Origin of the sequence: Pontibacterium granulatum (assembly GCF_029961155.1) — a bacterium.
GTDB lineage: Bacteria > Pseudomonadota > Gammaproteobacteria > Pseudomonadales > Balneatricaceae > Pontibacterium > Pontibacterium granulatum.
This window is the reverse complement of record NZ_JASBRH010000011.1, coordinates 57,672-115,342: the sequence shown is the minus strand read 5'-3', so window position 1 is coordinate 115,342 and position 57,671 is coordinate 57,672. Positions and strand designations below refer to the sequence as shown.

Annotated in this window: 49 protein-coding genes (2 of these 49 cut by a window edge); 22 read left to right on the top strand and 27 right to left on the bottom strand. The window is 56.7% G+C overall.

The annotated features are described in order from the left end of the window. Positions 1 to 100, top strand: the end of a protein-coding gene (locus QKW35_RS12155) for a 5-formyltetrahydrofolate cyclo-ligase (RefSeq protein ID WP_282353416.1). The gene continues 491 nt to the left of window position 1, outside the view; only the last 100 of its 591 coding nucleotides appear in the window; its start codon lies beyond the left edge, outside the window; its stop codon occupies positions 98 to 100. 31 nt (positions 101 to 131) lie between these two features. Here QKW35_RS12155 and QKW35_RS12150 read toward each other — a convergent pair whose 3' ends face one another. Together QKW35_RS12150 and QKW35_RS12145 are read right to left on the bottom strand one after the other, a co-directional pair. Beyond that, positions 132 to 254 (bottom strand): hypothetical protein, encoded by a 123-nt coding sequence (locus QKW35_RS12150; RefSeq protein ID WP_282353415.1) that lies wholly within the window; start codon positions 252 to 254, stop codon positions 132 to 134. Between the two features lie 195 nt (positions 255 to 449). Continuing rightward, positions 450 to 1,373, bottom strand: coding sequence for an AEC family transporter (locus QKW35_RS12145; protein WP_282353414.1), 924 nt, complete (start codon positions 1,371 to 1,373; stop codon positions 450 to 452). A gap of 217 nt (positions 1,374 to 1,590) precedes the next feature. Here QKW35_RS12145 and QKW35_RS12140 point away from each other — a divergent pair, with 217 nt between their 5' ends. After that, positions 1,591 to 2,109: a glycine cleavage system transcriptional repressor gene (locus QKW35_RS12140; protein WP_282353412.1), complete on the top strand. Its 519-nt coding sequence runs from the start codon at positions 1,591 to 1,593 to the stop codon at positions 2,107 to 2,109. Positions 2,110 to 2,192: 83 nt separating this feature from the next. Here QKW35_RS12140 and QKW35_RS12135 read toward each other — a convergent pair whose 3' ends face one another. The 3 genes from QKW35_RS12135 to argH all read right to left on the bottom strand — a co-directional run bounded on the left by QKW35_RS12135 (position 2,193) and on the right by argH (position 5,864). Next, positions 2,193 to 3,389 (bottom strand): YbfB/YjiJ family MFS transporter, encoded by a 1,197-nt coding sequence (locus QKW35_RS12135; protein WP_282353411.1) that lies wholly within the window; start codon positions 3,387 to 3,389, stop codon positions 2,193 to 2,195. A 153-nt stretch (positions 3,390 to 3,542) separates the two neighbouring features. Next, positions 3,543 to 4,319: a lipoate--protein ligase family protein gene (locus QKW35_RS12130; protein ID WP_282353410.1), complete on the bottom strand. Its 777-nt coding sequence runs from the start codon at positions 4,317 to 4,319 to the stop codon at positions 3,543 to 3,545. A 147-nt stretch (positions 4,320 to 4,466) separates the two neighbouring features. Next, entirely contained in the window at positions 4,467 to 5,864 is a 1,398-nt protein-coding gene (argH, locus tag QKW35_RS12125; RefSeq protein WP_282353408.1) for an argininosuccinate lyase, read from the bottom strand. Positions 5,865 to 6,035: 171 nt separating this feature from the next. Here argH and hemC point away from each other — a divergent pair, with 171 nt between their 5' ends. The 4 genes from hemC to QKW35_RS12105 are packed head-to-tail and all read left to right on the top strand — an operon-like array spanning position 6,036 to position 10,306. Continuing rightward, entirely contained in the window at positions 6,036 to 6,977 is a 942-nt protein-coding gene (gene hemC / locus QKW35_RS12120) for a hydroxymethylbilane synthase (RefSeq protein WP_282353406.1), read from the top strand. Next, entirely contained in the window at positions 6,970 to 7,791 is an 822-nt protein-coding gene (locus tag QKW35_RS12115) for a uroporphyrinogen-III synthase (RefSeq protein ID WP_282353405.1), read from the top strand. Before hemC ends, QKW35_RS12115 begins: the two co-directional genes overlap by 8 nt. Continuing rightward, positions 7,788 to 9,053, top strand: coding sequence for a uroporphyrinogen-III C-methyltransferase (locus QKW35_RS12110; RefSeq protein ID WP_282353404.1), 1,266 nt, complete (start codon positions 7,788 to 7,790; stop codon positions 9,051 to 9,053). Before QKW35_RS12115 ends, QKW35_RS12110 begins: the two co-directional genes overlap by 4 nt. Next, positions 9,050 to 10,306 carry a heme biosynthesis HemY N-terminal domain-containing protein gene (locus QKW35_RS12105; RefSeq protein ID WP_282353403.1) on the top strand — a complete coding sequence of 419 codons (1,257 nt, stop codon included), beginning with the start codon at positions 9,050 to 9,052 and terminating at the stop codon, positions 10,304 to 10,306. The genes QKW35_RS12110 and QKW35_RS12105 overlap by 4 nt, the downstream gene beginning before the upstream one ends. A gap of 251 nt (positions 10,307 to 10,557) precedes the next feature. On the opposite strand, the gene QKW35_RS12100 is transcribed toward QKW35_RS12105, so the two are convergent. From QKW35_RS12100 to trxA, 4 genes are all read right to left on the bottom strand, one after another. After that, a complete protein-coding gene (locus tag QKW35_RS12100; RefSeq protein WP_282353402.1) occupies positions 10,558 to 11,598 on the bottom strand; it encodes a 2Fe-2S iron-sulfur cluster-binding protein in 1,041 nt (346 codons plus the stop codon). Further along, positions 11,598 to 13,073, bottom strand: coding sequence for a 4-hydroxy-3-polyprenylbenzoate decarboxylase (ubiD, locus tag QKW35_RS12095; protein WP_282353401.1), 1,476 nt, complete (start codon positions 13,071 to 13,073; stop codon positions 11,598 to 11,600). The genes QKW35_RS12100 and ubiD overlap by 1 nt, the downstream gene beginning before the upstream one ends. 69 nt (positions 13,074 to 13,142) lie before the next feature. Beyond that, positions 13,143 to 14,402, bottom strand: coding sequence for a transcription termination factor Rho (gene rho / locus QKW35_RS12090; protein WP_282353400.1), 1,260 nt, complete (start codon positions 14,400 to 14,402; stop codon positions 13,143 to 13,145). Between the two features lie 247 nt (positions 14,403 to 14,649). Continuing rightward, entirely contained in the window at positions 14,650 to 14,976 is a 327-nt protein-coding gene (gene trxA / locus QKW35_RS12085; protein WP_282353398.1) for a thioredoxin TrxA, read from the bottom strand. 272 nt (positions 14,977 to 15,248) lie between these two features. Here trxA and ppx point away from each other — a divergent pair, with 272 nt between their 5' ends. Continuing rightward, on the top strand, positions 15,249 to 16,769 hold the full coding sequence (ppx, locus tag QKW35_RS12080) for an exopolyphosphatase (protein ID WP_282353395.1): 1,521 nt from the start codon (positions 15,249 to 15,251) through the stop codon (positions 16,767 to 16,769). A gap of 230 nt (positions 16,770 to 16,999) precedes the next feature. Here the strand turns inward: ppx and QKW35_RS12075 are convergent, their stop codons facing one another. The 4 genes from QKW35_RS12075 to yrfG form a co-directional block, all read right to left on the bottom strand. Then, on the bottom strand, positions 17,000 to 18,547 hold the full coding sequence (locus QKW35_RS12075) for a phosphoenolpyruvate carboxykinase (protein ID WP_282353393.1): 1,548 nt from the start codon (positions 18,545 to 18,547) through the stop codon (positions 17,000 to 17,002). A gap of 204 nt (positions 18,548 to 18,751) precedes the next feature. Then, positions 18,752 to 19,624, bottom strand: coding sequence for an Hsp33 family molecular chaperone HslO (hslO, locus tag QKW35_RS12070; RefSeq protein ID WP_282353391.1), 873 nt, complete (start codon positions 19,622 to 19,624; stop codon positions 18,752 to 18,754). Positions 19,625 to 19,712: 88 nt separating this feature from the next. Then, the gene (gene hslR / locus QKW35_RS12065; protein WP_282353389.1) at positions 19,713 to 20,111 is read right to left on the bottom strand and encodes a ribosome-associated heat shock protein Hsp15; all 399 of its coding nucleotides are present in this window, start codon (positions 20,109 to 20,111) and stop codon (positions 19,713 to 19,715) included. Next, positions 20,108 to 20,773 carry a GMP/IMP nucleotidase gene (gene yrfG / locus QKW35_RS12060; protein ID WP_282353387.1) on the bottom strand — a complete coding sequence of 222 codons (666 nt, stop codon included), beginning with the start codon at positions 20,771 to 20,773 and terminating at the stop codon, positions 20,108 to 20,110. The genes hslR and yrfG overlap by 4 nt, the downstream gene beginning before the upstream one ends. 45 nt (positions 20,774 to 20,818) lie before the next feature. Between yrfG and nudE the strand changes: the two genes are divergently transcribed. Then, a complete protein-coding gene (gene nudE / locus QKW35_RS12055) occupies positions 20,819 to 21,373 on the top strand; it encodes an ADP compounds hydrolase NudE (protein ID WP_282353385.1) in 555 nt (184 codons plus the stop codon). Then, positions 21,373 to 22,188, top strand: coding sequence for a 3'(2'),5'-bisphosphate nucleotidase CysQ (cysQ, locus tag QKW35_RS12050; RefSeq protein WP_282353383.1), 816 nt, complete (start codon positions 21,373 to 21,375; stop codon positions 22,186 to 22,188). The genes nudE and cysQ overlap by 1 nt, the downstream gene beginning before the upstream one ends. A gap of 17 nt (positions 22,189 to 22,205) precedes the next feature. Here cysQ and QKW35_RS12045 read toward each other — a convergent pair whose 3' ends face one another. Continuing rightward, positions 22,206 to 22,484, bottom strand: coding sequence for a hypothetical protein (locus QKW35_RS12045; RefSeq protein ID WP_282353382.1), 279 nt, complete (start codon positions 22,482 to 22,484; stop codon positions 22,206 to 22,208). A gap of 237 nt (positions 22,485 to 22,721) precedes the next feature. On the opposite strand from QKW35_RS12045, the gene QKW35_RS12040 reads away from it, so the two are divergent. After that, complete coding sequence (locus QKW35_RS12040; RefSeq protein WP_282353379.1) at positions 22,722 to 23,306, top strand: superoxide dismutase; 585 nt, start codon at positions 22,722 to 22,724, stop codon at positions 23,304 to 23,306. A gap of 170 nt (positions 23,307 to 23,476) precedes the next feature. Further along, a complete protein-coding gene (locus QKW35_RS12035; RefSeq protein WP_282353378.1) occupies positions 23,477 to 25,258 on the top strand; it encodes a CHASE domain-containing protein in 1,782 nt (593 codons plus the stop codon). On the opposite strand, the gene QKW35_RS12030 is transcribed toward QKW35_RS12035, so the two are convergent. Beyond that, positions 25,185 to 25,793, bottom strand: a complete 609-nt coding sequence (locus QKW35_RS12030; RefSeq protein WP_282353377.1) for an arylesterase — start codon at positions 25,791 to 25,793, stop codon at positions 25,185 to 25,187. The two genes, QKW35_RS12035 and QKW35_RS12030, sit on opposite strands and share 74 nt — an antisense overlap. Between QKW35_RS12030 and QKW35_RS12025 the strand changes: the two genes are divergently transcribed. Next, positions 25,792 to 26,502 (top strand): ABC transporter ATP-binding protein, encoded by a 711-nt coding sequence (locus tag QKW35_RS12025; protein ID WP_282353376.1) that lies wholly within the window; start codon positions 25,792 to 25,794, stop codon positions 26,500 to 26,502. The genes QKW35_RS12030 and QKW35_RS12025 overlap by 2 nt on opposite strands. Next, entirely contained in the window at positions 26,495 to 28,975 is a 2,481-nt protein-coding gene (locus QKW35_RS12020) for an ABC transporter permease (protein WP_282353375.1), read from the top strand. Before QKW35_RS12025 ends, QKW35_RS12020 begins: the two co-directional genes overlap by 8 nt. 44 nt (positions 28,976 to 29,019) lie before the next feature. On the opposite strand, the gene QKW35_RS12015 is transcribed toward QKW35_RS12020, so the two are convergent. Further along, positions 29,020 to 31,737: a DUF748 domain-containing protein gene (locus QKW35_RS12015; protein ID WP_282353374.1), complete on the bottom strand. Its 2,718-nt coding sequence runs from the start codon at positions 31,735 to 31,737 to the stop codon at positions 29,020 to 29,022. Between the two features lie 751 nt (positions 31,738 to 32,488). On the opposite strand from QKW35_RS12015, the gene QKW35_RS12010 reads away from it, so the two are divergent. Continuing rightward, positions 32,489 to 32,611: a hypothetical protein gene (locus QKW35_RS12010; protein WP_282353373.1), complete on the top strand. Its 123-nt coding sequence runs from the start codon at positions 32,489 to 32,491 to the stop codon at positions 32,609 to 32,611. Positions 32,612 to 32,667: 56 nt separating this feature from the next. Here the strand turns inward: QKW35_RS12010 and rpiA are convergent, their stop codons facing one another. Further along, complete coding sequence (gene rpiA, locus QKW35_RS12005; RefSeq protein ID WP_282353370.1) at positions 32,668 to 33,345, bottom strand: ribose-5-phosphate isomerase RpiA; 678 nt, start codon at positions 33,343 to 33,345, stop codon at positions 32,668 to 32,670. Between the two features lie 311 nt (positions 33,346 to 33,656). Between rpiA and ilvA the strand changes: the two genes are divergently transcribed. Beyond that, on the top strand, positions 33,657 to 35,174 hold the full coding sequence (ilvA, locus tag QKW35_RS12000) for a threonine ammonia-lyase, biosynthetic (RefSeq protein ID WP_282353369.1): 1,518 nt from the start codon (positions 33,657 to 33,659) through the stop codon (positions 35,172 to 35,174). Between the two features lie 75 nt (positions 35,175 to 35,249). On the opposite strand, the gene QKW35_RS11995 is transcribed toward ilvA, so the two are convergent. From QKW35_RS11995 to QKW35_RS11980, 4 genes are all read right to left on the bottom strand, one after another. Beyond that, the gene (locus QKW35_RS11995; protein ID WP_282353367.1) at positions 35,250 to 35,750 is read right to left on the bottom strand and encodes a hypothetical protein; all 501 of its coding nucleotides are present in this window, start codon (positions 35,748 to 35,750) and stop codon (positions 35,250 to 35,252) included. Positions 35,751 to 36,645: 895 nt separating this feature from the next. Further along, a complete protein-coding gene (locus QKW35_RS11990) occupies positions 36,646 to 38,043 on the bottom strand; it encodes a TRAP transporter large permease (RefSeq protein WP_282353365.1) in 1,398 nt (465 codons plus the stop codon). Next, positions 38,044 to 38,631 carry a TRAP transporter small permease gene (locus tag QKW35_RS11985; RefSeq protein ID WP_282353364.1) on the bottom strand — a complete coding sequence of 196 codons (588 nt, stop codon included), beginning with the start codon at positions 38,629 to 38,631 and terminating at the stop codon, positions 38,044 to 38,046. It lies immediately after the preceding gene. A gap of 187 nt (positions 38,632 to 38,818) precedes the next feature. Further along, the gene (locus QKW35_RS11980; protein ID WP_282353362.1) at positions 38,819 to 39,799 is read right to left on the bottom strand and encodes a TRAP transporter substrate-binding protein; all 981 of its coding nucleotides are present in this window, start codon (positions 39,797 to 39,799) and stop codon (positions 38,819 to 38,821) included. 440 nt (positions 39,800 to 40,239) lie between these two features. Between QKW35_RS11980 and QKW35_RS11975 the strand changes: the two genes are divergently transcribed. Next, complete coding sequence (locus QKW35_RS11975) at positions 40,240 to 41,850, top strand: methyl-accepting chemotaxis protein (protein WP_282353360.1); 1,611 nt, start codon at positions 40,240 to 40,242, stop codon at positions 41,848 to 41,850. A 147-nt stretch (positions 41,851 to 41,997) separates the two neighbouring features. Here the strand turns inward: QKW35_RS11975 and QKW35_RS11970 are convergent, their stop codons facing one another. Together QKW35_RS11970 and QKW35_RS11965 are read right to left on the bottom strand one after the other, a co-directional pair. After that, positions 41,998 to 43,383: a sigma-54-dependent transcriptional regulator gene (locus QKW35_RS11970; RefSeq protein ID WP_282353357.1), complete on the bottom strand. Its 1,386-nt coding sequence runs from the start codon at positions 43,381 to 43,383 to the stop codon at positions 41,998 to 42,000. 1 nt (position 43,384) lies between these two features. Next, a complete protein-coding gene (locus QKW35_RS11965) occupies positions 43,385 to 45,643 on the bottom strand; it encodes an ATP-binding protein (RefSeq protein WP_282353356.1) in 2,259 nt (752 codons plus the stop codon). A gap of 523 nt (positions 45,644 to 46,166) precedes the next feature. Here QKW35_RS11965 and pyk point away from each other — a divergent pair. From pyk to gshA, 3 genes are all read left to right on the top strand, one after another. Next, entirely contained in the window at positions 46,167 to 47,603 is a 1,437-nt protein-coding gene (pyk, locus tag QKW35_RS11960) for a pyruvate kinase (RefSeq protein WP_282353355.1), read from the top strand. Positions 47,604 to 47,682: 79 nt separating this feature from the next. Continuing rightward, positions 47,683 to 49,944, top strand: a complete 2,262-nt coding sequence (locus tag QKW35_RS11955) for a Tex family protein (protein WP_282353354.1) — start codon at positions 47,683 to 47,685, stop codon at positions 49,942 to 49,944. Positions 49,945 to 50,112: 168 nt separating this feature from the next. Then, the gene (gene gshA / locus QKW35_RS11950; protein ID WP_282353353.1) at positions 50,113 to 51,678 is read left to right on the top strand and encodes a glutamate--cysteine ligase; all 1,566 of its coding nucleotides are present in this window, start codon (positions 50,113 to 50,115) and stop codon (positions 51,676 to 51,678) included. A 94-nt stretch (positions 51,679 to 51,772) separates the two neighbouring features. Here the strand turns inward: gshA and QKW35_RS11945 are convergent, their stop codons facing one another. Then, positions 51,773 to 52,168 carry a flagellar basal body-associated FliL family protein gene (locus QKW35_RS11945; RefSeq protein ID WP_282353352.1) on the bottom strand — a complete coding sequence of 132 codons (396 nt, stop codon included), beginning with the start codon at positions 52,166 to 52,168 and terminating at the stop codon, positions 51,773 to 51,775. A 149-nt stretch (positions 52,169 to 52,317) separates the two neighbouring features. On the opposite strand from QKW35_RS11945, the gene rsd reads away from it, so the two are divergent. Continuing rightward, positions 52,318 to 52,794: a sigma D regulator gene (rsd, locus tag QKW35_RS11940; RefSeq protein ID WP_282353351.1), complete on the top strand. Its 477-nt coding sequence runs from the start codon at positions 52,318 to 52,320 to the stop codon at positions 52,792 to 52,794. Positions 52,795 to 52,818: 24 nt separating this feature from the next. Then, positions 52,819 to 53,796 (top strand): WD40 repeat domain-containing protein, encoded by a 978-nt coding sequence (locus QKW35_RS11935; RefSeq protein WP_282353350.1) that lies wholly within the window; start codon positions 52,819 to 52,821, stop codon positions 53,794 to 53,796. 69 nt (positions 53,797 to 53,865) lie between these two features. On the opposite strand, the gene QKW35_RS11930 is transcribed toward QKW35_RS11935, so the two are convergent. Beyond that, the gene (locus tag QKW35_RS11930; protein ID WP_282353348.1) at positions 53,866 to 54,573 is read right to left on the bottom strand and encodes an FKBP-type peptidyl-prolyl cis-trans isomerase; all 708 of its coding nucleotides are present in this window, start codon (positions 54,571 to 54,573) and stop codon (positions 53,866 to 53,868) included. A 92-nt stretch (positions 54,574 to 54,665) separates the two neighbouring features. After that, positions 54,666 to 55,181, bottom strand: a complete 516-nt coding sequence (locus tag QKW35_RS11925) for a TIGR02444 family protein (RefSeq protein WP_282353347.1) — start codon at positions 55,179 to 55,181, stop codon at positions 54,666 to 54,668. A 22-nt stretch (positions 55,182 to 55,203) separates the two neighbouring features. On the opposite strand from QKW35_RS11925, the gene QKW35_RS11920 reads away from it, so the two are divergent. Beyond that, on the top strand, positions 55,204 to 57,120 hold the full coding sequence (locus tag QKW35_RS11920) for an ATP-binding cassette domain-containing protein (RefSeq protein WP_282353346.1): 1,917 nt from the start codon (positions 55,204 to 55,206) through the stop codon (positions 57,118 to 57,120). Between the two features lie 85 nt (positions 57,121 to 57,205). Here QKW35_RS11920 and QKW35_RS11915 read toward each other — a convergent pair whose 3' ends face one another. Continuing rightward, a protein-coding gene (locus tag QKW35_RS11915) for an HDOD domain-containing protein (protein WP_282353345.1) crosses the window boundary here: on the bottom strand, positions 57,206 to 57,671 show its 3' portion. It continues 848 nt past the right edge of the window; only the last 466 of its 1,314 coding nucleotides appear in the window; the start codon falls outside the window, past its right edge; it ends in the stop codon at positions 57,206 to 57,208.

The following is a 57,671-nucleotide window of genomic DNA, read 5'->3' as shown; positions in this document are numbered from 1 at the left end:
GGCGCATGAGCTGCAGCGCGTGGAGCGCTTACCGGTGGAAAGCTGGGACATTCCACTGGCGGGTATTATCACTGACGAAGACTGTTACATGGGTGAGTGATACCCGGTAACAGCTTGCTGGCGAGGCCGGTTTAGTTACCGGCCACCGTGCCAACAATCGACGGCATATCAACTGCGTGGGAGATGCCAGTCATCAAGGTTCCTACAACAAAAACCAAAACCAGTACTGCTACTAAATCTGGGCCTTTCTTCATCGTTCTCTACTTTCCAGTCATGCAGTCAAACAAAGGTTTTAATCGGGTGTTTTGGACAACAGGCAACATTGTTGCCAACCTGACCGAAACATTCAACCCCTTTCCCTTCCTATTCAATAATTTTATCGACTAGATCCGCACAAAGTTTAACAAATGCCTCTAACATGCTTCCAAGTCGACGAGTATGTGACAGCGTTATCCTGAAAAGTTCAAAACATTTTGCAGCACAATCGGCAAAGTGATGACCGATATCAACGTCTGACCGGTGATCATCCCCGCCATGGCGGCATGATCACCACCCAGTTGCCGAGCCAGAATATAGGCCGAGGTTGCCGTTGGCAGGGCCGCAAACAATACAAACACCTGCATCAATAAAGGTTCAAATCCCAACAGCAGCGCAATGCCCCAGCCAACCAGAGGCATCAGCACCAGCTTGATGCCGGCTGAGACCAGCATCGCCAGCCGACTGTCCAGCAACACTTTAAAGCTCAAGCCAGCACCCACCGCAAGCAACCCCAGTGGCAAGGCGGTACGACTTAGCAAATCGGTTACCGATGCTATCGATGCAGGCAAACCGCCCCCCGACAGGTTCAGTGCCAAGCCCAGCAAACAGGCAACGATCAACGGATTGGCCAGCAGATTTTTCACCAGCCTTCCAGACAAAAAGCGACCACCGGTATGCAGTGAGAACACCAGCACACAGGTGACATTCAAAGTAGGGATCAGCAAGGCAATAATCACTGCAGCATAAGCCATCGCCTGATCTCCCAGCAGCGCTGCCGTAATGGCCAAGCCCAGATAGGTGTTAAAGCGTATCCCCCCTTGATACAGCGAAGTAAACTCTGGCCCTGACAGCCGCAACCCGGGGCGTACCAGGTAACAGAGCACACTGCCCGCGACCACCAATAACAGCACAGCCAGCAGCACCCACTCCAGTGGCACTCCGCGCATATCCGCCTGCGCCAAGCGGTCCACCAGCAACACTGGAAACAACACAAAGTAGATCAACCGCTCCAGCAACGGCCAGAACGCCGCCCCGGGAAAATCCGTACGACGCGCCAGATACCCCAACATAATCAGCGCAAATACCGGCCAGAGGGCATGAACAATTTCAGCCAATTCCGTCTCCTTGCTTCTTCAGTAACAGGTACAACCGGACAACACTGCGTATGTGACCGTATGACTGCATATCAACAACCCGGCGAATCTGAAAAAAGATTCTCATCAGAAATTTTCTAAGGGCGCTTCTGTTGCAGCGCGGGAGTGTTATAGTGCTAAGGGTAAACACTAAAAAGGCCAGTGGGGACAACGGCCGACATAACACAGGAGCACACTCATGATGACATCATTGGTACTTACCGTCATCGGTCCGGACAAACCAGGTTTGGTTGAACTACTAGCACAGGCCATTGCCGATCATCAGGGCAACTGGCTTGAGTCCGGTATGTCCCGTCTGGCTGGCAAATTCGCTGGCATCCTGATCACCGAAGTCCCTGCCGACCAGGCAGATGCACTCACAGAAGCACTGGGCAAACTGGAAGCACAATGCGGCTTGAAAGTTGTTGTTGAGCGTTCCGCCGATGCACCAGAGGAAGCCGGTCAAAGCTTCACCCTGGAACTGGTGGGTCACGACAAACCGGGGATCGTTCGTGAAATTTCCCAAGCCCTGGCCCAGCGCCACATCAATGTCGAGCGCCTCAGCACCGAGCTAGTTTCCGGCTCTATGTCTGCCGAACTGCTGTTCAAGGCCAGTGCAGATCTGTCTGCATCCGCAGAAGCCGACCTGGATGATCTGCAGGACGCTCTGGAAGGTATCGCCAGCGACCTGATGGTGGATATCACCCTGAACAACTGATCCTGCACTCAGCCAATTAAAAGCCGCATAGGATTTTCCCATGCGGCTTTTTTGTGCCGTTCGTTTCAATCCTTCGCAAGGATTTATGCAGGTTGCTCCACCAGGTTCTGCTCACGCCTTTCAAGCTGATACAGTGCGCCTATCAGTAAGGTGCCCAACGCGATAAAGCCACCGGCCAGGAACAGCCCCAGATCGTAGTTACCGTTCTCCCGCGCCAGCATGCCGGTCAGCGCCGGCGCCACAATCTGTGCCACACCGTACGCGAGGGTCATCTTACCCATCAGCTTTGCCGGTTTGGTCGGGTAGAAACGCCCCGCCATAGTCAGCACCAGGCTGACACAACCGATAAAGGTACCACCGTAAAACAGCGCGCTGAGCAACGCCCCGGTCAACGTATCGGTCAGCGCGGGCAGCACAATGCCGATCACCTGAATACCGTACGCCAGCATCAGCGCCCGCAGGTATCCCAATGCACGGGCAATCCGGTCCCAGATAATCGCCGCGGGCATCACCGCCAGCCCGATCAGCATAAACACCCACTGCCCCAACCCCTTGAGTGGTTCCTGCCCCTCGACGATATCCACAATAAAGGTGGCACTGATCACGTAGCCGTAACCGGCACAGAAATAGGCGACCAGCATGATCGACATAAACACGCGGCTGGGCGGACGATCCACCAGTTGGTTGCCTCCCACCGTCACCGGGCGGGTATCCGGCTGCGGCATCCACAACCAGGCAGGAATACTCAGCACCAGCGCAAACACCGCAAACCAGAGCCACTGAAGATCCCAGCTCTGCGCCAGATGCACCAGCACCTCCACCACTGCTGCGGCGAAGATAATGCCCAGCCCCGCCCCCGCAAAGTGGATACCCAGCTCACCTCGGTAGTGGTGACGGATCAGCCAATTGAGGATCAGACCGGAGGCGATCAACATACCACCCGAGCTGCTGATACCGGAGATAAAACGCAGAATCGCCCAGAGCACCATATTGTCGGTGTAGGCCATGGCAAAGGTGGTCACCACCGCCAGCATCAAATAGAGACGGTACAAACGGTCTTTGGTGCGCAGACTGCCCACCGAGGCCGCCAACAATGCCCCCACCATGTATCCCATGTAGTTGAACGCGGCCAGCCAGCCCCCGGCGGCATCATCCAGCCAGGTTTCCGCCTGCATAATCGGCAGCAAAGAGGTGTAGGAGAAACGGGCAATTCCGATGGTGACGATCATGCATAGCACACCCGCCGCCAGCACTTTGTAGCGATCCATTGCCTGAGACATGATTGGGCTCTCGTCTGTAGTTCAGGTGCAGTCCAGACTAGATCGGCCAACACCTCACAACAAACGAATTATAAAGAAGCAAACATTCTCAAAATCAGAATCGTTGCCAGGACGACAGCCTCTTCGCCTGGCAACAAGAGGAAGAGACAGACGTTATTCCGCGGATGTAAGCTGAGTAAATGCTTCAGCCAAACGCTCACGTACCAGCAAGGTCAGCTCACCGGATGCCATTCCTGCCGCCCGCTCACCCATGCGCTGCTGCACACTGGTGGACACCAGTGGGTCAAACACCCGGTCACTGCCCGCCAGTTGATAGAAACGGTTCACCACATCGGTGCCGGCTACTGGGTCGCTCTCCACCATCAGCATCGACTGTGCCAGCACCGCCGAGCGCTGTACGCCGTCTGCAGACTTTTTCGCACCGATGATCCGTTGTGCCGTGCCGGTAATTTTCAGACCGTCCACCACCAGGTTGTACTTGCCGTCACAGTAGGAGCCTTTTACCTCGCCGTAACCAGATTCTAATCCCAGCGATGTCAGCGCCATCTGCAGCGGTTCGCACAACGCTTCGTAGACCGTATCCATGCTGAATTGGAACAGCTTATCCTGCAGGAACATCAGGCTGAAGTGCACAATCCCCGCCTCATGAGGCACCGCGGTACCACCGCTTTCCCGTACCAGCACCGGCCAGCCCTCTGCACCCAGCTGAGCCTGCGCGTCATTGAAGGCGGGAAACCGGGTCTCGCGACGGGTCACCACCAGGCTGTGAGGATTCTCCCAGATACGGGCTGTGGCACCACGCTTGCCTGCTGCCACCTCTTTCAGCAACGCGGTGTCCCGTTGCAAACCAGCCAACGGATCGTCAGAGATCGGTTCATTGATCAGGCGCCAGCGTGGGTATGCGTCAAAGATCGCGAGGTGTTCGGCCATAACAGGAAGACTCCGGCAAAAACGGGCAATAACAGGTAGAAGCCCTAAGGCTAGCAGAAGCGTAAAAGGGTGAATACCGGGAGAACGAAGGGAGAAAAAAACGGGGTGACCGATGGCCACCCCGTTGTAGTAAGCTAGATGCGGAGGTTACGCCTGGCGCTCAGCCAGCTTCTTCTCGCCACGCACCACAGCAGCACGCACCTGATCCGGTGCGGTACCACCAATGTGGTTACGCGCCGCCACCGAACCTTCCAGGGTCAGGACGTCGAACACGTCAGCGGTGATTACGTCGGAGAACTGCGCCAGCTCGTCCAGGGTCATCTCACCCAGGTCTTTGCTCTGCTCGATACCGTACGCTACAGACTTACCCACGATCTCGTGTGCATCACGGAACGGTACGCCCTTGCGTACCAGGTAGTCGGCCAGGTCAGTGGCGGTGGAGAAGCCACGCAGGGCAGCTTCACGCATGCTCTCTTTCTTGGACTCCAGCGCCGGAACCATGTCAGCGAACGCACGCAGACAGCCTTTTACGGTGTCAATCGCGTCGAACAGCGGCTCTTTGTCTTCCTGGTTGTCCTTGTTGTATGCCAGTGGCTGGGACTTCATCAGGGTCAGCAGGCTCATCAGGTGACCGTACACACGGCCGGACTTACCACGCACCAGCTCCGGAACATCCGGGTTCTTCTTCTGCGGCATGATGGAGGAGCCGGTGCAGAAGCGGTCTGGCAGGTTGATGAAGTCGAACTGCGCGGAGGTCCACAGTACCAGCTCTTCCGACATACGGGTCAGGTGCATCAGCAGGATGCTGGACGCCGCACAGAACTCGATCGCGAAGTCACGATCGGATACGGCATCCAGGGAGTTTTCCGCCGGTGCGCTGAACTCCAGCAGCTCACAGGTCATATCACGCTCGATCGGGTACGTAGTACCGGCCAGCGCTGCCGCGCCCAGCGGCATGATGTTGGCACGCTCACGGCAATCTTCGAAACGGCCGTAGTCGCGGCTCAGCATCTCGAACCATGCCATCAGGTGATGACCGAAAGTTACCGGCTGCGCAGTCTGCAGGTGAGTGAAGCCCGGCATGATTGTATCGGCTTCGCGGTTGGCGATACCTAGCAGACCCTGCTGCAGGCGAGTGATCTCAGACAGGATCAGATCAATCTCGTCACGCAGGTAGAGGCGGATATCTGTAGCGACTTGGTCGTTACGGGAACGGCCGGTGTGCAGTTTCTTACCGGTGATACCGATCTTCTTGGTCAGCGCCGCTTCGATGTTCATGTGCACGTCTTCCAGTGCCACAGACCACTCGAACTCACCGCGTTCGATCTCGATACGGATCTCACCCAAACCACGGATGATATCGTCACGTTCCTGCTCGGTCAGCACACCGGCTTTGGTCAGCATCTTCGCATGGGCGATGGAACCGCGGATATCCTGCAGATACATACGCTGGTCGAACTCTACGGACGCGGTAAAACGGGCAACAAAAGCATCGGTTGGCTCGTTAAAACGACCACCCCACTGCTGGTTAGTTTTCTCACTCATGCGGTAAACCTCAAATCTTGCAGCCTTGCTTCAGGTCAGAGCAGCTGCCGACTAAAAAATTTGCCGCACATTATATCATGCTTAGCTCTCATCGCCCCTCTCTCTATCTGTTACAATCGGGCCAACTGAAAGTTTTCCACAACCCGTCTGTGGGTTTAACAGGATCTGAAGATGAGCAAAACCCTCCGAATCGCCACCCGAAAAAGTCTGCTGGCTCTCTGGCAGGCGGAATACGTCAAAGCAGAACTTGAGAAACACCACCCGGACCTGACCGTCGAGCTGGTTCCAATGGTATCGCGCGGCGACAAGATCCTGGATACACCACTGGCGAAGGTAGGCGGTAAAGGCCTGTTTGTAAAAGAGCTGGAAACGGCGCTGCTGGAAGACCGTGCCGACATCGCTGTGCACTCCATGAAAGACGTACCGATGGAATTTCCGGAAGGCTTAGGCCTGAGCGTGATCTGTCCGCGTGAGCGTCCAACCGACGCCTTTGTCTCCAATACCTACACACATCTGGACGACCTGCCGGCCGGAGCAGTCGTGGGCACCTCCTCCCTGCGCCGTGAAGCACAGCTACGCGAACGCCGTCCGGATCTGGAGATCAAATGGCTGCGCGGTAATGTGCAGACCCGTCTGGGTAAACTGGACGCCGGTGACTACGACGCCATCATCCTGGCGACTGCCGGCCTGCTGCGTCTGGAGCTGGCCGACCGTATCGCCCACGAGATCACCCCGGAAGACAGTCTGCCGGCAGGCGGTCAGGGCGCCGTGGGTATCGAGTGCCGTATGAATGACGCCGAAACCATCGAACTGCTGAAACCGCTGCACCACCAGGAAACAGCATGGCGTGTGCTGGCGGAACGCGCCATGAACCGTCGGCTGGAAGGTGGCTGCCAGGTACCCATCGGCTGCTACGCGGTGCTGAACGAAGACAACTCCGAACTGTACCTGCGCGGCCTGGTGGCTCGCCCGGACGGTAGCAAGGTGCTACGCGACGAGATCACCGGCGCGCCGGAAAACGGTGAAGCGCTGGGTATCGCGCTGGCGGAACGTCTGCTGGACGCCGGTGCCGACGAAATTCTGAAAGCCGTCTACAGCGACAGCAATGACTGATACGCACCACCCGACAGCACTGCAAGGCAAACGGGTGCTGGTCACCCGCCCTGCCCACCAGGCAGCACCGCAGATCAACGGGCTGAGCGCGCTTGGCGCCATCCCCGTTGTCCTGCCGCTGCTTGAGATCCGCCCCTTCTCCTCCCCTGCCGTCGAATTTCACCATGCCAAAGGTCGCATTCTCGATCTCGATCTTTATCAGCACGTGATATTTATCAGCGCCAACGCTGCCCGTTTTGGTGCAGAATTGATCGACGACTACTGGCCCCAACTGCCGATCAAGGTCAATTGGCTGGCGATCGGCAGGAAAACGGCGGCGGTATTGGCGGACTATGGTATAGATGCCGACAACAACCCATTGGGTTACGATTCGGAAGCCCTGTTGGAATCTCCGACCCTGCAACAGGTCAGAGGCCAGCGCGTACTGATCGTACGCGGCCAGGGCGGCCGGGAGAAACTGGCCGAGACACTGCGCGCGCGTGGCGCCCAGGTCGACTATGCCGACCTGTATCAACGTGTCTGTCCTGTGTACAGTGACAGCGATATAGAGCAAACTTTGCACCAGCAGCGCCCCGATGTGTTGCTGGTCACCAGCGGTGAAGGTTTGGAGAACCTGCTACTGCTTGCCCCAGGCAGCCGGCAGCAGTTTGCTCTGACAAACCTGCTCAACTGCCTACTGGTTGTGCCCAGTGAGCGGATTGCGCAGCAAGCCAGACTGGCCGGATTTACAAGGATTACGACTGCTGCAGGTGCGGACGATCAGGCGATGATCAACGCCCTGCTGCCTGCAACCGATGCGGAAAGCGACAAATGAGCGAAAAAGATAAGAATCAGCAGCAAGATAACACTCCAGACAATGATGTTATTGAAGGTGAACTGGTGAAAGACTCCGACAAAGAGACTGTAGACACAGCTGAGACCTCTGCTACCGACGCTGAAGAAGTAAATGCCAAGGAAGCGGCCAGCACCGACGCAACTGACAACAATGCGACAGCCGCCGCAGCCTCCGACGCGACCAAAGAGAAAAAACCGGGTGCAACCTGGCCGGGTAAAGTAGCACTGGCCCTATCCATTGCGGCACTGGGCGCCTCCGGCTACCTGTACTGGCTGACCCTGCAACAGACCCAGGCGAACCAGCAACTACGCAACAGCATGGCGCAGGAAGTACAGAACAACCTGAAAGCCAACAGCAACGAAACCAATCGTGCTATTGCCGATCTGGGTCGTCGCCTGGAAGACGTGCGTACCCAGGCCGCTGCCGACAAGATCGGTGTGGAAGAGCTGCACCTGCGTCTGACCCGCAGCATGGAACAGATCAACGCCAAACAGCAGGACACCAGTACCGAATGGCTGCTGGCCGAGGTTGAATACCTGCTGCGCCTGGCGAACCAGCGTGTACTGATGGAGAAAACCACCGACGGCGCCCTGACCCTGCTGAAATCTGCAGACAAACTGCTGCAAGAAACCGATGACGTCACCATCTACGAAGTACGTAAAGCGGTTGCAGCAGATATCGCTGCGCTGGAAGCCGTTCCGGTCGTAGATACCGAAGGTGTCTTCCTGAAGCTGGGTGCCATGAACGACCAGGTGGAAAACCTGCGCCTGATCCCGATTGCCGACAAGCGCGAGCTGCCCGAACTGCTGAAAGAGATCACTCCGGATACCGTCAGCGAAAGCTGGACGGCAGGCATCAAAGAAAACTGGAACAAAGCGCTGGATAAGCTGGGCTCCCTGGTGGTGATCCAGCAGCGCGACGCGAAGATCGAACCCCTGCTGTCGCCAAAAGAAACCTTCTACCTGAAGCAGAACCTGCACCTGATGCTGGAACAGGCTCAGATGGCGCTGCTGCAGCGTAAACAAGGCGCCTACGACAACAGCCTGGTAAAAGCCCAGGAGTGGGCTGCAGAATTCTTCGATAAAAAAGATGCTACCACCCAATCCATTGTACGCGGTCTGGAAGAGCTGAAAGCGGTACAGGTGTCTCCGGAAGTACCGGACATCTCTGGTTCCCTGCGTGAACTGAAAGCGTACCTGAAGCGCATGGCCAAGCTGAAAGAAGAGGGGGCTAAAGCATGAAGAAGCTCTTTATTCTGCTGCTGGTCATCCTTGCCGCAGGGGCATGGATCGGCCAATTGATGGTGCAGGACCCAGGTTACGTCCTGATCGCCTTCAACCAGACCACCATCGAAACCAGCCTCTGGGTAATGCTGGTGATCGGTGTGCTCGGTTTCCTGCTGGCGCACTGGCTGCTGAATATCCTGACCAATGCGATGATGCCGGTGAAGACCCTTCGCAACTGGCGTGACCGCCGCAACCACAATGTCTCCCAGCGCAAGACCCTGAAAGGTCTGATGGCCCTTTCCGAGGGCAACTGGGTGAAGGCACAGCGTCAGCTGGGCCAGGCCGCGGAGCGTTCTGAAATCCCCCTGATCAACTATCTGGCTGCAGCTCGCGCTGCTCACGAACAGGGGGACGACAAAGCCGCTGACGAACTGCTGCAGAAAGCCCGTGTGGCTACACCGCAGGCGGAAGTCGCAGTGGGTATTACCCAAGCGCAGATCCAACTGGCCCGCGGTCAGCTGGAACCTTGCCTGGCCAACCTGCTGAAGCTGCGCAAACTGGCACCCAAAAACACCTACGTGATGCGCCTGCTGAAGGACGTTTACGCCAACCTGCAGGACTGGGATGCGATCGCCAAGCTGCTGCCGGAACTTAAAAAGTCCCAGGCGGTGCGTGACGATAAGCTGATCGCCCTGGAGCGCCAGACCTACATGAACCTGCTCAACCACAGTCTGGAGCAACTGCCGGTTGAAACCGACAACGCCAGCCGTCACAGCGTCCTCGACCAGGCATGGCAGAAATTGCCACAGAATCTGAGTGGCGAACCGGCACTGATCCGCCGCTACATCGAGCTACTGATCTCCATCAATGCTGAACCGAAAGCAGAGCAGGTGCTGCGCGAGATGATCGCCAAGCAGTGGAACGAAGAGCTGGTAAACCTGTACGGCCGCATCGTAGGTCAGGACCTGAAGAAACAGCTGAAAGTCGCGCAAGGCTGGATCAAGAACCACCCGGACAGTCCCAATCTGTTGCTAACCCTGGGTCGCCTCTCCCTGCGCAATCAGGTGTGGGGCCAGGCACTGAGCTACTTCGAGCAGAGCTTCGCCATCCAATCTAGCCAGGAGACTCTGGCTGAGCTAAGCCGCCTGCTGCGCCACCTGGGTGAAGTCGAGAAAGCCCGCGACCTGATGCAGGACAACCTGGCCGTGGTTGCCGACAACCTGCCTGAGCTGCCACAGCCGAAAGCCGAGATGGCAAAAGCCGGCTAAGTAACCGCTAGCAACATGTAAAAAGGCCGATGGATTTCCATCGGCCTTTTTAGTTTGGACGGAACGGCATTTAAGGGGTAGCGTTGCTCAATCCAATCCATAAGACCTGTAGGGCAGGCTTTAGCCTGCCGGTAGCCTGAAGGCTACCCTACAACGCCAGCGACACACCGATCCAATCAGACGATTCACCACTCACCCACAAAAAAGCCCCCGATACGGAGGCTCTTCATTAACGTTTGGCGACTAACAAATCACACGCGCGGCGCGTAAGCAAACACATCAGAGTGCATCTGCGCTTCGTTGAAGCCGCGGGTTTCTGCCGCATCCAGCAGTGCATACACCATACCCGGTGAGCCGCTGGCGAAGATCTCTACGCCCTCGAAGTTATCGAAGTCTTCCAGCACTGCGGCCGGCAGCAAACCGGTGCGGCCTTTCCAGTTCGGACTGGTTTCCGGCTCGCTAACCACAGGCACAAAGTTCACGTTGGCGTGTTCTTTGGCCCATTGCTCCGGCAGTGCTTCCAGGTACAGGTCCTCTTCCACACGCGCACCCCAGTAGATGCTGATCCGGTTTGGAACCTGGTTGGCCAGCAGATGTTCCACCACACTCTTCACTTGGGCAAAACCGGTACTCGCCGCAGCAAAGATAAAGTGGGTTTTCGGATCGATCGCATTCGCCGCCAGGCAGCAATCGCCTTTTGGCAGCTCCAGCTCAACCGTTGCTTCATCCTGCAGGTGAGCCATCACCGCGTTGGACATATCGCTGTCCGACATATGGCGGATATGCAGCTCCAGGTCACGACCCTGCTCCGGCGCACTGCCGATAGAGAAGGAACACTGCTTACCATCCGGCAGGATCATGTCCAGATACTGCCCTGCTGTAAAATCTATTGCCAGGCTCCCTGTGGCCGGCAGCTGCAAACGAACCCGATACACATCGTGGTTCAGGGACTCAATCCCTTTGATATCAGAAACCAGTTTTTTCACCGATTTTTCTCCGGGGGCCTTAAGCCCCTCAATATTCACCCATAGATCCGTCAGTGGTGTCGCGGTACACGCCAGCACCCTGACATCTTCTGCAGCGTTATTGTTTTGGTAGGTTGCCTGGGGGTAACGCTGTTGCACCCGCCCATGCTGCAACCTGATTTCACAGACTTCACACACCCCGTTGCGACAACTGCGGCGCATTCTGTAACCAGCCTCTTCCAGGGCCGCCAACAGTGTTTGGTCCGGCAGCACCCGGACCGGTTGCGCGATGTCGTTCAGGTGCAGCTGAAATCCTGTGCGGTGCACTAGAGAATATCCAGCTCATCCCAGATGGCGTCGACCCGCTGCTTGATCGCGTCATCCATCTTGATCGGTTCGCCCCATTCGCGGGTGGTTTCCCCTTCCCACTTGTTGGTAGCGTCCATCCCCATCTTCGACCCCAAACCGGACACCGGCGAGGCAAAGTCGAGGTAATCGATCGGTGTATTTTCGATCATCACCGTATCCCGCTGCGGATCCATACGGGTGGTGATCGCCCAGATCACGTCATTCCAGTCACGGGCGTTGACGTCATCGTCACATACAATCACAAACTTGGTGTACATAAACTGGCGCAGGAACGACCAGACGCCCAGCATTACCCGTTTGGCATGGCCCGGATACTGTTTCTTCATGGTCACCACCGCCATGCGGTAGGAGCAACCTTCCGGTGGCAGATAGAAGTCCACGATTTCCGGGAACTGCTTCTGCAGGATCGGCACAAACACCTCGTTCAGCGCCACACCCAGGATCGCCGGCTCATCGGGCGGACGACCGGTGTAGGTACTGTGGTAGATCGGCCGGTCACGGTGGGTGATGCGCTCCACGGTAAATACCGGGAAGCTGTCCACCTCGTTGTAATAACCAGTATGGTCGCCAAATGGCCCTTCGTCTGCCATCTCTTCAGGATCGATGTAACCTTCAAGGATAAATTCGGCACTGGCCGGCACCTGCAGATCACTGCCCAGGCAGTTCACCACCTCGGTTTTGCCGCCACGCAGCAGACCGGCAAAGGCGTATTCAGACAGGGTATCCGGCACCGGGGTCACTGCGCCGAGAATCGTCGCCGGATCGGCACCCAGGGCAACCGCAACCGGGAATGGCTTGCCCGGATGCTCCTTCTTCCACTCCCGGAAATCCAGTGCACCACCACGGTGGGCCAGCCAGCGCATGATCAGCTTGTTTTTACCGATCAGCTGCTGACGGTAGATCCCCAGGTTCTGGCGTTCTTTGTTCGGGCCACGCGTGATCACCAGCGGCCAGGTTACCAGCGGCCCGGCATCACCCGGCCAGCAGGTCTGGATCGGCAGCTTGTACAGATCCACGTCGTCACCTTCAACCACGTGCATCTGGCACGGCGCTTTCTTAACCACCTTAGGCCCCATGTTCAACACCTGTTTGAACACCGGCAGCTTATCCCAGGCATCCTTCATGCCCTTCGGTGGCTCAGGCTCTTTCAGCTGAGACAGCACCTTGCCCACTTCGCGCAGCGCTTCGACAGTCTCTTCGCCCATCCCCATCGCCACACGCTCCGGCGTACCAAACAAGTTGGCCAGGACCGGGTAATCGTAACCTTTGGGATTTTCGAACAGCAGCGCAGGACCACCGGCACGCAGGGTGCGGTCGGCGATTTCGGTCATCTCGAGATTGGGATCAATCTCCTGCTTGATTCGTTTTAACTCACCACGTGCTTCCAGCATCTGGATAAAGTCACGCAGGTCTTTGTATTTAGGTGTAGACATGCAAACAACCAATCTATCAGCAATAAAAAAGGGCAAGCGAATGCTTACCCCTTTTCTACGAAAACAGTGTTATTTCCGTTTCATCGACAGGAAGAATTCGTCGTTGGTTTTGAAGTCTTTCAGCTTGTCGAGCACAAACTCGATTGCTGCGGAATCTTCCATTGGATCCAGCAGTTTACGCAGAATCCACATACGTTGCAGCTCATCTTCCGTGGTCAGCAGGTCTTCGCGACGGGTACCGGAACGGCGGATGTTGATCGCCGGGTATACGCGCTTCTCTGCCACTTTGCGGTCCAGGTGAACTTCAGAGTTACCGGTACCTTTAAATTCTTCGAAGATAACCTCATCCATCTTGGAACCGGTATCAACCAGCGCCGTTGCGATGATGGTCAGGCTGCCGCCCTCTTCGATGTTACGCGCTGCACCGAAGAAACGCTTTGGACGTTCCAGTGCGTGGGCATCCACACCACCGGTCAGTACTTTACCGGAAGATGGGATCACGGTGTTGTACGCACGCGCCAGACGGGTGATGGAATCCAGCAGAATGACAACGTCTTTCTTGTGCTCGGTCAGACGCTTGGCTTTCTCCAGCACCATCTCGGCCACCTGTACGTGACGGGAAGGCGGCTCGTCGAAGGTGGACGCCACCACTTCACCACGTACGGTACGCTGCATCTCGGTCACCTCCTCCGGGCGCTCGTCGATCAGCAGTACGATCAGGTGGGTCTCCGGGTTGTTGCGGGTGATGCTGTTAGCGATGTTCTGCAGCATCAGGGTCTTACCGGCTTTAGGCGGGGAAACCACCAATGCACGCTGGCCCTTACCCATCGGACACACCAGATCGATCACACGTGCGGTCAGGTCTTCGGTACTGCCGTTACCCATCTCAAGACGCAGACGGTCCTGCGCAAACAGCGGCGTCAGGTTTTCGAACAGGATCTTGTTCTTGGCGTTTTCCGGCTTGTCGTAGTTAATCTCGTTAACTTTCAACAGGGCAAAGTAACGCTCGCCCTCTTTGGGCGGACGAATCTTACCGGCAATGGTATCGCCTGTACGCAGGTTAAAACGGCGGATCTGACTTGGAGATACATAGATGTCGTCAGGACCGGCCAGGTAGGAGGAGTCTGCGGAACGCAAAAAGCCGAATCCGTCCTGCAGGATTTCCAGTACACCATCGCCGTAGATGTCTTCGCCACCCTTGGCGTGGCGTTTCAGGATCGCAAAGATAACGTCCTGTTTACGGGAGCGGGCAAGATTGTCCATGCCCATGCCTTTAGCGATGTCCAGCAGTTCGGGAACGCTTTTCGTTTTCAGTTCAGTAAGATTCATAAGCTATGAGAGCGCGGCGGAAGCCTGCGTCGAAATGAATGGATAAGTTTTGGGAAGAAAAATGGAATTCTTTGACAGGAGCACCGCTAATTTGAGCAGCGGGCTGTCGATAGAGATCACTATAAAAGGTTGTTTCTACGCTGTCTATAGCATAGAGATGAAAATGTGGTGTATAAGCCTTAATCAGGCCCGCGGGCACTTAAACCTTTGAGGCGGCCGTACGGCCACCACATTTTCCTACCCGGAATTACAGGTTCGCTTCGATGAATGCAGCCAGCTGGGACTTGGACAGTGCACCAACCTTCGTTGCTTCAACGTTGCCACCTTTGAACAGCATCAGGGTTGGGATACCGCGGATACCAAATTTTGGTGGAGTTTCGTTGTTCTCATCGATGTTCAGCTTGCAGACTTTCAGCTTACCTTCGTATTCCTTGGCGATCTCTTCAAGCACAGGCGCAATCATTTTGCATGGTCCGCACCACTCTGCCCAGTAATCTACCAGTACCGCGCCCTCTGCTTTCAGGACGTCCTCTTCAAAAGAGGCATCGGTAACGTTTACGATGTTCTCGCTCATGGGATACTTTCTCCAATGTACCTGGTGCATAAATTGTAAGACGCCCGATGATAACACCGTCGGTAGCCATTTGGTAACCAACTTACACCATCGTTGCATCCAATTAACGACAGCAGAAGAGCGACAAACGAGACCAATTTCTTATATCGGTATAACCCAATCAGGTCCGGAATCTATGTTCTGTAATGACTCTTCTGGTACCCTTAAGAGTAACGTGTATATACATTTGCACACACAACGTGTAGCTCTTTCGATCTTGAGGCTTTTATAGCATGTCCCAGCAGGAGATAGCCGGCGGCGACAACCAGGACTCCACTCTCCTGGCAGCAATCGACCTTGGCTCCAACAGTTTCCATATGATGGTCGCCCGCCTGGCTCACGGCGAATTAAAACCGATTGATGTATTGTCCGAAAAGGTGCAACTGGCGGCAGGCCTGGACAAAAACAAGAAACTGACCGACGCCGCTCAGGAACGCGGCCTGGAATGCCTGAGCCGATTTGCGCAACGTATTGTTTCTCTACCCCGTAGCGCAGTACGCATCGTGGGGACCAATTCCCTGCGCGAAGCCAAGAACGCTGCGGATTTTATAGAAAAGGCCGAAAAAATCCTGGGAACCGACTTAGAGGTCATTGCTGGTCGTGAGGAAGCTCGCCTGATCTATTTGGGGGTATCCCATACACTGGCGGATGACCTGGGCAAGCGCCTGGTGATCGATATAGGCGGCGGCAGCACCGAATTTGTCATTGGTGAGCGTTTCGAGCCCCAGGAGCTGGAAAGCCTGCATATGGGCTGCGTCAGCTATACCAAACGCTTCTTCCCGGACGGTGTAATCACCGCCCAGCGTTTCCAGCAGGCGAAAACCGCAGCTATGCAGGAACTGCTGTCGATCCAGGCGCGTTACCGCGACCTGGGCTGGAGCAGCAGCGTGGGGTCTTCCGGCACCATCAAGGCGATCCGCAACGCGCTGGTCAGCAGTGGCCTAAGCGACGATGCCATTACCGCGCAAAGCCTCTATCACCTGCAACATAAGCTGCTGACGTTCGATACCGTGGACGATATCGATCTGGAAGCGATCAAGCCAGAGCGTCGCATGGTACTGCCCGCCGGCATCGCGATCTTATCCGGTATTTTCGAGTCGCTGGACATCGACAAGATGCACTACTCCACCGGCGCCCTGCGCGAGGGCCTGCTGTACGACACCATTGGTCGCCTGGAACATGAGGATGTGCGCGAGCGAACCATCAATGCACTGGTTGAGCGCTACCACGTGAACAGCGAGTTGACCCAGCGTATTGAAAACACCGCGCTACTGGGCTGGGCCCAGGTAAAGGACGACTGGGGGCTGGAACGCCCAATCTACCACGACATGCTGAGCTGGGCATCGCGCACCCACCCGATCGGCCTGACGATCTCCCACAGCCAGTTCCACAAGCACAGTGCCTACCTGCTGCACAACTCAGACCTGCCGGGCTTTACCAACCGCGATCAACAACTGGTTGCCACCCTGGCACGCGGTCACCGTCGCAAGTTTCCGAAAGAGGAGTTCAAGAAGCTGCCAAAGTACCTGCAGGAACCGTACAAGCGCCTGTGTATTCTGCTACGAGTATCCGTACTGCTGAACCGCAGTGAAAGCAACCTGCGACTGCCGGCTATTATCTTCCGCGCCGACGGAAAGCAGCTGCACCTGCGCTTCCCGGAGGGCTGGCTGCAGCATAACCCGCTGACCGCAGCCGACCTGCAGCAGGAAGCCGACTACCTGAAGGTGATCGACTATTCTCTGGACGTGGAATAATCTACTGCGCTGATACACACCCTGCTTTCTGACAGGAACGCAGGCCAATCAGGGGCCTTACTGCAGGGCAGCCTCGTCGTCATCGAAGGTGATTAGGCTGCCGGTAGCCTGATCACCAAAGATGACGCAGAGGCTACCCTACATATTCAGCACTCAACGCTGGGGCGCAGAAAGCCAAAAAAAAACGCCCTCAATTGAGGGCGTTTTTTATCGCGGATCTAAAGCTGTGCTTACCGCTGAGGACCTGCACTGATGATCTCTTCAGATACACCGGAGAACTTCTCGAAGTTGCTGGTGAACTGACCGATCAGGTCTTTCGCAGTTGCGTCGTATGCACCCTTGTCAGCCCAAGTCTCACGCGGGTTCAGCAGCGCTGCTTCAACACCCGGTACGGATGTTGGTACAGTCAGGTTAATACCGTCCAGATGCTGAGTTTCAACATCTTTCAGTGCACCGCTCTGGATTGCTGCAATGATGCCACGGGTCGTTGGGATGCTGAAGCGTTCGCCAGTACCAAAAGAACCACCGGTCCAGCCAGTGTTTACCAGGTAAACCTGAGAACCAAACTCTTCGATACGCTTCATCAGCAGCTCAGCGTAAACGGCTGCTGGGCGAGGGAAGAATGGCGCGCCGAAGCAGGTAGAGAAGGTAGACTTGATACCGCCACCGGAACCCATTTCGGTAGAACCTACCAGTGCAGTGTAACCGGACAGGAAGTGGTATGCCGCAGCTTCTTTGGACAGGATGGACACTGGCGGCAGTACACCGGTCAGGTCACAGGTCAGGAATACGATTGCCTGTGGCTCGCCACCCATGTTGGTTTCAGTACGCTTTTCAACGTGCTGCAGCGGGTATGCACAACGGCCGTTCTCAGTCAGTGAGGTATCGTTATAGTCTGCAGTGCGCGCATCATCCAGCTTAACGTTCTCAACGATGGCACCGAAACGGATCGCGTCCCAGATGATAGGCTCGTTTTTCTTGGACAGGTTGATGGTCTTCGCGTAGCAACCACCTTCCAGGTTGAAGACAACACCTTTACCCCAACCGTGCTCGTCATCACCGACCAGGTAACGCTCTGGATCTGCGGACAGAGTAGTTTTACCGGTACCGGACAGACCGAAGAACAGCGTAGTGCTCTCGTCTTCGCCTACGTTTGCGGAGCAGTGCATTGGCAGCACGTCTTTCTCTGGCAGCAGGAAGTTCTGCACAGAGAACATCGCTTTCTTCATTTCACCTGCGTAACGCATGCCTGCCAGCAGGACTTTACGTTTTGCGAAGTTGATGATCACACAGCCATCGCTGTTGGTACCGTCACGCTCAGGCACACATTCGAAACCTGCAACGTTCAGGATCTGCCACTCTTCCTTGCTCTTCGGGTTAAACTCCTCAGGGCGGATGAACAGGTTCTGACCAAACAGGTTCTGCCATGCAGTCTGCGTAGTCATCTTAACCGGCAGGTAGTGATTAGGATCGGAGCCTACGTGAACATTGGCGACATAAGATTCCTTGTCTGCCATATATTCCTCAACACGCACCCACAGCGCGTCAAATTTGTCGGAATCGAATGGACGGTTTACGTTACCCCAATCGATTGCGTCAGCAGTGCTTGGCTCTTCTACGATGAAACGGTCCATCGGAGAACGGCCGGTGCGTTTACCGGTTTCCACAACAAGGGCACCGGTATCAGCCAGGCGGCCTTCGCCAGCCTGAATAGCTTTTTCTACGAGCTGAGCCGGGCTCAGGTTAATGTTTACGGTATTCACAGATTCTTTGGTCATTACTGGGTTCCCTTGGCGTAGGCGCCAATAACGTTACCTGATAAGCAATTAGACGTTCTGCTCCTAGGGATTAGGGGCAGTTTATTGTCATAGTTATATAAAAAGGAGGCGTATTATTGCACAAAAAGTGGCATCAACGCCATTTCAAAAACGGGTCTCATTCAGGGATCAGCTAATTGTTTGACCCCTGAAGATTTTTTCCATTCAGTGCACAGAATCAGAGCCCGGAGCACCGGATGAATCGGAGAACAGATACTCCAGATCGGCCTGGTCAAAGTGGTACTGCTCATTGCAGAACTGACAGGCCACATCGATGTTGCCCTGCTCATCCAGAATCTCCTGCAACTCTTCCTTGGTCATAAACTTCAGGGTATTCAGGCTGCGTTCGCGGGAACAGTCACAGCGAAACTGAATCATGTCCGCCTCGAACAGTCGGCATTTCTCTTCGTGGAACAGACGGAAGAGCAGGGTTTCATTATCCAGCTCAAGCAGTTCCTCATCCTTCAGCGTGGACGCCAGGTGGCTGATTCGGCCCCAGTCTTCCTCGGCAGTCCCTTCCGCCGGTAGTACCTGCAGCATGAATCCCGCGGCACGTTCATCATCGGCGCAGAAATGCATCTGGGTAGGCAGCTGCTCGGACTGGCCGAAGTAGGCTTCCAGACACTGCCCCAGGGTATCACCTTCCAGCGGCACTACGCCTTGGTAGCGCTGACCTTGCAGCGGGTCGATGGTGATCGCCATGCGACCTTTCTCCAGCAGATCGATGAAGCGCGCCTCGTCCGGCAATTCGCCGTCAAAGCGGGCAATCGCACGCAGCTCCTGGTTGTGGTTACACTCTGCCATCAGCAGGGTTACGTCACCTTCACCCTGCGCCTGCAGGATCAGGCGTCCCTCAAACTTCAGGTTGGCCGCCAGCACGCTGGCTGCAGCCATCATCTCGCCCAGCACGCGGCGGATCACTTGGGGATAGTTGTGTTTTTCGAGGGCTTGCTGGTAGCTCGTTTCGAGGCCCACCAAAACACCACGGATATCCAGTTCATCGAACAGGACACGTTGAATCTGATCGGAATTGCTCATGTGAGGGTAGTAAATAGACGAGGTTGTTAATCTGCCCGCCATCTTACCACAAACGGTAGTGAACGGGCGCTATCTTCTGCGGGGCTGTCTATTCGACAACCTGATCTTTAAATCCACGGATCAGACGGCGGTCTTTCTTATTCGGACGGTTGCGTGGATTGAGGCTGGAGCCCATCGCCTTGCGCTGCGCAGCATGCTCTTCACGCTTGGCGATACTCTCCTCGGTCTCGCGGTACAGCTTTTGCGCTTCCGGGGCACCCCGGCGGGTATCAGACAGTGCCATTACAATGACCACCTTCTCATCAAAACCCTGGCGGATCTGAATCGTGGCCCCTATCTCAACATGTCGGCTGCACTTGGTACGCTGGCCGTTGTAGTGCACCTTACCCCCGTCGATCATCTGTTTGGCGATGGCGCGGGTCTTGTAAAAGCGGGCAGCCCACAACCACTTATCGAGGCGGACCTTGTCACCCTGTTGTTCACTCATGAATCAGACTTCTTCGGCATTATTTCATCAAAATGATCGATTGCGTTGAACTCATCGATCTCACGGCGCGGCGCCTGGCTGTCGGGCTGGTAGATCGACAGCAGGTAACGGATACCGTATTGCTGCGCCGAGCGCAGCACCGGCAGGCTGTCATCCACCAGCAGCGTGCGCTGCGGGTTAAACGGCTCGACTTCGTGCAGCTTATCCCAGAAGCGCACATCCTCTTTTGGCAGCTGAAAATCGTGGGAACAGATCACTTCATCCACCAGCGTGTGGATTTCGGTGCGTTCCTTCTTAAGGTTAAGACTGCCGTAATGGGCATTGGTTACAATCACCGTGCGGATATTTTCCTGACGCAGCCGTGTCAGGAAGTCCTGCACGTGTGGCCGAAAGGCGATTCTGTCGGCCACTTCCTTCTTCAGCTCGGGAACGTCCATGCCCAGTTCGCGGCTCCAGAAATCCAGGCAGTACCAATTTAGTGTGCCCTGCTCCTGTATGATACGCTGATGTAACCACGCCCGCGCCTCGCCGGGTTCCATCGCATGCACCTTCGCATAGTGCTGGGGCAAAAACTCCAGCCAGAAATGTGAGTCAAAGTGCAGATCAAGCAACGTGCCGTCCATATCCAACAGGACGGTATCGATTTGGGACCAGTCAATCATGGAAATTATGCGCCGGGAGATAAGCCAAATGAGAGTGATTACAGTATGCCCGCTAAACCGGAAATTTTGAAGGTCACCCAAACCGCCAGCAGCCGTCTGTTTCAGGTCGAAGAGCTGAGCCTGCGCTTTTCCAACGGCGCCGAACGAATCTATGAACGCCTGGCCACCCGCGGCCACGGTGCGGTGATGATCGTACCCATTACTGCCGACGGCAACGTGTTGCTGATCCGCGAGTACGCCGCCGGTCTGGAGGACTACACCCTCACCCTGCCCAAGGGCCTGATCGACCCTGGCGAGACCGCCCACCAGGCTGCCGACCGCGAGTTAAAAGAGGAAGCCGGCTTTGGCGCCGAGCGCCTGAACAGCCTCAAGGTGATGTCCTCCGCCCCCAACTACATGGGACACACCATCAACGTGATCATCGCCCGCGACCTCTATCCATGCCGCCTGGAAGGCGACGAACCGGAAGAGCTGGAAGTGGTCAGCTGGCCTCTGGAAGACCTGGAGAACCTGGTGCTGCAGGAGGAGTTCAGTGAAGGCCGTGCCATCGCCGCCCTTTATATGACCCGCACTTTCCTGGCCAACGAGAGCTGCCGCTGATGGATATCGACCTGTTTATCCCCGACCTGCGCCGCATCTGCGAAGAGGCCGGCAACGCGATCATGGAGGTCTACCAGCGCGACGACTTCGATGTGCAGGCCAAGGGCGACGACTCGCCGGTTACCGCCGCCGACCTGGCCGCCCACCGGGTAATTGAAAAGGGCCTGAACCAACTCAACCCCACCATCCCCCAGTTGAGCGAGGAAGCTGACGATATCAGCTTCGCCACCCGCCGCCAGTGGGAATTGTTCTGGTGTATCGACCCGCTTGATGGCACCAAAGAGTTCATCCGCCGCAACGACGAGTTCACCGTCAACATCGCCCTGATTCGGGACGGTGCACCGATCCTTGGCATCATCCACCTGCCCCCCACCCGCGAAACTTACTGGGGTGGCCCCCGCATAGGCGCCTGGAAACAGGAAACGGACGGCAGCGTACACGCCATCCAGAGCCGCCCGCTGGGCAGCACCCTGGTGGTCACCGCCAGCCGACGCCACGGTCAGGAGCAGAACGACAAGCTGCTGGAAAAACTGGCCGGGGAATTCGATCAGGTGGAGAGCCTGGCCAGTGGCAGCTCACTGAAAATGTGCCTGATCGCCGAAGGCAAAGCCGACCTTTATCCGCGCCTGTTCCCAACCTCGGAGTGGGATACGGCAGCGGCACAGGCCATTGTGGAAGCAGCAGGCGGGAAACTGGTGAATGCGGTCACACTGGCACCGCTGAGATACAACCAGCGGGAGGACCTGACCAACCCGTTTTTCTACGTGGTGGGTGATCCGGACTTCCCGCTGCACACGCTGAACGGCGCAGGCTGAAAAGCGAAAGGAACAGGTTAAGGGCTCACACAGGCCTGTGAACCTGCCGCCACCACTTCTTTTACCTTCTCGCCAAAGGCACCGTCCAGGCGCTGTGCCATGATGGCGCGGACTTCATTATCGCTGAAGTGCTTGTGTACATATTTACCCAGGCACTCACAGCGCTCCTGTGTTGCGTTTTCACCGGTCATACAGGCTTCAACAAAAGGTTCGTACGTCTTGGACGTCCACAGCTGAGTTTTGACCAGGTAGATTGCCAGTGATACCGCTCCGATCCAGAGAAAAATCTTACCCATTTTTTGTAAACACTTTGTTCTGATTATTGTTATGAAGCCCCATTCTAGGCCTTCACCACAGCTCTTACAGCTGACTTTAGTCGCAACCCGCGTATTTCTATTCAAAAAAACCTTACGTTTTGTCCCATGAAAACCGCGAAAGGCAGTGCTATTCTCAATTCACTTATGCAGCTCTACTGCGCTGAGGTCATAGGAAAGATCGCAGTATGGTTGTAACTACTATGGAGGTAAATACTCATGAGCTTTGAATTGCCAGCACTGCCTTACGCGCGTGATGCGCTGGAACCGCACATCTCTGCTGAAACCCTGGATTACCACCACGGTAAACACCACAACACTTACGTGGTTAAACTGAACGGTCTGGTCCCGGGCTCCGAATTTGAAGGTAAAACGCTGGAAGAGATCATCATGTCTGCCCCTGCAGGCGGCGTGTTCAACAACGCAGCTCAGATCTGGAACCACACGTTCTACTGGAACTGCCTGTCGCCAAACGGCGGCGGTGCGCCAACCGGCGCTGTCGCGGATGCGATCAACGCTAAATGGGGCTCATTCGAAGCGTTCAAAGAAGAGCTGAACGACAAAGCGGTGAACAACTTCGGTTCCAGCTGGACCTGGTTGGTGAAAAACCCTGACGGCTCCCTGGAGATCGTCAACACCAGCAACGCAGGTACCCCAATGACCGCAGGCCAGACCGCACTGCTGACTGTCGATCTGTGGGAACACGCCTACTACATCGACTACCGCAACGTACGCCCGGATTACCTGGCGGCGTTCTGGAACCTGGTGAACTGGGATTTCGTCAACGAAAACCTAGCAGGTTAATCCGCTAAGGATTCTCCGACATCTTGATCAAGGCACCCTGCGGGGTGCCTTGTGCTTTCCCCGGATGGAACCGGCGGCGGGCAGCCTCGTCAAACTTCAGCAAATAGCGTAATATTTGACCAGCTCTTCAAGATCGGTCGCCCACTAACCCCAAGACAGGATGTCTGACAGTGAAAACCCCACTGCACAAATGGACGTTGCCCACCTTGTGGCTCATCCTGGCCGGCTGCCTCCAGCTGGTTCTGATCAATTTCGACTACACCCGTATCCAGCAGCAGGTCAGCGAAGAGGCCAGCTACCTCTACGACAACATCTATGACCGCACCCGCCTGAACGAACTGCTGCTGCAAAGTTTTACCACCCTGGTGGATGCCCAACCGGATGACCATCAGGCCCTACGCCGCTTTGCCACCAGTATGCGTGCGCGTAATCCGCACATCGCCCGACTGCAGTTACAGGAGCGGGTCACTGCCAACCAACAAAGTCGGTTTGAGCAGGGGATGCATGCACGCGGGTACACCTACTTCAGCATCCGCCAGAACAACGCCAGGCCGGAGCTCATTGGCAGCAATGGCGAGAGGGCGTTTTTTCCGTTTACCTTTATAGAACCGTTCAACTCGGAAACCCGACGTTTTCTGGGACTGGATATGAGCAGCGACGCCCAGTTCGCCTCCTCCTTCCTCGACAGCGTATATTACCGCCGGCCGGTGGCGACGGTACCGTTCACTCTGGATGATGGCCGCGCGGCCTACACCCTCTATCAGGCAGTTGTGCCACACAGCGGCAACGACTCGCTGGAGAGCCTTCAGGTCGCCTCATTGGTAATTACCTACGAAGGCCTGCTACCGACTGCACCAGCCAAGGACAGCTACACCAAGGTGGCGCTGCTGGATGCCCACGGCGATCTGCTGGTGCAGAGCGGCCAGTTGGCCGAAGGCAGCTGGCTACCGACCCTGTCGGTGACCCAAAAGCTCAACCGCTTTGGTCAACCCCTGCAGGTACAACTGTCCCGCAGCATGGTCTGGAGTGATATCAACTGGATGCTGATGCTGGGTGCAATGCTGTTTTCGCTGGCGTTGCTGAAGCTTGCCCAGGCCTATCACGAACAGAAATCCGCTAGCCAGCGCCAGCGGGAGGAGGTTCTGCAGCAGCTGGAAACCGAACGCAACCAGTTGGAAGACCGCGTTTCCCTGCGCACCCACGAATTAAATGCCCAGCTGCACGAAAACCAGCGCCTGGCCCACAAGGTGATGGAAGTGCAGGAAACTGAGCGCCGTCACCTGGCACGGGAGCTGCACGACGAGCTGGGCCAGTCCCTGACCGCAATCCGCACCGATGCCAGTATGCTCAAGCGCCTGCACCCCAACGAGACCAGCGCCGTGCACCAAAGTGCCGACTCCATCGATACCATCGCCCGACACATCTACGCGGTTACCTACGACCTGATGCGCTACCTGCGCCCCACCGCGCTGGATGACCTGGGACTGGTGGATGCCCTGCACGAGTGCATCTCCAACCTGCGCCTGCAGGAGCAGGGCCTGCGCCTTGAGACCCGCTTCAGTGGTCCGCTCAACGAGATGAGCGAAACCTATAACATCACCCTTTACCGCTTGGTACAGGAATCCCTCACCAACATTGTGCGCCATGCCTCGGCCAGCCATATCACGCTGGAATTGCACCGTCGGCAGCAGGAAGATGAGGATTATCTGGAACTTTCCATCCGCGATAACGGTCTGGGTTTTATCCAGCATGGAGAAAGTGCGGAAGGCTTTGGCCTGATCGGCATGCGTGAGCGCGTAAATGCACTCGGCGGCCAGTTCCAGATTCAAAGCGCCCCCGGCACGGGCACCTGGGTGGATGTGACCATCCCGCTGCCGGTTACGGCCGAGGCAGTAACGGTACTAACGCCGGCCACACCGTATCCAGCAAAAAAGGCTGTCCCGCTGCATTAGGGTGCAGGCCGTCGCCCTGCATCAGCGACGGCTCCAGTGCCACCTTCTCCATGAAGAACGGTACCAGGGCGGTATCATGGGTTTCGGCAACCCCGGTGAACACCTCCGCAAAGCGGCGGGTGTAGGCCGGGCCGTAATTCGGCGGCAGTTGCATACCCAACACCAGCACCCGGGCGCCCTGCTGTTTCGAGAGCTGGGTCAGACGATTCAGGTTGCTCCGAATCACCGGCGGGAACGTACCACGTAAACCGTCGTTGGCCCCCAACTCCAGCAACACAATGTCCGGCTGATGCTGTTCCAGCAACCGCGGTAAGCGGCTCAAACCACCCTGAGTGGTTTCACCGCTGATGCTGGCGTTGACCACGGACACAGCATATCCCTGCTGCTGCAGGCGCTTGTCCAGCAACGCCACCCAACCACGTTCGGGAGCGATGCCGTAGGCGGCGGAAAGGCTGTCCCCCAGTACCAACAGTGTGGTCGCCTGGCTGATAGGGGCAATAATGAAGAGCCATGAAAGGACGAGAATACGTAACATGAACGGGCCTGTTTCAGAAATCATATTATCTGCTCAAGATGTCGCAAAACGTTTCGACACGCAAGCCGGGACACTGGAGCTGTTCAGCAACATCAGTCTGCAGATCCAAAGGGGCGAGACAGTAGCCATCACCGGTCCGTCCGGTGCGGGAAAATCCACCCTGCTGAGCCTGCTCGCCGGGCTGGATCTCGCCACTGAGGGCAGCATCACTATCGCCGGCCAGGCCACCCATCAGCTGGACGAGAAGGCGCGGGCCGAGCTGCGCTCCCGCCATATCAGTTTTGTATTCCAGACCTTTCACCTGCTGCCGGAGCTGAATGCCCTGGAGAACGTCATTCTGCCGCTCGAGATCCGCGGTACCACCGATGCGCCAGACAAAGCGCGCAGCTGGCTGCAGCAGGTTGGCCTGGGCGAACGTCTCGACCATCACCCGGCGGAGCTGTCCGGCGGTGAACAACAACGTGTCGCTATCGCCCGCGCTTTTGCCACCGAACCTGACCTGCTGTTTGCCGATGAACCCACCGGCAACCTGGACGAGCATACCGGCGAGGCGATCATCGAACAGCTGTTCCAGCTTAACCGCGACCAGAACACCACCCTGGTGCTGATCACCCACGACAACCACCTGGCAGCCCGCTGTGACCGTCGCCTGCACCTGCACAACGGCGAGCTGAAAGAGAGGCGTACGGCGGGAGCACTCCATGACTAACCACAGCCTGCTCAAGCTGGCGTGGCAACAAACCCTCGCCGCCAACCGCCTGCCGATCTGGCGGGCCCTGCTGCTGGCACTGACCGTGGCAATCAGCATCGCCACCCTGCTCGCGGTACTGGGCGATCGCCTGGAACAAAGCCTGGGGCGCCAGACCGCCGAACTGCTGGGTGCCGACATGACCCTGCGCAGCGGCCGTCCGATTGATCCGGCCATCGCCGAGCGTGCGCGCTCACTGGGATTGGAAACCTCCGGTGTCATTCAGTTCCCGACCATGATAGAAGCCGGTGACAATCTGCTGCTTATCTCCCTGCGGGTGGTGGAAGCCCCCTACCCGCTACGCGGTAAGATTGTCACCCAACCCACGCTGCCCCACCTACCCGAACCGGGCACCCTGTGGGCGGAGCCTTCCGTACTGGAACGACTGAACCTGAAAGTCGGCGACCAGATCGAGCTGGGCTACACCACCTTTACCGTGGCGGCACAACTCACCAGCACGCCGGACCGAGGCAACGGCTTCAGCACCTTCAGTCCGCAGGTGATCATCAACCGTCAGGACCTGACCGCCACCAAACTGCTGGGGGTGGGGTCCCGCGCCCGTTACCGTCAGCTGTTTGCCGGTGAGCCGCAAGCACTCAAGCAGCTGGAAGCCCGCATCCGGGCCAGCATGGCCAGCGATGAGCGACTAATCACTCTCGATAACAGCAATAACAACATCAACAGCAGTGCCCTCAACAATGCCTCGCGCTACCTGCGCTTGGGTGCACTGCTGACCCTGCTGATCTCGGCCCTGACCATCGCCCTCAGCTTGCGTCGTTACACCCTCAACTCACGTGATCGTGCCGCCGTGCTGCTCAGCCTGGGCATGACCGCACGCCAGCTACAGATACTGTTCCTGCTGCAGCTGTTGCTGGCCTGGGTGGCCTGCGCATTGGTGGGTACTGGCATCGCCCTGCTGCTGGAGCAGTTCGCCCTCGTTTTACTCAGTGACCTGTTGCCACAACCGGTACCTCTGGCCCAACCGGTATTCTATGGCCTCGGTGCGTTGCTGGGTCTGGTCAGCCTGATCACCTTGGGATTGCCGCCAATGGTGGCGATGAGCCAAGTCTCGGTGATGTACCTGTTCCGCCGTACAGCTGCACCGACCACCCTGGGGGGGCGCGTACTGCAACTGGTGGCGGGGGTTCTGCTGACCGGCCTACTGATGCTCTACCTGGAGGACTTGCAACTGACTCTGATCCTGATCGGCGCCCTGCTGATCACCGCTTGGGTATTAGGTAAGTTTGGTGCTTGGCTGCTGCGCATTTCTGCCTTTGCCCTGGCCGGTAAACACACGCTGGTGCGCTTGCTGCGTCTACGCATACAGCAACAGCAACGCTGGCACCGTATGCAGATCCCGGTGATCAGCCTGTTGCTGGCCCTGATGGCAATCAGCCTCTGGGCTCGCTCCGACCTGATGGAGCGCTGGCAGAACCAGCTGCCGGATGACGCACCGAACCACTTCCTGATCAACATTCAGCCGCACGAACGCGACGGCGTGGATCAGGTGCTGGACAACTACCAGCTCAACAGCAGCCTGTACCCGATGATCCGCGGGCGAATCTCGGCGCTGAACGGCGAACCGGTGGCGACTGCGTTTACCCCTGAGCAACGCCAGCACAACGCCCTGAACCGGGAACTGAACCTGAGCTGGACCTCCGAGATGCCAGGCCACAACCGCCTGGTGGCAGGCCGCTGGTCACCCCAGGCAGATGGGGATACGGCCTATATCTCGGTGGAACAGGCGTTTGCCAACACCCTGGGGCTGAAATTGGGCGACACGCTGAGCTTTACCGTGGGCAGTTTTCCGGTGGATGGAGTAATCACCTCGGTGCGGGCTGTGCAGTGGGAATCGTTTCAACCCAACTTTTATGTGATCTTCACACCGGGCGCGCTGGATAATATGCCAATGAGCTATATCACCAGTTTCCATGCCGAGGGTGAGCAGCGTAAGGTTGCAGCCGCCCTGTTGCAGCGGTTCCCAACCATCACGCTGATCGATATCGATCAGTTGCTGGCGCAGGCACGCAGCCTGATCGGCAAGCTTAGCGACACCTCCGGCATGGTGATGCTGCTGACCCTGCTGGCGGGGCTGATTCTGGTGTTTACCACCCTCAGCCAGGAGCTGGACCAGCGCCGTTACGAGAACGCCCTGCTGCATACATTGGGCGCGACACCACAACAGTGCCGTCAGCTGGATCTGTTGGAGTTTGCCCTGCTGGGTTTGGTGTGCGGCGGGCTGGCTGCCGCGCTGGGAGAGATCGCGCTGTGGTTTATCCACCAGCGACTGGTCCTGATCGAGCCGGTGTTGCATCCGAGTAACTGGGTCTTGTTGCCACTCACCGCCACCGCCCTGTTCACCCTGACCGGCCTGCTGGCACGGCGCCGGGTGGATGAGAGCAACAGCTACCGCCTGCTGCGCACGCTCAGCTAAGCCGCGCTACGCAGCGATTAACTCAAGTGAAAAAGGGGCCCGGATCAGAGCCCCAGTTCCACCCTCGGTTTAGCGTCGTCAGACTTATCCACCTGGGCAAAGCAAAGGAACAGACGTCCGCTGTCTACGCTGGCCGACATCTGCTCTTTGACGGCGGCCGCACGCTGACCGGCCAGTTCCTGCAGCTTGGCCTGCAGTTCCTGCTGCAGCGCTTCCGGTGGCAACGGTTTCTTACGTTTCTTGTTGGCCTCTTCGATGGCTGGCATCAGCTGTGGCGCATCCGCCGGTACTGCCCGGCCACAGATATTCAGACGCATCGCCTTACGCTGATTTAACATCTCGGCTAGCTTACCCAGATAGCCCTTGGAATTGCCGGTCAGGGCAACACTGCCCGGCGTAAACTCCACCGGGTTCAGCGTGACAAAAGCCCCCTTCTCGGAGGCATCGATGGCGCTGCTTGCCAGGGAGATCAGCGTTGCGTAGGGCTGCAGCGACTTGGTGAGGAAACTCAACGCGGCGCTCTTCAAGCCCCGTCCAGCCAGATCGTTGATCACACTCTGATAACCAAAGGACGGATCATCCAGAGAACCACTCACCGGTATCACCAAATTGATGTTGTTGTCGTTGTCCTCCAGCACCATGATCGCGGTTTCCAGCGGCATCGTGATCTTCTGGCTGAACTCAGCCACTTTGTCGCCATCACGCTGATCCACAGTCAGGCGGTTGATGCGGATCTTGTTTTCACCCTTCAGTTGGCCTTCGCTCAGGGTGCCCTCGGCATCCAGACTGAGCTGCCCGCTGTTGAGGTAGTAGCCGGTGTAACGCTCAGCGTACGGACTCAGCGGAGGCAGCTCCAGACCGGTCAGGTCCAGCTTCCAGTTACCGTTGTGCTTGCTACCGGCCAGCTCCGCTTCACCTTGCAGGTTCAGCTTGGCAAACTGGTTGAGGGTGGCCTGCACGTTAAACGGCGTCGCGGCGACTGTTTGAGTATCCACCTTGCCCACGCTCAGGGTGTTCAGGTCGATGCGGCTCTTGAATGGCGGTTCGGTGCTTTGATCGGTAAAGCGGATCTGGTTCTCGCCCACCAGATCCAGGCTGCTCAGGCTGATGCGCAGCACATCCCCGGACGCTTGCTCCGGCTCGGCTTCAGTTTCCGCATCAGTTCTGGCCTGGCCTTCCACCGGTGCAAGCTGCGCCTGCAACCACTCCACATCATGCAGCGTGCCCTCTTTGGACAGGGTCACGTTGGCATCCAGCCCCGCCAGACGCAGGCCACCCAGAAGGGCCGCCTTCTCTGGCTCAAACTGCACCGACGCCAGACGGGTGCGGGACAACTTCAGCAGATGCTGCTCTTCGCCCAGCACCAGCAGGTCATCCAGCGCCACCGCACCGGTTTTCACACTTAGCGGCAGTGCAACGTGTGCCTGCTCTACCTTCAACGTCTGTGCGGCTACCAGCGGATTGTCAGCCACGGAGAGGCTGAACCGGTTCAGGGCCGTGCTGGGCAGGCGGATATCGAAGTTACTCATATCGACGCTGTTCACCTGTGCCTGAAGCGCATAGCCCGCCAGCCGGATGTTCTGCTTCTGCTGTTTCAGCGCCAGACCATCGCCTTTGAGTTTGCCGCCGACTTTCAGGTCAGCAGGTTTGCCCTGATTCAGTGTCAGTCCCACGGATCCATCCCAGTTCACCTGGGCATGCTTCAGTTGCAGATCACCCATCTGCAGGTCGAGCCCCGACAACATAAGTGGGCCAGCCTGACTCAGAACCTGGTGTGCCCCCTGCATCACCGCATCCAGCCCCAGCGCATAGCTGTCCAGGCCAATCACCTGCGTCGACTGCTGCAGGCCCAATCCCGCCCCTTTTAGCTGGCCCTTAGCGCTTACCTTCTCAGGTTGTCCATCTTTCAACACTACAGCCAGATCGCCGCTCCAGGTGAGGTCGGATTGATTGAGGTGCAGTGCTTCCTGTTTGAGCTGTAGGTCCTGGATGCGCACGGAGCCACTCTGCTGCACCTGGCCGCTTTCGCCTTTCAGCGCTGCGCTGATCTGCAGATCCAGATCCACGGTGGCTTTCAGGCCGGGTTCGATCAGTGCCGTGACGCTGTGCAGCGGGAAGCGCTGGATATTGATGCTGAGGGTGCTGCGTTTCTCCTCCGGCAGCGGGGTGCTTTCGGTTTTCAGCACCAGCGGCGCGCCATTCACGCTGCCCTCAAGGTTTAGTGCGGTGGGTTGTTCCTTGTCCCAGAAGTGGAAGTCGCTCAGCTCACCCTGACGAATATTGAGCTGGTGTTTCTGGCCTGCAATGGCGGTATACCAGCGGATGTCATCCAGGCGGATATTGTCCACCCCGGGCAACCAGGCAGATCCGGAGCTGTCTTCGCTTTCACTGGTCTGTTCGTCGCCGGATGCCAGCTCGTTGAGATCCAGCGGCCCCAGCCAGAGCGATGGCGCCTGCTCGACGATGCCGGAATCCAGGCCTTTGATATCGATGTGACGCAGCAGCAGGCGCTTCTCGGTCAGGGCGGCATAGTCCAGCTGCAGGTAGAGCCGATCCAGATTCAGCGGCTTGTGCCCTTCCCGCTCGGCGCGCAGCTCAACGAGCTCTATCTCACCGCTAAACCAATTTACATTCAGTGCTTTCAGAGCCGCATGCTCAACCCCCTGGGACCGTAACCAGATCACCACCTGGTCACGCACCAGGTAGGGAAGGTTGTGCAGCAGCAACGCAAAAATAACCAGCAGACTCAGTAACCAGCGCATCCGATCTATCCCTTTGCAGACAACTTTTCCTATCATACTCTCTATCACGAAAAATTCAGGAATTGGACCGTGAAAAAGATCCCACCTCTGTGGGTCAGACACCGCATTCAGACACCTGCCCCGACCGCCCTATACCCGAGGGCCCATTCAAAAATAAGTAATAGCACTTATATATCATTATAAAAATCATGGAATTAGCAGACTACTCAAAGGAAATCTGTCCTGCTAGAATCGCGCTGCAAGACAGTTCTGTGCAATTTATAAGCACACAGGGAAGGTTCGAACAAGTCCTGTAGGCACTCTGGCTTTCGGGAAGATTCACAATCAAGGAAGCGCTTTGCAGGAATGTTGCAACCTTGCAAAAAGTGCTGACACCGAGTGTGAATTTTCCCGAAAGCCCCATAGGGCAAGCCCTTAAGCCTGCATCTGCGTTGTTGCAGTTTTTGCTTAGGGCTAAGGCCATTACCTGCAAACTGCGCCTAGCATATACAGGCTTAAGGGCTTGCAGAGCACTAACAGGACTTATTCGCACCTTCCCAATAGACTCCGGCAAACCGGAGCGATGATTTTGGCGTTTCGACACCGTCACAAATGAACGGTCGTTGAGATGACCAGTGATAACAGCACGGGCGTAGAGAGAAGAGAGCATAGTCTTCCCGTCGCCAACAACGGACGACTCATTCTATGCGGGGCGTCCAACCTGTACTGCGATACAGATTTTCCGACTTCAACATTTGAAAGGGTGAACTCAATGGCACATCACGACGAAAACTTCCGCGACGGCTCTGGTTTTGGCTGGATTCTGATTAACCTGGTAGCTTTGGCATGGATCACTATGCCGGCAAGCATCGCCGTGTCTAATCTGCAGTTCTAAGCGACTGTTGCGTAAACTGCCCGAACCGTTGCAGTCCGGGCAGTAACGTCAGACTATCAACTGTCCAGCTTGATAGTCTTCACACCCTCTTCCGTACCCATCAGCACCACATCAGCGCCACGCTGGGCAAACAGACCGTTGGTCACCACACCGACGATGTTGTTCAGGTGCTTTTCCAGGCCTTTCGGGTCGGTGATCTCCAGATCGTACACATCCAGAATCACGTTGCCGTTGTCGGTCACGAAGTTCTCGCGCCATTCCGGCATACCGTCCAGTTTTACCAGTTCACGAGCCACATGCGAACGCGCCATCGGAATCACTTCCACCGGCAGCGGGAATGCGCCCAGCACGTCCACGTGCTTAGTGCTGTCCACGATGCAGACAAACTCTTTGGCTACGGCGGCGACGATCTTTTCGCGGGTCAGGGCACCACCGCCCCCTTTCACCAGGTGAAGACCGTTATCGAACTCATCCGCGCCATCCACATAGACTTCCATTTCTGACACGTTATTCAGGTCGTAAACCGGAATACCATGTGCCTGCAGACGCTCGGCAGTCGCTTCGGAGCTTGCCACCGCACCGTCGAACAAATGCTTGATCTCGGCCAGTGCGTCGATGAAGCAGTTCGCAGTAGAGCCGGTACCGACACCCACAATGCTGTCTTTCTCCAGGCGCGGTTTGATGTAATCAACTGCCGCCTGGCCAACCGCTTTCTTCATTTCGTCTTGTGTCATGCGTTACGCATCCCCGGTCATTTAAGAAGGTAATTTATGAAAGTCATTTAATAAGCAAATTTGCGCAAATTATACGCACAGAACCGGCCCGCTTGTAGACGGCTTTGGCGCTAATTCTCCCCCCATGCAGATCGGCATAAATTGCCGCACGAAAGCCGCCAGGTACAACGCTCTCCCACGGCAGGATAAAAATCAGACAGAAATGGCCTAAATTGGCCGAATTTGCCCGGTTTATTGCTTGTTCACGGGTGGTATAGCCTTTAACATGTTTGGTTTATCCGGTCTCAAATCCCCGCAAGAAAGCAATCTCTATGGCACACCGATATATCAAGAAAATTCTGGAAGCCCGCGTGTACGATGTGGCTGTTGAAACGCCGCTGGAAAAAGCACCGTCGCTGTCCGCCCGACTGGGCAACCGCGTGCTTCTGAAGCGCGAGGACGAACAGCCGGTGTTCTCTTTCAAGCTGCGCGGCGCCTACAACAAGATGAATCACCTGACCGCTGAAGAGCGTGCACGGGGTGTTGTAGCAGCATCTGCCGGTAACCATGCTCAGGGTCTGGCGATGGCCGCCAACAAGATGGGTGTGAAAGCCACCATCGTGATGCCGAAAACCACCCCTGAAATCAAGGTCAATAACGTCCGCGCTTGGGGCGGCAATGTGGTGTTGCACGGTGATGCGTTTGATGAAGCGCTCGCCTACTCTCGGCAGTTGGTTGAAGAACACGGCTACGTTTATGTCCACCCCTACGACGATCCGGATGTCATCGCCGGCCAGGGCACTATCGCGATGGAGATTCTTCGTCAGGAGAGCGGTCCGATTGATGCGGTGTTCGTACCTGTAGGCGGCGGCGGCCTGATCGCCGGTATCTCAGTGTACATCAAATACCTGCGCCCGGAAGTCAAGGTGATCGGTGTCGAGTATGAGGACTCCGCCTGCCTGAAAGCGGCTCTGGAGGCCAACGAGCGCGTGGTTCTTTCCCAGGTCGGCATCTTCGCCGAGGGCGTTGCGGTTGCCCAGATCGGCGAGTACACCTTCGACATCGCCAGCCAATACGTGGATGAAGTAATCACCGTTAACACCGACGAGATCTGTGCGGCAATCAAGGATATCTTCGACGACACCCGTTCAATCTGCGAACCGGCCGGCGCTTTGGGTGTCGCGGGTCTGAAGAAATACGTGGCACGCGAGAACTGCAGCGATGAAACCCTGATCGCCATCGACTCCGGTGCCAACGTTAACTTCGACCGCCTGCGCCACGTGTCGGAACGCGCCGAGCTGGGTGAAAAGCGCGAAGCGATTGTTGCGGCGAAGATCCCGGAACGTCCGGGCAGTTTTAAAGGGTTCTGCGCTGCACTGGGTCAGCGCAACATCACCGAATTCAACTACCGCTACAGCGACGACAACGAAGCGGTTGTGTTTGCAGGCATCCAGACCCGTCCGGGTGGTGATGGTCGTGAAGAGCTGCTCAACGATCTGCGTGAAAATGTCTACGAGGTGGAAGACCTGACCGACAACGAGATCGCCAAACTGCATATCCGTTACATGGTGGGTGGTCACGCACCGGGCACACTGAAGAACGAAGTAGTGTACCGCTTTGAGTTCCCGGAACGTCCGGGCGCGTTGATGAAGTTCCTCAGCACCCTGGGCGGTCGCTGGAACATCTCCATGTTCCACTACCGTAACCACGGCGCGGCATACGGCCGCGTTCTGGTGGGTATGCAGGTACCAACCGCCGAACGCGCAGACGTCGAGGATTTCCTGAAAGAGATCGGCTACAACTACTGGGACGAAACCGACAACCACGCCTACCAGTTGTTCCTCGGCTAACGGCCTGGCCCGGATTTCATCCATTAAAAAAGCTCCCAAGGGAGCTTTTTTAATATTTCTTTATAAGACAGATCTTTAAGGCGTTTCCGGCGAATGGCTAAAACCTTTGCCAAAGAACGCCTTGAGGGTAAACAACGCAATCGACAGCACCCCCCAGGTCAGCCCCACAACCACCCCTGCATCCACGATCCCACGCCACGGCTGCTGCATCATATGGACAAACTGCACCAACACGATGATACCCAGTGTCAGGCAGATCGTGACAATCTGACGCTTACGGCGCACGTGGAAGTACCCCATACAAAACAGCGGCGCCAGCAAGGCACGCGTTGGCGTCACATGCTGGGACAGGTAATAGATACGCGCAGCCACCCGCGGTGAAAACGCCTTCTGGAAACCACGGTAGCCCTCGGCAAACCCCATAAAGCCCACACACGCCACCAACGCCGCCCAGTGATACCAGCTCAGTGGTTGATCAAACATCTGCCAGGCAATCTGGCTCAGGCGATAGATTGCACTGCCCAGAATCAGGCAGATACCGGTAAAGCCCCACAATGCTGCAACAGAACCGAACACCTTAATACTCCAGAAAAAGATCAGCGGGGTATTATACGTAACTGTGCGCGGGGATTCGATAGAACGGACAGACAGGTGATATAAATCACCCGTCGACTAACAGACGTACCGCTGCTAAGTAATACGTTTGTTTTCCTTGTTCGCCCTTATTAGTGCGAGGCAAGGGAGGGGGTTGGCCCTCCCTTACCAATCCCTGCCAACCCTACTACTTGCCGGACTGCGTCCGGTGCCCTGCGCGTTTCGGCTTCACGTGGGCCTGCGGAACTCGTCGCTTCGCTCCTCAAACAGTCCTCGGCCTTCATCACGCGAACCCTGCAATGCTCGGCTACGTAGAAGGGAGATAGGTCTGTGCCTGCCTAGAGATTAGCGCATGGGAATCCCCGCTACTGTAGGGCAGCGTTCACGCTGCCGGTAGGCTGAATGCCTACCCTACATTGGATACTCTGGGATCGAAGTTACCGTTTGGCACTGAACTTTCCTCCCCTCTACGCCGCCGAGCATTACAGAAATAAAACGACTAAAAGCAAATTCTGTTTGAGGCCGAAGGCCGAGTTTATTTGCTTCGTTTTATTTCGAAACGCACAGGGAACCCGCGAAGCGGGCAAGTAGTGGGGCTGACGGGGATTGATAAGGGGAGTTCAGCAACTCCCCTTATCTCGCCCTATCGGGGCGATAATAAAAGAAGGTGCATTCCCCAAAGAGCCAACCAAGCTTTGTAAGATCAAGCACAAGGCTTACGGTTTTCGAGGGCGTGAAACGTGCGTCAACCAGACATAAAAAAGCCACCGAGGAAGCCTCGGTGGCAACTGCACTAACCAATCGGTACAGATAGGAGCAAACCGGAACCCCGCCAGGAGGGAAGGGTTCCGTACGTTTCCGGATTGGGATTCGGAAATCAGTATCCGCGCATGGAATCAATCAACTCCGGCAGGAACAGAGAGATCTGCGGGATATACGTGATCAGTATCAGGAAGAACAGCAACAGGCTCAACCAAGGCAGGCACGCCTTGATGACCCAGACCATGTTCTTTCCGGTGATACCGGCCGTTACAAACAAGTTCAGACCCACCGGCGGTGTCAGCATGCCGATCTCCATGTTCACCACCATGATGATACCCAGGTGAATAGGATCGATACCCAGCTGTGTTGCAATCGGGAACAGGATTGGCGCCATGATCAGCAGGATTGCCGACGGCTCCATGAAGTTACCCGCAATCAGCAGCAGGATGTTCACCACGATCAGGAAGCCCCACGCTGGCAGCCCCCACTCGATAATGGATTCCGCGATGGTGTGAGGGATTCGCTCAGTGGTCAGTACATGGGCGAACAGCATCGCGTTGGCGATAATGAACAGCAGCATCAGGGATACCTTGGAGGCATCCAGGATCACTTTGCGTACTTCCGGGTGAGTCACGGACTTAGGCAGTGCAATCAGCATATGACCGATGTTACGTGCGGTCGCCGTACCGAAAGCTTCACCATCTTTGCGCCACAGCACACCTTTCATCGGGCCGATATCTCGGTAGCCAAAGACCGCAATCAGGTAAGCGTATACCGCTGCGACAGAAGCCGCCTCAGTTGGGGATGCGATACCGCCGTAGATGGAGCCCAGTACGATGACGATCAGCATCAGACCACCCATTGCAATCGCGCCGGATTTCGCCAATTGACGCATGCCCGGAAACGGCTGTGCGGGTAGCTTCTTAATGCGCGCCACCACATAGATGGCGAGCATCAGGATGCCGCCCATCATGATGCCCGGGATGAAGCCGGCCATGAACATACGGGATGCGGACACCTCAGTCGCCGCCGCATATACCAGCATGACGATGGATGGTGGAATCAGGATACCCAGGGTACCGGCGTTAGCAATGACACCCGCCGCAAATGACTGTGGGTAACCTGCGCGCACCATACCCGCGATTACGATGGTACCGATCGCCGCTACCGTTGCCGGGGAAGACCCGGATACCGCTGCGAACAGCATACATGCCAGTACGGACGCCATCGCCAGACCGCCACGGATGTGGCCTACACTGTCGATTGCAAAGTTGATCAACCGTTTCGCCACACCACCGGTGGACAGGAACGCGGAGGACAGAATAAAGAACGGGATCGCCAGCAGCGTGTAGTGTTCAGACGTTGCTTCAAACAGCTTCAGCGCAATCGATGGCAGCGAGTCGTTCGAGAACAGCAGAATAGTGGTCACCGAGGAGAAACCCAGAGCGATCGCAATCGGCATCCCCATAAAGATGAAACCGAACAACATAAGGAACAATGCAGCAATAGTCATTTATTTGGTCTCCTTGCCATCGTCGGTCGCTTCAGATACCGCCACATCCGCTTCGGTGTGCTCTTTCAGCTCTTCAGCAATCTCCATGGATTCTTTGGCTTCATCAACAAAGTGGAAACCTTCCGCATCGCCTTTCAGCACCTTCCAGCCAAGTTCCAGGAAACGCAGCGCCAGCAGTGCAAAACCGATCACCAGAACACTCATTGGAATCCATTTAGGGACCGGCAGATCTTCCAGCTCGATGCCGATCATCTTCATCTTCGCCAGATAGATCCAGGAGCCGTACAGGAACATGCCGCAGTACACCAGCGCCAATACAATCGCCAGCAGCGTCAGGAAGCGGTGAATCGGGCTTGGCAGCAGCTTTACAAACACATCCACACCGATGTGAGCGCCCACTTTCACACCGTAACTTGCGCCGTAAAGCACAAACCAGGCAGCAATCAGCAGGGTCACTTCCTGCGCCCAGTGGATACCGGTGTTAAAGCCGAAGCGCAAAACCACCTCAGCAAAGACCAACAGTGTCATCGACACCATCAGCAGGGAGAGAAAACTCTCCTCAAAATGATCAATTATTCTTTTCACCATGACGGCCCCCTTATCGCGTGGCGCTCACATACGCCTTTTATCGTTATCGCCGAAGGAACTTAGGCTCACAGGACAGCTCACATGCCTGGCATGTGGGCGAAGCTCTCCTCTGAACATGAAGGTATAGAGTGTGGTAATTGACGAGGAGACGGGCAGGCCTGCCCGCCTCCGTTACCAGGCTAGAAGCTTAGTTGGAAGCTTCTGCAGCGCTGATGACATCAGCACCGATCTGGTCTTCGAATTTCTTCCAAACTGGTTTCATCGCTTTAACCCACTGCTCGCGTTCAGCGTCAGTCAGGCTAACAATTTCAGAACGTTTGGAGTCGATGATCGCCTGCTTGTCAGCGTTCGCTTTCTCGGCGGCAATCTTGTTACCGTGTGCGATCGCTTCGTTCAGAGCTGCCTGGATGTCGGCACGCAGGTCGTCGTCCAGACCCATCCAGAACTCAGCAGACGTTACCACCAGGTAGTCCAGAACACCGTGGTTGGACTCGGTGATGTATGGCTGAACTTCGAAGAACTTCTTGGAGTAGATGTTGGACCAGGTGTTTTCCTGACCGTCGATCGCTTTAGTCTGCAGCAGGGTGAATACTTCAGAGAACGGCTTTTTAAGAGGCACTGCGTCAACCGCTTCGAACTGCGCCTGCAGTACGTCAGAGGTCATGATGCGGAATTTTTTACCGGATGCGTCAGCAGGCACTTTCAGTGGCTCGGATGCGGACAGCTGCTTCAGGCCGTTGTGCAGGTAACCCAGACCAACCAGGCCTTTTTTCTGCAGGGAACCCAGCAGTTGCTGACCTTCAGGACCGTTCTGGAAGCGCTCTACCGCGTCCATGTCCTTGAACAGGAACGGCAGATCGAATATCTGCAGCTTCTTGGTGTATTTCTGGAACTTGGACAGGGATGGTGCAGCCATCTGCACATCGCCCAGGATCATCGCTTCCAGAACTTTGTTGTCACCGAACAGCTGAGAGTTAGGGAAAACTTTTACTTCTACTTTGCCAGCCAGACGCTCATCGACCAGTTCCTTGAACTTGATCGCCATCTGACCTTTCGGGGTGTTTTCAGCTACTACGTGGGAGAACTTGATCTCAACCGGTGCAGCCGAAGCTGTCTGAGCACCAACCATCAGAGCCAATGAAGCTACTGCAGCAGTAAGTAAACGCATAACGCATCTCCTGTTTTTTGATTTATTTGGCGTTGCTTTGTTTGGACAGAGTCATCCGCGCCACCTGAAATCGATGTGCGCGGTGATTACTGATGTATTCAGCAAACAGGGTGCCAAGTTGCGCTCATTGACAAAAAATAAAATTTATCCCTTTTAAATTCATATACTTGAAAGTCTTGCTCATTGAGCAGTTCCTAAAAAACCCTTTCTGATTATGGATGGAAATCCACCCATTTAGCCGTTTTCAGCTGGCGACAAACCACCCATACATCACTTGTCATATATCAAGTGCACTGTAAGAAAATGTACTAAATATTGATCTGCGTCCGCCGATAATCTCCAATGTCACTATGCTTTTGGGCGCTTTCCAGCCTAAACTGTGCGCTTTGTAAACAAAACGCGTCGGGCTCAAATTTTCCGGTAATACAGGTGGTAGAAACGTGAAATTCACAGGCAGTTCAATCCAGACCAAGGTGAACCTTTCCCTGGCTGTTGTTTTTTTACTTGTTCTGATCAGCTCTCTCACCACCATCTACAACAGTGAAACTACTCTCGCGAAAACTGTTGCCCGCAAGACAACCACCGACACCGCCAGCTCCTATTTCGACAGCATCAACATTCTGATGCTGAGTGGCGCGATGAATAACCGCCAGTCGCTACAACAGAAGATTCTCACCAACGAAGACCTGAGCGAAGCCCGAATAATCCGCGGTGACGCAGTTGCCAACGTCTATGGCCCGGGTTCAGCCGATTCTCGCATTATCGACGATCTTGATCGTCGTGCCATGAAAGGTGAATCAATCATCGAAGAGATCAACAACGACAAAGGACACTTCCTGACCGTTGTTACACCGATGAAAGCCCTCTCTTCCTATAAGGGTACCAACTGCCTGCTCTGCCACCAGGTACCGGAAGGCACCGTCTTGGGCGCAGTACGCGTGACTTATGACTACGCCAACCTGGACGAGCAGATCAGCAGCAACGTGATGAAGGTAGCCTTTGTTGAACTGGCGCTGTTTATTGCAGGTCTGGTCATCATGAGCCTGCTGCTGCGTAAGATCGTGGTAAAACCGGTGAGACGTCTGAGCCAAACCATCGCCACCATCGACCAGAATGCCGACCTGAGCCAACGCATTGCGGTGACCTCGAATGACGAGATTGGAGAGATGTCTAGCGCCTTCAACTCCATGCTGCAGAGCTTCCACGACAGCCTGAACAAGGTGAGTACCACCATTCATAAGCTGGGTACGTCCAGCCACCAGATTAACGACATCGCCGCCATGGCCAACGAAGCGGTGCGCAACCAACAGGTGCAAACCAGCGCCGTTGCCGCAGCGATGGAACAGATGGAAGTCGCCACCCGCAGCGTGGAAGCCAGCGCCGAAAGCACCGTGTCCGCCTCCGAACTGGCACTGAAAGAAAGTACTAATGGTACGACTATCACCAACACGGCGATTGGTGCCATTGAAACCCTGAAACAGGAGATCGACGGCGCCACCACCGTGATTCACAAGCTGGATGAGCAGAGTCAGAACGTGGGCACCGTACTGGAAGTGATTCAGAAGATCGCCGAGCAGACCAACCTACTGGCGTTGAACGCCGCCATTGAGGCTGCCCGTGCCGGTGAACAGGGCCGAGGGTTTGCCGTGGTAGCCGACGAGGTACGCACACTGGCCAGCCGTACTCGTAACTCCACCGAAGAGATCAATGCAATTATCGAAGCGCTGCAACAGGATGCCCGCGATGCGGTAAACGTAATGCAACGTGCACACCAGAGCGCCGAACAAGGGGTTGAGCAGGTACAAAGCACATCCAACGCCCTGACCAATATAGCCGAAGAGGTCCGTGTCATCAACGACATGAACCACCAGGTGGCCTCCTCCGTGAAAGAGCAGACCCAAATGGCATCCAGCGTGGAAGAGAGCGTATCCGAGATCGCCAGAACCGCTGAACACACCTCCAACCGTGCCGGCAAACTCAACCAGGTGGCGCACGAACTGGGCTCCCTGGCCAACGAACTGGAAGGTTTGGTACAGCGCTTTAAGCTCTAAACGAACCAACGGACACCCAAAAGGCCGCATTCAGCGGCCTTTTTTATTTCTGTCCCGTCCTGAATAACGATGACCAACCTGAAAAATCGTTTTGCACGGTAGCTTTGCCATTGCGAAGCAATGCCCAATACCACCTAACTCAGCACATCAGTTCTTATAGTCGTTCTTATCCAGACCGTACTTCTTCATCTTGTCGTACAAAGTCTTACGCGGCAGCCCCAAGCTCACCAGAGTATCCTTGATTGAACCGCCATGCTGCGCCAGCTCGGCCTGAATCAGCATCTTCTCGAAGCGCTCCACCTGCTCCGGCAGGGTCATGGTGCCGCTCTGCTCACCGCTGGTGATCGGGCGGTTGTCGAAGTCAAAGGTGCAGGTCTCACCCAGCAAGACGTAACGCTCCGCCAGGTTGCGCAGTTCACGTACGTTACCCGGCCAGTCGTGCATCATCAGGCTGTGCATACGCTCGGCGGACAGCGGCGTGATGGGCCGCCCGTACTGGTTGGAGGCCAGCAGTGCAAAGTGCTGGAACAGCATCGGGATATCGTCGCGACGCTGACGCAGGGATGGGATATCCAGCTTCACCACGTTGAGGCGGTAATAGAGGTCTTCGCGGAAGTCGCCCTGCGCCGCCAGCTCTTTCAGATCCGCTTTAGTCGCAGCGATGATACGGATATCCAGTGGGATCAGCTCGTTGGAGCCCAGGCGCTCGATCGCCCGCTCCTCCAATACGCGCAGCAGTTTGATCTGCAGTGTCATCGGCATGCTCTCGATCTCATCGAGGAACAGAGTGCCACCGTTGGCGTGCTCGAATTTACCGATGCGACGCGCTTTAGCGTCGGTGAAGGCGCCTTTCTCGTGTCCGAACAGCTCGGACTCGATCAGGTTTTCCGGCACCGCACCGCAGTTGATCGCTACAAAGTTGTGGTCGCGGCGCACACTGTGGTCGTGGATATAACGGGCGGTCAGGTCCTTACCGGTGCCGGTCTCCCCCATGATCAGAATATCCGCCGGGGTATCGGCGATGGTCTGGATCATGCGGCGCATCTGAGCCACTGACTGGGTGTTGCCAATGATGCGTGGACCGGGCGAACTCTGCAGCTCCAGCTCGTCACGCAGGCGGCGGTTCTCGATGGTCAGACGGCGCTTCTCCACCGCACGACGCACCACATCCAGCAGCCACTCGGAGGAGAACGGTTTTTCGATAAAATCATAGGCGCCGTCGCGCATGGCGCTTACCGCCATGGAGATATCGCCGTGACCGGTAATCAGGATCACCGGCAGGTCCGGGTCACGTGCCTGCACCCGGCGCATCAGCTCCAGGCCGTCGATGCCCGGCAAATTGATGTCGGTAACCAGTACTCCCGGCCAATTGTCGCTGATCAGGTCCTGCACCTGCTCGGCGCTCTCCAGCACGGTTACATCGTAGCCGCCCAGTTCCAGCGTTTGCCCCGCCGCAAGACGGATATGTTTTTCGTCGTCCACCAGAATGATGGGAAGACTCTCTTCGTTTTGCATCTGAGGCCCTGCTGTCATATCACTCGATCCCTGCGACCTGCGCCAGTGGTAATTCGATTATAAAGATTGCCCCGCCGTCCCGGTGGTTTTCCACGCTGAGGCGGCCGTTGAGGTTTTCGATGATCCGGTGGGAGATCGACAAGCCCAGCCCCAGCCCCTGCCCGGCCTGCTTGGTGGTAAAGAATGGCTCGAATACACGTCCCAGTTCACTGGACGGTATCCCCGGTCCATAATCCCGCACACGGATAATCAGGGATTCCTCCTGCTGCTGCAAGCTGATCTCAATCCGTTTCTGCTCCACCCCTTCCATCGCCTGCAATGCGTTGCTGATCAGGTTAACCATCACCTGCTCCAGCCGCACCATATCCGCCATCACGTAGATCCTGGATAGGTTATCCGGCCAGGTAATCTCGGCACCCACCTTGCTGAGACGGCCATACATAATCGACATCGCCCCATCGCGCACCGCCTGCAGGCAGACCGGTTCCGGCTGACCGGAGCTCTTTCGGGAGAATTCCTTCAGCGGGTGGATAATCTTGGCCATGCGTTCGGTCAGGCCACCAATCTCATCCAGATTGCTGGCCGCCACCTCAGTCTTGCCCATCCCCAGAAAAGCGCGGGCATTATCCGCATAGGCACGGATCGCCGTCAGCGGCTGATTCAGTTCATGGTTGATACCCGCCGACATCTGCCCCAGCACGGCCAGCTTGGCGGTCTGGATCAGCTCGTTCTGGGTATTGCGGTGCTGCTCAACCTCTTCCAGCAATTTTTCGTTGGCCCGGGTCAGATCCGCGGTACGCGACTCGACACGGGATTCCAGTTCATCCCGCGCCTGCTGCAGTTCCTGCTCGTAGAGTTTACGTTCGGTGATATCGTGGATGGTGACGATAAAACGGTTCACCCCTGCAACCCGCATCTCGCCAATCACCAGCTCGATCGGGAACCGGCTACCATCCTGACGACAACCGCTGGCTTCGATAAACAGCTCAGCCGGGCGCTCTTCATCGGCAGTGGTTATATGATCCCAACATGCCCGCCGGTCCTGATGCCCCACCAGGATGCTGAAATACTGCGCGCGGATATTATCCTCGTCGTACCCGAACAACCGCTCGGCGGTGGTATTAAACGACTCGATCCGTCCCTGGGCATCCAGGGTAATCAGGCCCGCCTGGGTATTATCGATAATGGCGCGTATACGGGATTCGTTCTCTTCCAGTGCTTCGGTACGCTGCTGCTTGAAGCGCTCACGTTCACGCTTGATTCGATCCCGTGCCATGAGGAACAACACCAGCAGCCCCACCGCCACATAGACAAAGGAGGCCAGGATCACCGCGTTGAAGACCTGCCGGCTCACTTCCCGGGTACTGGCCAGAATCACCACATTGAGGCCGCTGTCCGGCATCATCCGGCTCTGCATCAGGTATTGGGTGGCCGCAATCCCGTCCAGTGCAGCGTTGTCGATCCGCTTGCCATCAAGCAGGGTGATCAGTTGACTACCGTCATTACGTCGTTTGCGCTCGATGATTTCCAGCGCATGCAGTTCCCGATTACCATAACGCAGGCTTTTCACTATACGTTGCATGTCCTGGGGCGTCAGCGGATGTAGGGTGCGGAACTTCCAACCCTCTTCAGTGGAGATAAACACCACCCCGTCTTCATCAGTCACCAGAATGTGTCGGTTGGGGTCGCTCCAGTCCGACTCGATCTCGTTTAGGTCGATCTTCACCACAACCACACCCAGAATCTTGTCGCGCACGGTTACCGGGTAGGAGAAGTAGTACCCCCGTCGCTGAGACATGGTACCCAGGGCGAAATAGCGCCCCGGTTTACCCGCTATCGCATCCTGGAAGTAGGGACGGAAACTGTAGTTCTGCCCCACGAACGAACGCGGCTCTGCCCAGTTGCTAGCCGCAGCCGTCGTCCCGTTTTTGTCCATCAGGTACACGTCGGCGGCTTCCACCGTATTGGTGACGTACTCCAGATAGACGTTGGCCGCGCTGCGTGCAGCGGCGCTATCGGGATTCTTCAGGGCATCGTGCAACAGGGAGTGGGTGGAGAGCAGGCTGGGCAGTTTGTTATAGCGATCCAGTTTCTGCTGCAAGCTGAGGATATACCGGTTGAGGTCAGCTTGCGCGCGGCTTTGCAGCGCATCCATCCCCTGGCTGCGACTCAACGACGCGGTCTGACCGGTAATCAGCGCATAGGCGATGACCGCCATCACCGAAACCAGTATCCGGTGTTTGCGCCAGGGCTGGATAAGGGAGCCTAAGCTAATCATGACCTTTTCATTATACGACGCCGCCTGCACAACGCGGGCACATAGGGTAACCAGCCGTAAACCGGCGCGGGGAATATTTGTCTGTCACAGACGCTTCTTATTATGCGCGGAACGGCAAGAACTTGAAATACTGAGTGCGGAGCCCTATGTTGTTCCCTATTGAGCCTAGCGGGAAGGCGCGAATAAGTCTCGTGAGTGCTCTGCAAGTCCTAAAGCCTGTAGATGCAAGGCGCAGTTCGCAGTTAATGGCCTTAGTCCTTAGCAAGAACTGCAACACAGCAGATGCAGGCATTAGGACTTGCCCTGCGGGGCTATCGGGAAGATCCACACTCGGTGTCAGCGCTTTTTGCAAGGTTTCAACATTACTGCAAAGCGATTCCTTGATTGTGAACCTTCCCGATAGCCAGAGCACATACAGGACTTACTCGCGCCTTCCCATACAAAGCACGCGGCTTCATGCTGCCAACAATAAGACCGGATAACCGGCCCACCCTCTATCACCTAATAATTGCGAGTGAGCCTAATGCTTAAACGTACCAAAATTGTAGCGACCCTTGGTCCGGCGACGGATAAACCTGGTGTTTTGATGGAGCTGCTGCGTAACGGCGTCAACACCGTGCGCCTGAACTTCTCCCACGGCAGCGCCGACGATCACCGTAACCGCGCCCAGGCCGTGCGCGAATGCTCACGCAGCCTTGGCTTGCCGGTGGCTATCCTCGGTGACCTGCAGGGTCCGAAAATACGTATCGCCCGCTTCCAGAACGATAAGATCCAGCTGAGTGCTGACGACAGTTTTGCACTGGATGCCGCACTGGATACCAACGCCGGAGACCAAACCCAGGTGGGTATCGACTACAAACAGCTGCCGGAAGATTGTGAAACCGGAGACGTCCTGCTGCTGGATGACGGCCGCGTGCAGCTGAAAGTAACCGGCATTGAAGGCAGCCGCGTCGACACCAAGGTGCTGATCGGTGGCCCACTGTCCAACAACAAAGGCATCAACCGTCAGGGGGGTGGCCTCTCCGCCGCAGCGCTGACCGACAAGGACAAACGTGATATCAAGGTCGCAGCCGAGATCGGCATGGACTACGTGGCAGTGTCCTTCCCGCGTTCCAGTGCCGACCTGCGTGAAGCCCGCGAACTGCTCGATGCTGCCGGTTCCAAGGCAGAGATCATCGCCAAGGTGGAACGTGCTGAGACTGTCGCCAGCACCGAAGCCCTGGACGACATCATCCTTGCGTGTGATGGCGTGATGGTGGCCCGAGGGGACCTGGGTGTGGAGATTGGTGATGCCGAGTTGATCGGGGTACAGAAACACATCATCCAGCGGGCCCGTGAACTGAACCGCGTAGTGATCACCGCCACCCAGATGATGGAAACCATGATCGAGAACCCGATGCCTACCCGTGCCGAGGTGTTCGACGTGGCCAACGCCATTCTGGACGGTACCGATGCGGTAATGCTGTCAGCGGAAACCGCAGCGGGTAACAACCCGATCGAGGTGGTGAAGGCGATGACCCAGATCTGTCAGGGCGCGGAGAAGCACCAGCTTTCCCGTCCGGCGCCAACCGGCATCACCCAGCGTTGTGAGCGTTTCGACGAAACCATCGCCCGTTCCGCCATGTACACGGCCAACCACCTGGTCGGCGCCAAGGCGATCATCTGCCTGACCGAGTCCGGCTCCACCCCGCTGTGGATGTCCCGTATCCGTTCCGGCCTGCCAATCTACGCACTGACCCGTAACGACCGTACTCTGCGCCGTATGGCTCTGTACCGTGGTGTAGATCCAATGTTCTTCGACGCCACCGCAGTAAGCGAAGAGAAGCTGAATCACGAAATTCTGGAAGGTCTGAAAGCCAAGGGGCAGCTCGAGTCGGGGGATCTGGTGATCCTGACCCGCGGCGCTCAGCTGGGCCAGGACGGCGGCACCAACTCCATGCAGGTGCTGAAGGTTTCCTGATCTGCCACACCCACGTAGCGCCTGCTGCGTGGGTGTCTCTCCGCTTTGTATCCCCTTTCTTTGCCGCAACGAGATCCCCATGCAAGTCGCTCAACTGATCGCCAACGAACTCCAGGTCCGCCCGCAGCAGGTGGAAGCCACCATCAAATTACTCGACGAAGGCGCCACCGTGCCCTTCATCGCCCGTTACCGCAAAGAGGTGACCGGTGCCCTCGACGACGGCCAGCTGCGACAGCTTTCCCAGCGTCTGGGTTACCTGCGCGAGCTGAACGACCGCAAGCAGACGATCCTCGGCAGCATCCGCGACCAGGGCAAACTGAGCGACGCTCTGGAGAAGCAGATCCAGGCGTGTGACAGCAAAAGTACGCTGGAAGACCTCTATCTGCCCTACCGCCCCAAACGCCGCACCAAGGCGCAGAAAGCACGCGAAGCAGGCCTTGAACCGCTGGCGCAGCACCTGCTGAAGGGCAGTAACGACAGCCCGCAGAATCTGGCTGCCCCCTTTGTGGATGCCAGCAACGGCATAGAAACCACCGAACAGGCACTGGACGGTGCCCGCCATATCCTGATCGAGCAGTTCGCCGAGCAGGCCTCTCTGGTGGGCAAGCTGCGTGAATGGTTCTGGCAGCAGGGTGTTCTGCGCAGCAAGCTGGTGAAGGGCAAGGAGCAGGAGGGAGCCAAGTTCCGCGACTATTTCGAGTACAGTGAAGGCATCCGCAAAGTGCCGTCGCACCGCGCCCTGGCGCTGATGCGTGGCAGCAACGAAGGTATCTTGCGCCTGCAGCTTGCACTGGAAGACGGCGATAGCCAGTACCCGGCCGAACAGATCCGCCGCGCCCACCAGCTCAATCCGGGCCATAACAGCGCCGGTCTTTGGCTCAGCGAAACCATCAACCAATGTTGGAAGCAGAAGCTGCAATCTTCACTGGAAAACGACCTGCTCAAGCGCCTGCGCGAACAGGCCGAAGCGGAGGCGATACGCGTCTTCGGCCGTAATTTGCACGACCTGTTACTGGCAGCCCCGGCGGGTCCACGGGCCACCATCGGTCTCGATCCGGGCCTACGTACCGGCGTCAAGGTGGCGGTGGTCGACAGTACCGGCAAGTTGCTGGAGCACTGTGCCATCTACCCGCACGCACCGAAGAATCAGTGGGACCAAGCCCTGGCAACACTCGCCAAACTGGCCCAGAAACACAATGCCGAGTTGATCAGTATCGGCAACGGCACCGCCTCCCGCGAGACCGAACAGCTCGCAAAGGAGCTGATCAGCAAACACCCGGCACTGGACCTGACCGCGGTAATGGTCAACGAAGCCGGCGCCTCGGTCTACTCCGCCTCCGAACAGGCAGCGAAAGAGTTTCCTGATCTCGATGTAACCATCCGTGGCGCAGTATCCATCGCCCGCCGCCTGCAGGATCCACTCGCCGAACTGGTCAAAATCGAACCCAAGGCGATTGGTGTCGGCCAGTACCAGCACGATGTGGATCAAAACCAACTGGGACAGCAGCTGGATGCGGTCGTGGAAGACTGTGTAAACAGCGTAGGTGTGGATATCAACACGGCCTCCGTAGAGCTGCTCAGCCAGGTAGCCGGTCTGAACGCCACCACGGCGCGCAATATAGTCGCCTACCGCGACGAACAGGGCCGCTTTAATAACCGCAGCCAGCTGAAGAAGGTCGCCCGCCTGGGACCCAAGGCCTTTGAGCAGTGCGCCGGTTTCCTGCGCATTCGCGAAGGCGACAACCCGCTGGACAACTCCGCCGTGCACCCGGAGGCCTATGCCCTGGTGAAACAGATCGCCAGCGTTCTACACTGCAAACAGGATGCACTGATCGGCAACACCGAGCAGCTGGGCAAGCTCAACCCGCAACAGTTTATCTCTGACCAGTTTGGTGAATACACAGTCAGGGATGTACTGCAGGAGCTGGAGAAACCGGGTCGCGACCCACGGCCAGAGTTCCGTACTGCACAGTTCAGCGAAGGGGTGGAAACCCTGAACGATCTGGAGCCGGGCATGAAGCTGGAGGGCGTAATCACCAACGTCACCAACTTTGGTGCTTTTGTGGATATCGGCGTACACCAGGACGGCCTGGTGCATATCTCGCAGCTGGCCAACCGTTTTGTTAAAGACCCGCACGAGCTGGTGAAGGCCGGGGATATCGTGCAGGTTCAGGTAGTGGAAGTGGATATCGCCCGCAAGCGGATCGGCTTGTCGATGAAGGACGCATCGACACCAACAGCGCCTAAGGGTAAGAAACCGCTGAAAACTACAAGGGATGAAAAGAGCACCCCACAGGGCAGTCTGGCAGACAAATTCCGCGCGGCAGGCTGGAAAGCCTAGAAACCGGTCAGCAAATCCGAAAAGACTTTGAGGCCGGGGTTTCTGACTTGCTCCGCTGTGAAGCGGAATTGTCACAAAGCGACAAACAGACTGTTTCGCTACGGCATTTTACGAACAGCTCATCTATAATGGGCAACCTTTTTACACTTTTGACGGAAGGACAGCACCTTGGCTGCAGCATTTGAACAGAAGCTGGAATGGCTGAAAAATCAGGGCCATGCACCACTGCTGAAAGGAATTCTCCACGGCATCGAGAAAGAGGGCCTGCGCGTTGATCTGCAGGGCCAGCTGGCGGAGACCGACCACCCGACGGCGCTGGGCTCAGCACTGACGCACAGCCACATCACCACCGATTACTCGGAAGCCCTGCTGGAGTTCATCACCCCGGTGTTCAAGCAGAGCGGTGACGCGCTGACATTCCTGGCTGACCTGCACCAGTTCACCTACGCCAACATGAACGGCGAACTGATCTGGTCTGCCAGCATGCCGTGCCACCTGCCGGATGAGAGTGCGATCCCAATCGCCCGTTACGGCAGCTCCAATGTCGGCACCCTGAAATCGGTCTACCGTGAAGGCCTGAACTTCCGTTACGGCAAGATGATGCAGACCATCGCCGGTATCCACTACAACTTCTCCCTGCCGGAGGCGCTGTGGCCGGAATACCAGGTGTTCTGTGAAAATCAGGACCGCGTACAGGACTTCCGTTCCGCACAGTACTTCACCCTGATCCGCAATTTCCGCCGCTACTCCTGGCTGCTGCTGTACCTGTTCGGTGCGTCCCCGGCCCTGTCCAAGAGCTTTATGAAGGACAAACCGCACGCGCTGGAGAGCCTGGACGACGATACCTTCTATCTGCCGTACGCCACCTCCCTGCGTATGAGCGACCTGGGTTACTCCAACAAGGCACAGGCCTCCCTGAACATCTGCTTCAACCACCTGGCAACCTACGCGGAATCCCTGCACCAGGCGATCAATACCCCGTACGCTGCGTACGAAAAGATCGGGGTGAAGGTGGATGGCCAATACCGCCAGCTGAACACCAACATCCTGCAGATCGAAAACGAATACTACAGTGATATCCGCCCGAAACGCGTCACCCACTCCGGCGAGAAACCACTGCACGCCCTGCGTGAACGGGGTGTTGAGTACATCGAGGTGCGCAACACTGACATCAACCCGTTCCTGCCGTTGGGTATCGATCAGACCCAGGCCGACTTTATCGACCTGTTCCTGATTACCTGCCTGCTGGCGGAGGACGCCGAAATCAGCAACTGCGAATGCGAGCGCATTCACGCCAACCACGATCTGGTGGTGACCCGCGGGCGCGAGCCGGGCCTGATGCTGCAGCGTAAGGACGACAAAATCGAGCTGACCCGCTGGGGTCACGAACTGCTGGATAAGATCCAGCTGACCGCCGATATGATGGATCAGGTGGATGGCTCCAGCCGTTACAGCGCAAGCCTGAGCGCGCAACGCAGCAAGCTGGATGACCCGTCACTGACACCATCGGCCCAGGTACTGAAAGCCCTGCAGGACGACCAGCTCAGCTACGAGCAGTTTGTCCTGCAACAGAGCGCCGCACACCGCGAAACCCTGCTGCAGCACACACTGAGCGAAGAAGCGGGCAGCTACCTGCAGCGCCAAGCGGAGGAATCTCTGCAGGAGCAAGCCGAGATCGAAGCGCGTGATAACCAGGACTTCGATCAGTTCCTGGCGGAATACCTGGCGGGATAATCCCCGTTCCTCGAAAAGTGTCAACGTTATTCAGGACGGGACACAGACACAAAAAAGGCCTCCATCTGGAGGCCTTTGTATTTCACTCACCCGCTTACTGGGTGATAAAGCTGGTAAAGAATAGATCGCTCACGAAGGCTTCGCCCTCCTCCTCGACCAGAATATTCTGCACCAGTTTCAATGCTTTCTGCGCCAGAACCGACTGCGCCTCGATGGAATTCATGTCCGCCTCGGTTTGGTCACTGAGCAGGAATACAATATCGTTGCGAATCTGCGGCATGTGGAAGTTCACCGCGTGGTGCGCTGCCGGTGTTGAGACCTGAATGGTAATCTCGCACTTCACAAAGCTAACCTTACCCGGCTCACCAAAGTTGGTCAGAAACGGTTTCAGTTCGATGTAGTTTACGTAGTTCTCTGGTGTTTCTTCATCTGCCGCCCAGGCAGTCTGCATGAATAACCCCAGCACCAGCGCCAAAAGAAAGTGTTTCAAAATCGTTCTCCCCGCTATCGGTTCAGTCAGCTCGGCAGTTGTGCCCCAGTATAACCCGCTCTAACCTGTTATCGCTATGTTGCGCCGCTGTTCCTGTTGGGCATATTATTGAGTCTCTGCCAGACAAATTAATGTAAAGGAGGCGCACGATGTTGGAAAAATGCCGCAACGCCAAAGAACGTTGGGGTGGTGTCAGCGACATCATTGATCACTGGCTGGAAGAACGCCAGCAACTGATCAGCGCATTTGTACACCTACCGGAAACACCGGTTGAAAACGGTCTGAGTGAGCAGGTAGAGAAATTCTGTGAACTCCTCGTCGATTATCTCTCCTCTGGGCACTTCGAAGTGTATGAACAGCTGCTACGCGAAGGCAGCGAGTTCAACGATGGCAGTGTTGAAGAGGCCCAGAAACTGTTTCCACGCATCCAGCTCAGCACCGACGCCGCTCTGGACTTCAACGATACCTATGCAACCACCGAGTTGTTTAACGTGCGTATCGTGAAAGAGATGGCTAACGACCTGTCCAGCCTGGGCGAGCTGCTGGAAGAACGCTTTGAACTGGAAGACCAGATGATCGAAGTGCTGCACACGTCGCACTCCACGCTGGTTGCCGAAACCGAATAACATCAGATCTACAAGGCGGTACTGATGCGCAACGCGCACCGTGTTCTGACGGGCATTTCGCTCGCCCTGATACTCTCGGGCTGCAACACCGGCAGTCCACCCGCGGATTGGAAAGAGTACGCGGTTACAGGCGCGTACTCCGCGGCAATCTCGGAATCAGGCAACTTCGCAACCCTGGGTTCGTTTAACCACGGAGGCAGCCTGTGGGATCTGCGTAAGCATGCACGCGAGTACAACTGGAACCATAAGGCGAATGAGTTCAGTCTGATTGCGGCGACGGCGATCTCCCCGGATGAGAACTACGCCGCCACCGCCAACCAGCAGGATCTGGTACTGTGGAACGTCAACAATGGCCAACCGGCGGGCTTCTGGAGTTCCCCGGCCGAAATCCTGCAGATGGATCTCTCCCCAAACGGCAACTTCGCGCTGCTGGGGCTGGCCAACCATACCGCTGTCTACTTTGACGCCAAGAACGGCGGTGAACGCCGCGTCTTCCGCCACCAAGGACGTGTGCGCAGCGTAGACCTCAGCCCTGACGCACAACTGGCCATTACCGGCTCAGACGCCTACAAAGCCAAGCTGTGGAGCGTGGAAAGCGGCGAACTTCTACAGGAGCTGGAGTTCGGCAACGTCGTCGACACGGTTGCGCTCTCCCCTAACGGTCAGTGGGCCTTCAGTTCCGGCAGCCTGGATAAGGCGGTGATCTGGGATACCAATACCGGCCAGGTGAAACATTCCCTCAGTACGTCGGCGGACTTCTTCCGTAAGCGTGTCAGCTACCTCAGCGCCCGCTTCTCCAAAAACAGCGACCGCCTGCTCACCGGCACCGCCTCCGGCCTTGTGCAATTGTGGGATGTCCGCACCGGCCAGGAGCTGAAAGCCTGGCGCGTCCACCGTCGTGATCCTTACGGCCCGGTTCACGCAGGTGTCTATGCGGTCGGTTTTGGCGCGGGGCAGTACTACGCGCTGGCGTCCAATGGCATTATGAACGTGCTGCGTTAAGTCTCTTCAAAGAACAAAAAGGCCGCGAACCTTTCGGAACGCGGCCTTTTTTGTATCTGGGGAGCGTGCTTACTGAGCAGCGGCTTCAGTTGCAGGCAGGATCTTCAGCAGCTCGATCTCGAATACCAGTGTTTCGTTAGGACCGATCGCATTGCCCATACCGCCCGGGCCGTAGGCCAGTTCGGATGGGATTACCAGACGTGCTTTACTGCCTTCGTCCATCAGCTGTACACCTTCAGTCCAGCCTGGGATCACACCGTTCAGCGGGAAGGTTACCGTCTCGCCACGGGCGTAGGAGCTGTCGAATTCTGTACCGTCAACCAGCGTACCGCGGTAATGTACTTCCACGTTGTCGGTCGCCGCTGGCTTCTTACCGTTACCCGCTTGCAGCTGTTCGTACTGCAGACCGGATTCGGTCGTAGTCACGCCGTCTTTCTTGCCGTTTTCAGCCATGTAGGCCTGGCCTTTTTCCAGGTTTTCCTGGGCCAGTTTGGCAATGGCCTGACGCTTCTCTTCCATCTTGCGCTGCTGGAACGCCTGCATCACCTGATTCACCTGCTCCGGTGTCAGCAGCGGTTCACCATCCTTGTAGATCGTCTGAACGCCCTGCTGGAACGCTTCCAGATCCACATCCTGAACGTCCTGTTTCAACTGTCCACCAACAATCAGGCCCAGGCTGTAGCTCAGTTTCTGCTGTTCGGTCGTCAGTTCAAAGGCAAACGCCGAAGGCGCAGTTAGCGCTGTCGCAAGCGCGGCAGCCAGCCAAGTTTTTTTCATCATTGTATCCTTATTGTGTTTTCCACATGGATGGTTAGTGGGGTGAGGCGCTGAAAAGTTCAATTCCCTACAGGCCATTCGCCCTTGTTGCCTCAATGCAGTGGCAGTCCCGTCTGCCAGTCTTCCGGTAGCGCCGGATACACTGTCCGGAGCACCGTTTCCAAAGCATCCACCACCGGGCTCATCTGTTTCAGTGTACAAGCATTCAGGTAGCAGGCAAGGTTTTCCAGCAACAGATCCACACCGGTCTCGGCCTGATTCATGGCATCCGCAGCTTCACACATCAGGGCCAGCTCCACCTGCTCACAGGCCAGTTCCGCCTTGCGCATGGCGGCGTAGACGGCCTGATAGCTGTCGTCCTGCTGCTTGTGCGGACGCACCGCGTAGCGCAGTGCACGCATCGGGTGGGTGATATCGGTCTGCCAGGTAGTTGCTGCTTCCAGTTGATCCAGTGCCAACCGGCGGCCCGCGTCCTGCCCCAACCAGCAGCAGAGCAGCAGCCGGTTGATACTAAGCCCCGCCTCTTGCAGGGTCAGGCAGGCCTGCTCCACCCCATCCTGGCGATAAAGCCGCACGGCATAGTGCCAAAGAGCGTTTTCGAGTTTCATTGCTATGCTACAATCCGCGCCCATGATCCAGTTACAAGACATCAGCTTACACCGCGGCACTCAGTTTCTGCTAGAGGATGCCAATCTTACTATCCACAGCGGCTGGAAGGTCGGCCTGATTGGCGCCAACGGCGTCGGCAAGTCCTCCCTGTTCAAACTGCTGCTGGGCGAACTGCATGCCGACAAAGGTGATCTTTACCTGCCCGGCCAGCTGCGCATCGCCCATATGGCCCAGGAGGTATCCGCCACCGACCGCAGTGCGCTGGAATACGTGCTGGACGGTGATCCGGAATTGCGCCGCGTACAGCAGGCTTTGGCCCAGGCGGAAGCAGAACATGATAATCACCGCATCGCCGAGCTGCACGCCGAACTGGAAACCCTCGAGGGGTACACCGCCGAGTCCCGTGCCTATCAATTGCTGGCCGGACTGGGTTTCAGTACCAGCGATGCCCAACGCGCGGTGAAAGACTTCTCCGGTGGCTGGCGTATCCGTCTGAACCTGGCACAGGCACTGATGTGCCGCTCCGATCTGCTGTTGCTGGACGAACCGACCAACCACTTGGATCTGGATGCCACCATCTGGCTGGAGCAGTGGCTGCGCCAATATCAGGGATCGATCATCCTGATCTCCCACGACCGCGACTTCCTGGATAACGTGGTGGGTCATATCGCCCACCTCTACAACCAGAAACTGGAGCTCTACAAGGGCAACTACAGCCAGTTCGAAGTCCTGCGTGCCAGCAAGCTGGCCCAGCAGCAGGCGGCGTTTGAGAAGCAGCAGGCCCGTATCCACGAGATTGAGGACTTCGTCCGTCGCTTCCGCGCCAAGGCCACCAAGGCCAAGCAGGCACAAAGCCGTATCAAAGAGCTGGAGCGGATGGAAAAGATCGCCCCGGCCCACGTGGACAGCCCGTTCAATTTCAGCTTCCGCGAATCTGACAAAATCTCCCACCCCCTGCTCGACTTGCGCGAAGCGCAGTGTGGTTACAGCGACAAGGTGATCCTTAACAACGTTGGTCTGACGTTGCAGCCGGGCGCGCGTATCGGTCTGTTAGGTCCAAACGGTGCCGGTAAATCCACCCTGATCAAAACCCTGGTGGGGGACATCAAACTGGTGGGTGGTGATACCCAAGCCGGTGAACACCTGAAGATCGGTTACTTTGCCCAGCACCAGCTGGAAGCGCTGGATCTGGAAGCCTCCCCACTGTTGCATATCAAGCGCATCTCGCCCAACGCCTCCGATCAGGAGATCCGCGATTTCCTCGGCTCGTTTGGTTTCCTTGGCGATGACGCCCTGGACCCGGTAAAACGTTTCTCCGGCGGTGAAAAAGCGCGAGTGGCCCTGGCGCTGATCGCCTGGCAGAAACCCAACCTGCTGCTGATGGACGAACCGACCAACCACCTGGACCTGGAAGTCCGTCACGCCCTGACCCTGGCCCTGCAGACTTTCAACGGCGCCCTGATCCTGGTGTCCCACGACCGTCACCTGCTCCGCAATACCGTGGACGAGTTTCTGCTGGTTGCCGATGGTGCGGTAACCGAGTTCCAGGGCGACCTAGACGACTACCAGCGCTGGCTGACCGAGAACAAACGCCAGCAACAGAGTAGCGAACCGGTAGTGGAGCGTGAAAACCGCTCCCTCAGCGCGGCCGAGAAGAAGGAGCAGAAACGCCTGGAGGCGGAGAAGCGCAAGAAGCTCAGCCCGCTTAGGAAGCAACTGGAGAAGCTGGAAAAGGCCCTGGACAAGTACCAGAGCGAACTGGCCGAGGTGGAATCTGCACTGGCCGACCCGGCAATCTACGAAGACAGCCGCAAGAACGAGCTGAAAACCCTGCTGCAACAACAGGCGGATCTGAAGCGCAACGCGGAAGAGACTGAAGAGTTGTGGATGGAACAGCAGGAAGCGCTGGAGATTTTAGAAGAAGAGCTCAACGGCTAACACCGCAAGCAGCAGTCCGATTGCCGCCCGAGGTTTGTTTCTCTGAATCAACGAGGAATAAAACAGAGGGCGGTGGCCGGAGCAATCAGCTCCGACCACCTTCAAGTAGTTTAGTCAGTTCGCGGATCGCCGCGTCGTCTTTTAACAGCGCTTTCAGCGTGTCGTTGGCCACCTTACGACTGAGCCCCAGATCAGCCAGCAACGCATCGGAGACATCCTCCAGCGGCCCGTCGCTCAATCCCTGCTGACGCAACAGGCGGTTGGCCACATACAGCAACTTCACATACGCCGCATGATCACCGGCATGCTCCAACTGGTTCTGGTAGCGGATCGCATCACACACCTCAGCCGGCAAGGCCCAGCTGGACAGCAACCAACCGCCGATCTGTTCGCGGGTGACATTGATCACCTGCTGTTCGATCGCTTCCAGGCTGAAATGCGGATTCGCCTCGATGTAACGTGACAACAATGCAAACTGTGGCGGGAACAGGTGCGCCAGCAGCAGATAACCGAAGTTATGCAGCAGGCCACTCAGGTAAGCCAAGCCCGGT

Bases quoted from the DNA above. Each gene is read 5' to 3' on its own strand.
- QKW35_RS12150 (WP_282353415.1), bottom strand. From the start codon at position 254: ATGAAGAAAGGCCCAGATTTAGTAGCAGTACTGGTTTTGGTTTTTGTT.
- QKW35_RS12140 (WP_282353412.1), top strand. From the start codon at position 1,591: ATGATGACATCATTGGTACTTACCGTCATCGGTCCGGACAAACCAGGT.
- QKW35_RS12135 (WP_282353411.1), bottom strand. From the start codon at position 3,389: ATGTCTCAGGCAATGGATCGCTACAAAGTGCTGGCGGCGGGTGTGCTA.
- QKW35_RS12130 (WP_282353410.1), bottom strand. From the start codon at position 4,319: ATGGCCGAACACCTCGCGATCTTTGACGCATACCCACGCTGGCGCCTG.
- argH (WP_282353408.1), bottom strand. From the start codon at position 5,864: ATGAGTGAGAAAACTAACCAGCAGTGGGGTGGTCGTTTTAACGAGCCA.
- hemC (WP_282353406.1), top strand. From the start codon at position 6,036: ATGAGCAAAACCCTCCGAATCGCCACCCGAAAAAGTCTGCTGGCTCTC.
- QKW35_RS12115 (WP_282353405.1), top strand. From the start codon at position 6,970: ATGACTGATACGCACCACCCGACAGCACTGCAAGGCAAACGGGTGCTG.
- QKW35_RS12110 (WP_282353404.1), top strand. From the start codon at position 7,788: ATGAGCGAAAAAGATAAGAATCAGCAGCAAGATAACACTCCAGACAAT.
- QKW35_RS12105 (WP_282353403.1), top strand. From the start codon at position 9,050: ATGAAGAAGCTCTTTATTCTGCTGCTGGTCATCCTTGCCGCAGGGGCA.
- ubiD (WP_282353401.1), bottom strand. From the start codon at position 13,073: ATGTCTACACCTAAATACAAAGACCTGCGTGACTTTATCCAGATGCTG.
- rho (WP_282353400.1), bottom strand. From the start codon at position 14,402: ATGAATCTTACTGAACTGAAAACGAAAAGCGTTCCCGAACTGCTGGAC.
- trxA (WP_282353398.1), bottom strand. From the start codon at position 14,976: ATGAGCGAGAACATCGTAAACGTTACCGATGCCTCTTTTGAAGAGGAC.
- ppx (WP_282353395.1), top strand. From the start codon at position 15,249: ATGTCCCAGCAGGAGATAGCCGGCGGCGACAACCAGGACTCCACTCTC.
- QKW35_RS12075 (WP_282353393.1), bottom strand. From the start codon at position 18,547: ATGACCAAAGAATCTGTGAATACCGTAAACATTAACCTGAGCCCGGCT.
- hslO (WP_282353391.1), bottom strand. From the start codon at position 19,624: ATGAGCAATTCCGATCAGATTCAACGTGTCCTGTTCGATGAACTGGAT.
- hslR (WP_282353389.1), bottom strand. From the start codon at position 20,111: ATGAGTGAACAACAGGGTGACAAGGTCCGCCTCGATAAGTGGTTGTGG.
- yrfG (WP_282353387.1), bottom strand. From the start codon at position 20,773: ATGATTGACTGGTCCCAAATCGATACCGTCCTGTTGGATATGGACGGC.
- nudE (WP_282353385.1), top strand. From the start codon at position 20,819: ATGCCCGCTAAACCGGAAATTTTGAAGGTCACCCAAACCGCCAGCAGC.
- cysQ (WP_282353383.1), top strand. From the start codon at position 21,373: ATGGATATCGACCTGTTTATCCCCGACCTGCGCCGCATCTGCGAAGAG.
- QKW35_RS12045 (WP_282353382.1), bottom strand. From the start codon at position 22,484: ATGGGTAAGATTTTTCTCTGGATCGGAGCGGTATCACTGGCAATCTAC.
- QKW35_RS12040 (WP_282353379.1), top strand. From the start codon at position 22,722: ATGAGCTTTGAATTGCCAGCACTGCCTTACGCGCGTGATGCGCTGGAA.
- QKW35_RS12025 (WP_282353376.1), top strand. From the start codon at position 25,792: ATGAACGGGCCTGTTTCAGAAATCATATTATCTGCTCAAGATGTCGCA.
- QKW35_RS12030 (WP_282353377.1), bottom strand. From the start codon at position 25,793: ATGTTACGTATTCTCGTCCTTTCATGGCTCTTCATTATTGCCCCTATC.
- QKW35_RS12020 (WP_282353375.1), top strand. From the start codon at position 26,495: ATGACTAACCACAGCCTGCTCAAGCTGGCGTGGCAACAAACCCTCGCC.
- QKW35_RS12015 (WP_282353374.1), bottom strand. From the start codon at position 31,737: ATGCGCTGGTTACTGAGTCTGCTGGTTATTTTTGCGTTGCTGCTGCAC.
- QKW35_RS12010 (WP_282353373.1), top strand. From the start codon at position 32,489: ATGGCACATCACGACGAAAACTTCCGCGACGGCTCTGGTTTTGGCTGG.
- rpiA (WP_282353370.1), bottom strand. From the start codon at position 33,345: ATGACACAAGACGAAATGAAGAAAGCGGTTGGCCAGGCGGCAGTTGAT.
- ilvA (WP_282353369.1), top strand. From the start codon at position 33,657: ATGGCACACCGATATATCAAGAAAATTCTGGAAGCCCGCGTGTACGAT.
- QKW35_RS11990 (WP_282353365.1), bottom strand. From the start codon at position 38,043: ATGACTATTGCTGCATTGTTCCTTATGTTGTTCGGTTTCATCTTTATG.
- QKW35_RS11985 (WP_282353364.1), bottom strand. From the start codon at position 38,631: ATGGTGAAAAGAATAATTGATCATTTTGAGGAGAGTTTTCTCTCCCTG.
- QKW35_RS11980 (WP_282353362.1), bottom strand. From the start codon at position 39,799: ATGCGTTTACTTACTGCTGCAGTAGCTTCATTGGCTCTGATGGTTGGT.
- QKW35_RS11970 (WP_282353357.1), bottom strand. From the start codon at position 43,383: ATGACAGCAGGGCCTCAGATGCAAAACGAAGAGAGTCTTCCCATCATT.
- QKW35_RS11965 (WP_282353356.1), bottom strand. From the start codon at position 45,643: ATGATTAGCTTAGGCTCCCTTATCCAGCCCTGGCGCAAACACCGGATA.
- pyk (WP_282353355.1), top strand. From the start codon at position 46,167: ATGCTTAAACGTACCAAAATTGTAGCGACCCTTGGTCCGGCGACGGAT.
- QKW35_RS11955 (WP_282353354.1), top strand. From the start codon at position 47,683: ATGCAAGTCGCTCAACTGATCGCCAACGAACTCCAGGTCCGCCCGCAG.
- rsd (WP_282353351.1), top strand. From the start codon at position 52,318: ATGTTGGAAAAATGCCGCAACGCCAAAGAACGTTGGGGTGGTGTCAGC.
- QKW35_RS11935 (WP_282353350.1), top strand. From the start codon at position 52,819: ATGCGCAACGCGCACCGTGTTCTGACGGGCATTTCGCTCGCCCTGATA.
- QKW35_RS11930 (WP_282353348.1), bottom strand. From the start codon at position 54,573: ATGAAAAAAACTTGGCTGGCTGCCGCGCTTGCGACAGCGCTAACTGCG.
- QKW35_RS11925 (WP_282353347.1), bottom strand. From the start codon at position 55,181: ATGAAACTCGAAAACGCTCTTTGGCACTATGCCGTGCGGCTTTATCGC.
- QKW35_RS11920 (WP_282353346.1), top strand. From the start codon at position 55,204: ATGATCCAGTTACAAGACATCAGCTTACACCGCGGCACTCAGTTTCTG.